Here is a 53,298-nt window from a genome sequence, read left to right as displayed (position 1 = left end):
CACCCTCCGCGCGAACATCGACTACGGCTTCTACGAGGCCAAGACCACCTTCGGCCGCATCGGCGTGAAGGTCTGGATCTACAAGGGTGATCTCACCAACAAGGAGCTCGCACGCGAGCAGGCCAACGCGCCCAAGTCCCGCGGTCGCGACGACCGTGGCGACCGCGGCGACCGTCGCCCGCCGCGCGGCCCCCGTAACGAGGCCCCCGTGGCAGAAGGAGCGTCGGCGTAATGCTCATCCCCCGCAAGGTCAAGTACCGCAAGCAGCACCACCCGGGTCGCTCCGGGCAGGCCACCGGCGGCACGAAGGTCTCCTTCGGCGAGTTCGGCATCCAGGCCCTGACGCCCGCGTACGTGACGAACCGTCAGATCGAGTCCGCTCGTATCGCGATGACCCGTCACATCAAGCGTGGCGGCAAGGTGTGGATCAACATCTACCCCGACCGACCGCTCACCAAGAAGCCGGCCGAAACCCGCATGGGTTCCGGTAAGGGTTCGCCCGAGTGGTGGGTCGCCAATGTCAAGCCGGGCCGCGTCCTGTTCGAGGTCGCGGGCGTCAGCGAGGAACTCGCTCGTGAGGCGCTGACCCGTGCCATCCACAAGCTGCCCCTGAAGGCACGCATCATCAAGCGCGAGGAGGGCGACGCGTAATGGCGATCGGCACCAAGACGCTCGCACCCAGCGAGCTCGACACGTTCGAAGACTCCCGCCTGGTCGAGGAGCTCCGCAAGGCCAAGGAAGAGCTGTTCAACCTGCGCTTCCAGTCGGCCACCGGCCAGCTCGAGAGCCACGGCCGCATCCGCGCCGTCAAGCGCGACATCGCGCGCCTGTACACCGTGATCCGCGAGCGCGAGCTCGGGATCAGGGCCACGCCGGCGCCGGTCGAGGCCGCCCCCAAGGCGAAGAAGTCCACGAAGGCCAAGAAGGCGGCCCCCGCCGACGAGGCCGTGAAGGAAGAGGCTGAGTGATGGCCACCACCAAGAAGACCGCCGAGGTCGCCGACCAGGCCACCGGGCACGAGAGCGCCGCGCACGATGTGCGCGACGTCGACGCCCGCGGATACCGCAAGGCGCGCCGCGGCTACGTCGTGAGCGACAAGATGGACAAGACGATCGTCGTCGAGGTCGAGGACCGCGTGAAGCACCCTCTCTACGGCAAGGTCATCCGTCGCACCTCCAAGGTGAAGGCGCACGACGAGGCGAACGCGGCCGGCATCGGCGACCTCGTCCTCATCAACGAGACCCGTCCGCTCAGCGCCACCAAGCGCTGGCGCCTGGTCGAGATTCTCGAAAAGGCCAAGTGATCGCATGATTCAGAACGAATCCCGACTGAAGGTCGCCGACAACACCGGCGCGAAGGAGCTGCTCACCATCCGTGTGCTCGGCGGCTCCAACCGCCGTTACGCGGGCCTGGGCGACGTCATCGTCGCGACAGTCAAGGACGCCATCCCCGGCGGAAACGTCAAGAAGGGCGACGTCGTGAAAGCGGTCGTCGTGCGCGTCGTCAAGCAGACCCGTCGTCCCGACGGTTCCTACATCAAGTTCGACGAGAACGCCGCCGTGATCCTGAAGAGCGACGGGGAGCCCCGCGGCACCCGCATCTTCGGTCCCGTCGGTCGTGAGCTTCGCGACAAGAAGTTCATGAAGATCGTCTCGCTCGCCCCGGAGGTCATTTGATCATGGCGAAGATCAAGAAGGGCGACCTGGTTCAGGTCATCTCGGGCGCCAAGCCCGAGCGCGGCGGAGATCGCGGTAAGCAGGGCAAGGTCCTCGAGGTCCTCGTCGAGCAGAACCGCGTGATCGTCGAAGGCGTGAACTACGTCACCAAGCACAACCGCGTGGGCCAGTCCCAGCGCGGCACCAAGACGGGCGGCATCGAGACCTTCGAAGCCCCCATCCACATCTCCAACGTCGCCCTCGTCGACCCCGAGACCAAGAAGCCGACCCGTGTCGGCCACCGGGTCGAGGAGCAGGTCAAGGATGGCGTCAAGCGCACGGTCCGCGTGCGCTACGCGAAGAAGTCAGGCAAGGACCTCTGAATATGAGCACCGCGACTGCCGCGGCGGCTGGCAAGATCCAGCCCCGCCTGAAGCAGAAGTACCGGAACGAGATCCAGCAGAAGCTGCAGGAGGAGTTCGGGTACACCAACGTCATGCAGATCCCCGGCCTGGTCAAGGTCGTGGTGAACACCGGCGTCGGCGAGGCCGCTCGTGACAGCAAGGTGATCGACGGCGCGATCGACGATCTCGTCAAGATCACCGGCCAGAAGCCGATCGTGACGAAGGCCCGCAAGTCCATCGCGCAGTTCAAGCTGCGCGAGGGTCAGGCCATCGGCGCGCACGTCACCCTCCGGGGCGACCGTGCGTGGGAGTTCATCGACCGCCTGGTGAACCTGGCGCTGCCGCGCATCCGCGACTTCCGCGGCCTGTCCGGCGACCAGTTCGACGGCAACGGCAACTACACGTTCGGTCTCCAGGAGCAGGCAGTGTTCCACGAGATCGACCAGGACCGCATCGACCGGGTCCGTGGTTTCGACATCACGATCGTCACGACCGCCAAGACCGATGAGGAAGGCCGTTCGCTGCTGCGTCAGCTGGGCTTCCCCTTCCGTTCCGAAGACGCGCAGGCGTAATACCCCACCCATTCATAGAAGGTCGTCTGTCGTGTAACGGCAGCCGAAACCTCATGATCGAAAGAAGCATCACATGACGATGACAGACCCGGTCGCAGATATGCTGACCCGTCTGCGCAACGCGAACTCGGCGCACCACGACACCGTGTCGCTGCCGAGCTCGAAGCTCAAGACCCACATCGCCGAGATCCTCCAGCAGGAGGGGTACATCGCGGGCTGGTCCGTCGAGGACGCCCGCGTCGGCCAGACCCTGACGCTCCAGCTGAAGTACGGCCCGAACCGCGAGCGGTCGATCGCCGGCATCAAGCGCGTCTCCAAGCCCGGCCTGCGCGTGTACGCACGCTCCACCGAGATCCCCACGGTTCTCGGCGGCCTGGGCGTGGCCATCCTTTCCACCTCCTCCGGTCTGCTCACAGACCGTCAGGCCGAGCAGAAGGGCGTGGGCGGGGAAGTCCTCGCCTACGTGTGGTGATCTGACATGTCGCGAATCGGACGTCTTCCCATCGACATCCCCGCCGGTGTCACCGTCACGGTGACCGGTTCGGATGTCGCCGTCAAGGGCCCCAAGGGCGAGCTGTCGCTCACCGTGGCGCGCCCCATCGAGGTCAAGGTCGAGGAGAACCAGGTTCTCGTCACCCGCCCCGACGACGAGCGCGAGTCGCGGTCGCTCCACGGCCTGACCCGCACGCTCATCGCCAACAACATCATCGGAGTCACCCAGGGCTACACCAAGGGCCTCGAAGTGGTCGGCACGGGTTACCGTGTCGCCCAGCGAGGCAGCTCGGTGGAGTTCGCCCTCGGGTTCTCCCACCCCGTGCTCGTCGACCCGCCCGCCGGGATCACCTTCACGGTCGAGGGCAACAACCGCCTCACCGTGAGCGGCATCGACAAGCAGGCCGTCGGTGAGGCGGCCGCCAACATCCGCAAGATCCGCAAGCCCGAGCCCTACAAGGGCAAGGGTGTGCGTTACGCGGGCGAGGTCGTCCGCCGCAAGGCCGGAAAGGCTGGTAAGTAAGCATGGCTGTGCAGTCGAAGTCCGTCGCACGTGCGCGACGCCACGCACGCCTTCGCAAGAAGGTCGTCGGCACCGAGGTCCGTCCTCGTCTTGTCGTGACCCGCTCGGCGCGCCACGTGTTCGTCCAGCTCGTAGACGACAGCAAGGGTCACACCGTGGCCTCCGCATCCACCCTCGAAACGGACCTGCGTGCGTTCGACGGTGACAAGACCGCCAAGGCGCGCAAGGTCGGCGAACTCGTCGCCGAGCGTGCGAAGGCCGCCGGCGTCACCGACGTCGTGTTCGATCGCGGTGGCAACCGGTACGCCGGTCGCGTCGCCGCCATCGCCGAGGGCGCCCGCGAAGGAGGGCTGAACCTGTGAGTGACAACAAGGAGACCGAAGTGACCGACGCGTCCCAGGCCGCACCGGCCACGGCCGAGACGGCCGCGGCCGGCACCGCCGACGCCAACCGCGAGCCTCGTGAGGCTCGCCGCGGCGGCCGCGAGCGCAACCCCAACCGTGGTGACCGCGGATCGCGCGACCGCAACGAGAGCCAGTTCCTCGAGCGCGTCGTGACGATCAACCGCGTGTCCAAGGTCGTCAAGGGCGGTCGCCGGTTCAGCTTCACGGCCCTCGTGGTCGTGGGCGACGGAAATGGCGTCGTCGGTGTCGGATACGGCAAGGCCCGCGAGGTGCCCCTGGCGATCTCGAAGGGCGTCGAAGAGGCGAAGCGCAACTTCTTCCGTGTTCCCCGCGTCGGCAACACCATCCCGCACCCCGTGCAGGGTGAGGCGGCCGCCGGCGTCGTGCTGCTGCGTCCCGCAGCCGCCGGTACCGGTGTCATCGCCGGTGGTCCGGTGCGTGCGGTGCTCGAGTGCGCCGGCATCCACGACATCCTGTCGAAGTCGCTCGGCTCGTCGAACACGATCAACATCGTGCACGCGACCGTCGCGGCGCTCAAGCAGCTCGAAGAGCCCCGTGCCGTGGCCGCGCGCCGTGGCCTGGAGTACGACGCTGTCGTCCCCGGCATCATCATCCGCAACGAGGCCAAGGCCGCCGCTGCGCAGAAGGCAGGTGTCTGATGGCGAGCCGACTGAAGGTGACCCAGATCAAGTCCAAGGTGAGCGAGAAGCAGAACCAGCGTGACACGCTGCGCAGCCTCGGTCTCAAGCGGATCGGCGACGCTGTCGTCCGTCCCGACGACGCGCAGACGCGCGGCTACGTCAAGACCGTCGCTCACCTCGTGAAGGTTGAGGAGATCGACTGATGGCTGACAACGACAACGTCGAGGCCGACAAGCCCGCGAAGAAGGCGCCCGCGCGCAAGCCCGCGGCAGCCAAGGCGAGCAAGCCCGCCGCCGCCAAGAACGCCGCTCCCGCGACGCGTCCCGGCGTGCTCAAGGTGCACCACCTGCGTCCGGTCCCCGGCGCGCACACCGCCAAGACCCGCGTGGGTCGTGGTGAGGGCTCGAAGGGTAAGACCTCCGGCCGTGGCACCAAGGGCACGAAGGCCCGCTACTCGGTGAAGGTCGGCTTCGAGGGTGGGCAGATGCCGCTGCACATGCGCACCCCGAAGCTGCGCGGGTTCAAGAACCCGTTCCGCGTGGAGTACCAGGTCGTGAACCTGGACAAGCTGGCCGAGCTGTACCCGGCCGGCGGCGACGTCACCGTGGGTGACCTCGTCGCCAAGGGTGCCGTGCGCAAGAACGAGAAGGTCAAGGTGCTCGGCACCGGCGACATCTCGGTGAAGCTGAACGTGACGGTCGACAAGGTCTCGGGTTCGGCCGAGCAGAAGATCGTCGCGGCGGGCGGCTCGGTCAACTGACCACGCCCCAACCGCAGAAGGGCCGGGAGGCGTAAGCCCCCGGCCCTTCTGGGTTACGCTGGTCGTCTGTGCGCCTCGGCGCGCCGGAACCGTTCTGGAGGAATCCACTTGTTCAGCGCCATTGCGCGGGTCTTCCGCACGCCTGATCTGCGACGCAAGATCGGCTTCACCCTGGGTGTGATCGCCATCTATCGGTTCGGTGCGCACATTCCGACGCCTTTCGTCGATTTCCCCAACGTCCAGTCCTGTCTCGCGCAGTCCGGCGGCACCGAGGGTCTGCTCTCGCTGGTGAACCTCTTCTCCGGCGGCGCCCTGCTGCAGCTGTCGATCTTCGCGCTGGGCGTGATGCCCTACATCACCGCGACGATCATCGTGCAGCTGCTGCGCGTCGTCATCCCGCACTTCGAGACCCTCTACAAGGAGGGCCAGTCCGGCCAGGCCCGCCTCACGCAGTACACCCGCTACCTCACGATCGCCCTCGCGCTGCTGCAGTCCACGACGCTCGTCACCGTCGCCCGCAGCGGCCAGCTGTTCGGCGTCACCGGCATCCCCGAGTGCGAGAACGTCCTCACCAACGACGTGTGGTGGGCGCAGCTGCTCATGATCATCACCATGACCGCCGGCACCGGCCTCATCATGTGGATGGCCGAGCTCGTCACCGAGCGCGGCGTCGGCAACGGCATGTCGATCCTCATCTTCACCTCCATCGCCGCGACCTTCCCCGCCGCGATGTGGGCGATCGCGCAGGCCCGCGGCTTCGAGGTGTTCCTCCTCGTGCTCGCCGTCGGCATCCTCGTGGTCGCGCTCGTGGTGTTCGTCGAACAGTCCCAGCGACGCATCCCGGTGCAGTACGCCAAGCGGATGGTGGGGCGGCGCACGTACGGCGGTACCAACACCTACATCCCCATCAAGGTCAACATGGCCGGTGTCGTGCCGGTCATCTTCGCCTCGTCGCTGCTGTACATCCCCGCCCTCATCGCCCAGTTCAACCAGCCGCAGGCCGGCGAGGAAGTGCCCGGCTGGGTCGCCTGGATCTCGCAGTACTTCACCACGGGCGATTCGCCGCTGTACATGCTGGTGTACTTCCTGCTGATCATCGGCTTCACGTACTTCTACGTCGCGATCACCTTCAACCCGGTGGATGTCGCCGACAACATGAAGCGCTACGGCGGGTTCATCCCCGGCATCCGCGCCGGCCGTCCCACCGCCGAATACCTCGACTACGTCCTCACCCGAATCACGCTGCCCGGCTCGATCTACCTGGGCCTCATCGCCCTCCTGCCGCTCATCGCCCTCGCGACGGTCGGTGCCAACCAGAACTTCCCGTTCGGTGGCGCCTCGATCCTCATCATCGTCGGCGTGGGCCTGGAGACGGTGAAGCAGATCGACGCCCAGCTGCAGCAGCGTCACTACGAAGGGCTCCTCCGCTGATGGCTCGTCCCCTCCGCCTCCTCATCGTCGGCCCGCAGGGTTCGGGCAAGGGCACCCAGGGTGCCCGCATCGCCGAGGCCTTCGGCATCCCCGTCGTCTCCACCGGCGACGTCTTCCGCGCCAACGTGGCCGGTGGCACCGAGCTGGGCCTGCAGGTCCAGGAGATCATCGACGCCGGCCGCCTGGTGCCCGACGAGCTCACCGGCGCCGTCGTGCGCGACCGGCTGTCGAAGGAGGATGCCGCCGACGGGTTCCTCCTCGACGGGTACCCGCGGAACATCAGCCAGGTGCGCAACCTCGACGAGTTCCTCGAGGGACGCAACGAGAGCCTCGACGCCGTGCTGGCACTGGTCGTGCCGCGCGACGAGTCGATGCAGCGCCTCCGCAAGCGCGCGCAGGAGCAAGGCCGCGCGGATGACACCGAAGAGGCCATCGCGCAGCGCCTGGCGATCTACGAATCCGAGACCGCGCCGATCCTCGGCATCTACGGAACGCGCGGCATCGTCGACGAGATCGACGGCGTCGGTTCGCTGGACGACGTGACCGAGCGCATCTTCGCCGCGCTCGAGGTGCGCGGCTTCGCGCGCTCCGCCGCGGTCTGACGTGGCCTTCCGCTCCTCCGCCTACAAGTCCGCCGCGCAGCTGCGGTCGATGATCGAGCCCGGGCTCATCACCGCCGCCGCGCTGGATGCCGTGCGCGCGATGATCGCGCCGGGCGTCACGACGCTCGACCTCGACGCCGAAGCATCCCGCGTCATCCGCTCCCGCGGCGCGCGCTCGAACTTCCAGCTCGTGCGCGGCTACCGCCACACCATTTGCGCCTCGGTCAACGAGCAGGTCGTGCACGGGATCCCCTCCGACCGTGCACTGCAGCCCGGCGACCTCGTGTCGATCGATGCCGGCGCCGAGCTGCGCGGCTGGAACGGCGACTCCGCGATCAGCGTCGTCGTGCCCGGCGACGCGCCGGCCGAGCTCGTCGCCGCCCGCCGGCGGCTGTCGGACGTCACCGAAGGCTCGCTGTGGGCCGGCATCGCGCGGCTCGCGACGGCGTCGCACCTGGGCGAGGTGGGCGCCGCGATCCAGGAGTACATCGAGGCGAACAGCCCGGCGACGGGAACGTACGGCATCCTGCGCGACTACGTCGGGCACGGCATCGGCCGCAAGATGCACGAGTCCCCGAGCGTGTTCAACTACCGCACGGCCGATCCGGGTGCCCCCGTGCGTCCGGGCCTCGCCGTCGCGATCGAGCCGATGGTCGTCGCGGGCGACCAGGAGACCTTCGTCGAGGACGACGGCTGGACGGTCTCCACCATCGACCGTTCAGACGGCTCACACTGGGAACATAGCGTCGCGGTGCACGATGGAGGCATCTGGGTACTCACGGCCCCCGACGGAGGCGCGGACAAGCTCGCGCCCTTCGGTGTGGTCCCGACGGAGATCGGATAGATCGTGGCGCAGCGCAAGGTCAACTGGTTCGCAATCGGCATCAGCATCGCCGTGGTGGTGGTGCTCATCGGCATCGGTGTCGCGGTGTGGTGGGGCAACGCCCTGGCCAACTCCGCCGGTGAGGCACCGGACAGCCCGGCGGTGGATGCATCCACCGGCGCCATCGCAGTGGGCGACGGTCCCGACACCGTCGACACGTACGTCGACTTCATGTGCCCCGCGTGCGCGTCGTTCGAGCAGGCGTACGGTCCTGCCCTCGCCGATCTCGCCGCCGACGGCACGATCACCCTCAACATCCACCCCGTCTCGATCCTCGACCGCGCCTCCGGCGGCACCGAGTACTCCACGCGGGCGGCGAACGCGGCCTACTGCGTCGCGGAGGACGACGCCGACAACGTGCTCCCCTTCGTGCAGGCGATGTACGCCAACCAGCCCAGCGAAGGCGGGACCGGCCTGACCGATGACGAGATCGTCGCGATCGCGCAGGGGGTCGGAGCATCCGACGACGTCGCCGAGTGCGTCAGCGACGGCACCTACAAGCGCTTCGTCGCCGCGATGACCCGCGAGACGCCGCTGCAGGAGGGCGCCTCCGGCGTCGCCACCCCGACGATCGTGGTCAACGGCGAGGTGCTCGCCAACCAGACCGACCTGACCGGCGACCCTCAGCGCGACATCGTCTCCCGCTTCAACTGATCGCCGAGACACCACTTTCCGGCTGAAGCACCAGGCGTCGCCTGGCGTCTCAGCCGGGAAGGGGTGTTTCAGCGCGAGCGGGGGTGGTGGCGCAGGGTCGCCAGCAGCGCGTGCTGCGGCGGGCGGACCGCCGGCACCCCAGCGATCCGCAGCTTGGCGTCCAACGGGGCCGCCTGCATGGCGTCGGCGTACTCCCACCGGGCGAAGCCCCCTTCGTGTCGCCGGAGCCGGTCCTCCCGGGCCTTCTCCTTGCGCAGGACGCGGGGATCCGCCGCATCCGGCCCCGACAGGTACTTCCCGAACCCGTCGGATTCGCCGATGACCCGCTGGTCGGGGAAGTAGAAGTCGCTGCGGTCCTCCACCCCTTCGTAGTGGTAGGTCTGCTGCAGGATCGGCTCCGGGAAGCCGCACCATTCGATGACGGCGCGGCTCACCGATTCGCCCACCGATTCCGCCCGGTCGTCGATCCGCGCGAAGGTCCACTCCAGCTGCGCACGACCGCGGCGGTTCGACTGCACCTCGGCGACCAGCCGCAGGTCGTCGGCGGTGCAGGGGTCGGCCGGATGGCGCGCGGCGGCATCGCCGACGGCGAGGGCGAACGCCGGCGGCAGGACCCGCAACAGATCCACAGCGGTGTCGGCGACCGATGTGACGATGAGGTCGCCCACCGTCATTGCGCGGCCATCGTCGCTCGCATGGATGCACACGTCGCCGTGCCGACGACCGCGGGCGCGGCCGATGTCGAAGACGTGGATGTCGCGGGGCTCGCCGAACACGGGCAGCCCGAGCAGCGCCGCGGCGGACTCGAGGCAGAAGACGGCGTCGGGATGGATGAGGCCGTAGGCGTGCACGCGGGCGAGATAGCGGTCCCACGGCGGCAGGGCGCTCCACTCGTCGGCACGCGCGTAGACGCCGGGCCGCACCCGCACGTGCGCGTTCGAGGCCCGCAGGCGGGTGCCCGTGAGGGACTCGTCGCGGACAGCGGAGAGGACGACCGGCGAGGGCCGCAGGACGCGGAGGGCGTGCGGATCGAGGAGCGACATGGCGCCATCCTCGTCCGCGGTGGACGAGCGGCCGGCCGCACGCACGATCTGTGGATCGATCGTCGGGTCCGCGGGCGGGGGAGGAGCGGCGCATCCGCTCGAAACACCACACTTCGGCTGAGACACCCGGCGACGCCGCGTGTTTCGGACGAGAAGTGGTGTCTCGGCGAAAAGCGGGCGGCGAGGGGAGCGGCGTGGGAGGGGCGGGGGCGGCGGTTTGCCGGGGGGCGCAATACCACGTATGATTGATCTTTGGTGCGTTGCGCCTTCATTGGCGTGTCACAGTACCGAATCCCCATCCACCGCAGACCGACCGGTCTGCAATGAGCGATAGCGAGTATATGGCGAAGAAAGACGGTGTCATCGAGATCGAAGGTGTCATCTCCGAGGCGCTGCCCAACGCGATGTTCCGCGTCGAGCTCAGCAACGGACACAAGGTGCTCGCCACGATCTCCGGCAAGATGCGGCAGAACTACATCCGCATCATCCCCGAGGACCGTGTCGTCGTGGAGCTCAGCCCCTACGACCTCACGCGGGGCCGGATCGTCTACCGCTACCGCTAGACCGGTCGAGAAGTAACGGCCGCGCTTCGACGAAAGCGGAGCGCGGTACGAAGACAGCGAACAGGAACATCATGAAGGTCAACCCCTCCGTCAAGCCCATCTGCGATCACTGCAAGGTCATCCGCCGTCACGGCCGGGTGATGGTGATCTGCAAGAGCAACCCGCGCCACAAGCAGCGCCAGGGCTGACACCCACCGACTCACAACTCAATACACACAACGGCAGGATCAGAACCCGCAAGGGGGACACCTCGGGGCGGAGGCCCGGGCACCGATCCTGCTCCACACCTCCACAACACTCCTAGGAGAGTCGCATGGCACGTCTCGCCGGCGTCGACATCCCGCGCGATAAGCGCGTGGTCATCGCCCTGACCTACATCTACGGCGTTGGCCGTACCCGCTCGACCGAGATCCTCGCAGCCACCGGCATCAGCCCGGATGTGCGCGTCAAGGACCTGTCCGACGACCAGCTGGTCGCTCTGCGCGACCACATCGAAGGCACCTACAAGGTGGAGGGTGACCTTCGCCGCGAGGTGGCCGCCGACATCCGCCGCAAGGTCGAGATCGGTTCCTACGAGGGAATCCGCCACCGCCGCGGCCTTCCCGTGCGCGGACAGCGCACCAAGACCAACGCGCGTACCCGCAAGGGCCCCAAGCGCACGGTCGCCGGCAAGAAGAAGGCGCGCTAGGCCTCCGCCGGCGCCCCAGGATTTAGGGAGAACGCACACCATGGCACAGGCCAAGAGCGCCGCGCGCAAGCCGCGTCGCAAGGAGAAGAAGAACATCGCGCTGGGTCACGCCCACATCAAGTCGACGTTCAACAACACCATCGTCTCGATCACCGACCCCTCCGGCGCGGTCATCAGCTGGGCATCGTCGGGCGGCGTGGGCTTCAAGGGCTCGCGCAAGTCGACCCCGTACGCCGCCGGCATGGCGGCCGAGTCCGCCGCCCGTCAGGCGCAGGAGCACGGCGTCAAGAAGGTCGACGTCTTCGTCAAGGGCCCGGGTTCGGGCCGCGAGACCGCGATCCGCTCGCTGACGGCCGCCGGCCTCGAGGTCGGCTCGATCCAGGACGTCACCCCCCAGGCGCACAACGGCTGCCGTCCCCCCAAGCGCCGCCGCGTCTGACCCCTCGTCGCATGGATGCTGCGGCCCCGCTGAACGCGGCGGCCGCAGCATCCCTGAGTACAACTCAACACCTCACCCACCGCACGTGTCATATAGCGGGCACGTGATCGAAAGGAACCCATAGTGCTCATCGCACAGCGTCCCACTCTGACCGAGGAGAAGATCGGGGAGTTCCGCAGCCGCTTCGTCATCGAGCCGCTCGAGCCCGGCTTCGGTTACACGATCGGCAACGCGCTGCGTCGCAGCCTCCTGTCGTCGATCCCCGGCGCCGCCGTCACCAGCATCCGCATCGACGGCGTGCTGCACGAGTTCAGCACCATCCCGGGCGTGAAGGAGGATGTCACCGAGATCATCCTCAACATCAAGCAGCTCGTCGTCTCCAGCGAGCGCGACGAGCCCATCACCGCGTACCTGCGCAAGACCGGCGCCGGTGAGGTCACCGCCGCCGACATCTCCGCGCCGGCCGGTGTCGAGGTGCACAACCCCGAGCTGGTCATCGCGACCCTCAACGACACCGCCAAGTTCGAGCTCGAGCTGACGATCGAGCGTGGCCGCGGCTACGTCTCGGCGACGCAGAACCGCAACGAGTACGCCGAGGCGGGCCAGATCCCGATCGACTCGATCTACTCGCCCGTGCTGAAGGTCAGCTACCGCGTGGACGCCACGCGTGCCGGTGAGCGCACCGACTTCGACAAGCTCGTGCTGGACGTCGAGAGCAAGCCCTCGATGGCCCCGCGTGACGCCGTCGCGTCGGCCGGTCGCACCCTGACCGAGCTGTTCGGTCTGGCGCGCGAGCTCAACGTCGAGGCCGAGGGCATCGAGATCGGCCCGCCGCCGGTCGAGACGGTCCTCTCCAACGAGCTCGCGATGCCGATCGAGGACCTCGATCTGTCCGTCCGCTCGTACAACTGCCTCAAGCGCGAGGGCATCAACACCGTGTCGGAGCTCGTCGCCCTGTCGGAGACGCAGCTGATGAACATCCGCAACTTCGGTCAGAAGTCCGTCGACGAGGTGCGTGACAAGCTCACCTCGCTCGGTCTGTCGCTGAAGGACTCGGTGCCCGGATTCGACGGCGCCCAGTTCTACGGCGGCTACGACGACGAGACCGTCTGACCTGCGGCCCCCCGACACGAGACCTTCCAGGAGTAACTGAGACATGCCCAAGCCCACGAAGGGTCCCCGCCTCGGCGGCGGCCCCGCCCACGAGCGTCTGCTGCTTGCCAACCTCGCCGCGGCACTGTTCACCCACCGCTCGATCAAGACGACCGAGACCAAGGCCAAGCGCCTGCGTCCCCTCGCCGAGCGCCTCATCACCTTCGCCAAGCGCGGCGACCTGCACGCGCGCCGCCGGGTCCTGAGCGTCATCGGCGACAAGGAGGTCGTGCACGTCCTCTTCACCGAGATCGCGCCGCTGGTCGCCGACCGCCCGGGTGGCTACACCCGCATCACCAAGGTGGGCAACCGCAAGGGTGACAACGCTCCGATGGCCGTCATCGAGCTCGTCCTCGAGCCGGTGACCCCCAAGGTGAAGTCGACCAAGACGTCGTCCGCGCCCGCCGCTGCCGCTCCGGCCGCCGCCGCTGAGCCGGCCGCCGAGGAGCCCACCGCGGAGGAGCCGGCCGCCGACGAGGCAGCCGCCGACGCGGGAGCCGAGTCGCCCGCTGAGGGCGAGGCTGCTGAGGCCGCCGCCGAGGATGCCGCGAAGTAACCGCTCGTCTGCACTCGATCGAGACCCCCGTCCCTGTGGACGGGGGTCTCGTCGTAGGGTGGGTCGGTGATCGATACACCCCTGTCCGCGCGCGTGCCCGCGCCCGCGCAGCTCGCCGCCCCGCAGCATCCGCAGGTGCCGGCGTGGCGCGGGGCGACCTCTGACGACATCGACGCGGTGCACGCCCTCTTCGCCGCCGCGGGCCGCGTGGATCACCCCACCTACACGGTGCCGCGCGAGGAGATCGCCGACCACTTCGCACTCCCGCACATCGATCCCGCCCGCGACACCATCCTGGGCTTCGGTGGTGACGGTGAGCTGCTGGCGGCCTCCAGCGCGATCCTGCATCCCTCCCGCGACACCGCCGCCAAGGTGATCCTGGAGGGGGCGGTGCATCCGGCGCACCGCCGCCGCGGCATCGGCACGGCGGCCCTCGCGTGGACGTACGACCGCGCGCTGCAGCACCTCGCCTCCATCGACGTGCCCATCCCCGGGGAGGTGGCGATGTACGCCGAGGAGCGCACGACGGATGCGGCGGCCATCGCCGAGCGGATCGGCCTGTCCACGGAGCGGTGGTTCACAACGATGGTCCGCGACCTGGCCGAGCCCGTCCTCGAGCGCGCGGCGCCGGAGGGGACGCGCCTGGTCCCCTACGCGCCGGAGCGGGCGATGGACGTGCTCGCCGCCCGCAACGACGCCTTCCGCGACCACTGGGGGAGCCTGCCCTCGGTGGAGGCGCCGTGGCGCGCGTTCGTGGACGGCCCGTATCTGCGCCCCGACCTGTCGACGCTGCTCCTGGAGGGCGACCGCGTCGTCGCGCTGTGCCTCGCGTCGGTCAACGAGGAGGATTGGGAGGCCCTGGGGGCGCCGAACACGTACATCGACCTCATCGGCGTGGTCCGGGACCGCCGCGCCCGCGGGTACGCCCCGACCGTGATCTCCCGCACCCTCGCCGCCGCGCGCGATGCGGGGCTGCGCAAGGCCGTGCTGGATGTCGACACCGCGAGCCCCACCGGCGCGCACGGCCTGTACGAGCGGCTGGGCTTCGCCGCCACCGACCGCTCACGCGTGCTGACGCGTCACTTCTGAGCAGAGGCGGCGCGGCGCGCCTCGGCCGCATCCACCGCCCCCGCGACCGTCTCGGCGAACACCCGCCCGCCGGCATCGCCGGGGTGGATGCCGTCGCCGGCGAGCAGGTCGGGATGCGGCGCGACGGCGCCCGACCAGTCGGCCAGCCCGACGCCGGTGACCCGGGCGAACGTCGTGAGCTCCTCGTTGACGCCGGGCACCCAGTCGCGCGGAGCGTGTGCGGTCACGAGGATGAGGATCCGCTCGGGCCCCAGGATCTCGCGCAGGCGGTGGAGCGTGGATCGCTCGATCGGCCCGTTCGTCCCCAGCGCGACGACGACGTAGCGGCGCAGCTGGCCGGTGGACTCCAGCTGCTCGAGGATCCCCGGCGCGGCGTACATCGACCGCGACACCGACGCGTCCACGTGGATGCCCGGGAACCGCTCCATGAGGGCGGGAGCCGAGGCGAGCATCACGGAGTCGCCGACCGCCGTGATCTCCGCGCCCTGCACGGGCGTGGGGGAAGGGGCCGGTGCCGGGGGCTGCTCCGGCTCGGGTGTCGCGGCAGGCGCGGCCTCCTGGGCGCGGAGCGCGTCGATGCCGGCCTGCACGGCGCTCTGCGCGGTCGTGGCGGCCGGCGCACCGGCGATCGCGGCGGTGGTCCCGCCCAGCACGAGCACCGCGCACGTCACGGCGGCCAGGGCGCCCAGGCGCCGCACCGGCCCGCCGGTGAGGGATGTCCCGAGCCGGCGCACCGCGCCGCGGAACCCGAGCCGGCGCACGGGCGTCTCCACGAGGCGGTACGACGCCTCGGAGAGAGCAGCGGTGAGGATCAGCGCCGCGAAGCCCGCCTCCACCGGCACGCCCGCCCCCGGCGCGGCCCCGGAGGCGAGGAGGACCACGAGGGGCCAGTGCCACAGGTACAGCCCGTAGGAGCGGTCGCCGATCCAGCGAAGGGGCGCCGCGTCGATGCCGCGTCCGAACTTCGAGCCCGGCCACACCCCGGCGGCGATCGCGACGGCGGTCAGCACGGATGCTGCTCCCAGCGCGCCGGGGAAGGTGGCCGCCGAGTCGGTGGCCGGCACAGTGGCCACCCATACGATGCCCGCGAGGGCGCCGCTGCCGGCCGCGGCGGCTCCGACCCGCCACGGCTGCCGCTGCATCCACGCGGGTGGATCGTGCAGGACGCGCTGCATCGCGAAGGCGAGGGCGACGCCGATGAGGATCCCGAACGCGTGCGAGTCGGTGCCGAAGTAGGCTCGCGTGACGGCGCCGTCCACGGTGACGAGGTGCGCCATCCACCACGCGGACGCGGCGGCGGCCACCAGCGCGAGCCCCACCCTGGCCGAGCGCCACGGCAGCAGCAGCACGAGCGGCAGCAGCAGCGGCCACACGACGTAGAACTGCTCCTCCACCGCGAGCGACCACAGGTTGCGCAGCAGCTCGGGAGCGGAGGACGCGAAGTAGCTCGAGCCCTCGGCGAGGGAGATCCAGTTGTAGCCGAAAGTCGCCGCCCCCAGCACCTGCGCGCCGACGCGGGCGAGCACGTCGCCCCCGACCAGCCACGCGGCGCTCGCGCACACCGTCACGACCAGCGCCAGCGCCGGCAGGAGCCTGCGGGCGCGCCGCGTCCAGAACGCGCCCAGGGCGATCCGCCCCGTGCGCTCCCGCTCGCCCAGCAGCAGCGTCGTGATGAGGAAGCCACTGATCACGAAGAACACGTCGACGCCCACGAAACCACCCGCGAAGACCCATCCGGGGAACAGGTGGTAGACGATCACGAGGGCGACCGCGACGGCGCGGAGCCCGTCGAGCCCGGCGAAACGCGCGGGGCGGGGCGGAGCAGGAGGGGTCATAGAGGCGTGCGGGTCACAGTCGCGGCCGGGGGACATGCCAGTCTAGACGAGGCGCCCGAGGCGTCCGATTAGGCTGAACGGGTGCGCATCCGTCTCGACATCGCCTATGACGGCATGCACTTCCGGGGCTGGGCGGCCCAGCCGGGGCTGCGCACCGTGCAGGGCACACTCGAAGACGCGCTGGCCCGCATCCTCGGCACCGCGCCCCGCCTCGTGGTCGCCGGTCGCACGGATGCCGGAGTGCACGCGACGGGACAGGTGGCCCACATCGATCTCGACGAGCAGCAGCGCCTGCGCCTGCCGCGCGGGCGGCGGGACGGCGATCCGGTGGCCGCGCTGGCCGGTCGCCTCCGCGGCGTCCTGGGCGCATATCCCGATGTCACGGTGCGCCGCTCGACGCCTGCCCCCGAGGGGTTCGACGCGCGCTTCTCGGCGGTGTGGCGGCGGTACCGCTACCGCCTGGCCGACGGCGCGAGCGACTACGACCCGCTCGAACGTCACCGCACGACCACGGTGCGCAGCGTCCTGGACGAGGCGGCGATGGATGCTGCGGCCCGCTCGCTCATCGGCCTGCACGACTTCGCCGCCTACTGCAAGCCGCGCGAAAAGGCGACGACGATCCGCACGCTGCTGGATTTCCGGTGGGAGCGCGATGCCGCGGGCGTGCTCGTGGCGGAGGTGAAGGCCGACGCGTTCTGCCACAGCATGGTGCGCGCCCTCGTGGGCGCGTGCGCCGCCGTGGGCGAGGGGCGCCTCGCCGTGGGCGAGGTGGCCGCCATCCGGGATGCGGGGGAGCGCACGGCGCAGACGAAGGTCCTGGCCGCCCGCGGGCTCACCCTCGTCGAGGTGGGGTACCCCGCCGCCGAGCTGCTGGCCGCGCGGGCGGAGCAGACCCGCAACCGCCGCGACGCGGAGTGAGCGTCCTCCGGGAACGCTGAAGGATCGGTGTCAACCGCACCCGGGACGGCGCCGCGTATGCGAGGGTGGAGTCGTCATGAGGGTCATCTCGTACAACCTGCGCAAACACCGAGCCGCCGGAGAACTGGTCGATCTGGTCGAGGGGCACAGTGCCGACGTCCTGTGCCTGCAGGAATGCGACACCACCGACATGCCCGAGGAGATCGGCGGGCTGCGCCTGGCGGATTCGACGCAGCGCAACCGTCTGGGACTCGCCGTCTACTACCGGGCCAACACCTTCCGCCCCGTGGAGGTGCGCGCCCTGGCGCTGAAGAAGTCGCTGCACGACTACGTGCTCAAGCCCGCAGAGGAGCGCCTCCTCGGCGTGCGCCTGCACGACATCGACCACGGCCGTGACATCGTCGTCGCCTCCTTCCACGCGGCCCCGCTGACGGCGCTGAATTCGCTTCGCCGCCACCAGATCCGCACCGCCCTGGCCGAGCTGGAGAACCTCGGGGAGGGCCTTCCCGCCCTCATGGTCGGGGACTACAACTACCCCGTCTTCAAGGAGTACCTGGGGCAGAAGGTGCGTGCCCAGGGGTACGAGCTGACCCTGAGCGATGCCCGCACCTACACGCGCTACCGCTTCTTCCGAGGGCACTACGACTTCGCCACGTCGTACCTGTTCGACATCGAGCACATCCGTACGCTGCCGCAGGGTTCCAGCGACCACCTGCCGATCCTCGTGACGGCGGAAGTGTCGGCCGGCCGGGCGGCTGCTGTCGCCTGACCGCCGGCGCGGGCGCGTGGATTACGCCGCGTCGCGGCGGCGCCGCACGACGGCGGTGGCCACGGCCACGGCTCCGCCGGCCAGCGCCAGCGCCCCGCCGCCGATCCAGATGCCCAGGTACGGGCCGAAGTCCGCGCCGGTGGCGGAGAGGCCGTTGACGGTCACCGTGACGGTGTCACCCGGTGAGGAGGCCGTGAAGACGGCGATCGTGTAGGCGCCGCGCGCGTCGGCGGGGAAGGTGATCCGCACCGGATCCAGGCCGCCCTGCGCGTTGGTGACGGCATCCCGGTACGTCGCGGTCGACACCGCGGCGCGGACCATTCCGAACGTCGCTCCGGCGCCGTTCTCGCCCGTCACCGTGATGGTGGCCGGCTCGTTCGCCGCGAAGGTCCCGTCGGCCACCGAGAGCGTCGCGCTGCCACCGGGTTCCACCACGGCGCTGGAGACGCTCGCGGCGTCCTCGGCCGGGTAGGCCAGCGCGGCGGCGGGGACGGCGAACACGGCGCCGGCTGCCAGAGCCGCGACGGCGACGAGACGGGGGAAGAACTTCTTCATCGGGCCGCTTCCGGGGGAGGGGGTGGTGCCGCGAGTGCGTGCCTCATTGTCCCGTAGGCGTGCACCCCGGAGCAAGTTCGGCGGATTCCACGTCGCGCATGGTGGGCGTCACGACGGCTTCGAGCACCGGCGTGGCGGGCGTCCGCACGCGCAGGGTGACCGTCGCCTCCTCGCCCGGCAGCAGATTCGTCGCCCACGTGAGCACCCGCCGGCCCTCGTGCATCCCGCCGCCGAACCCGGTGGAAGGCTGCGACGCGGTGCCCCCCGGCTGGGCGGCGACGATCTCGGCCCCCTCCGGCAGGTAGAGGTAGGCGACGGTCTCGGTCGTGCCGGCGGGCGTGCCGAGGGCGCCGCCGCCGGTGATGTACTCGGGCAGGGTGGCCGCGTCGGCGGGGGCGTCGCTGCGCAGCCGCACCGACAGCAGGGCGTCGGGGGAGCCTTCCGTGTCGGTGCACCAGCCGACGGATGCGGCGACGTTCATGTAGTAGTCCATCTTCGAGCCGGTGCCGTCGTTGAGGTACACGCCGAATCGCGTGGCCTCCGCATCCGTCTCGGGCAGCCGGCCCTGCAGGCTCGTGCCGTCGAGGATCGCCTGGTCGGCCTCGTCGGCGTTCCACAGGTAGAGGCGCTGCTCGCTGCCGGCGCGCGCGAGGGCGTCGACGAGCTTGACCGGATCGGCCGTGCCGGAGGTGAGCGTGCCGAAGACCGCGGCCGTGGCGGCGGCGAAGAACGCGTCCTGGTCGGCGGGCACCTCGTAGCGCTGGTAGACCTCGTTCAGCAGCAGTGGCACGGCGCTCTCAGCCGAAAGCACGTCGCCGGTGGGGAGGGTCACCGGTCCGGTGGCCTCCAGCAGGTACGACAGCGTCACCGGATCGACCGCGACGACGCCGCTGAGCAGGCCGCCGAACTCGCGCTGCCACATCTCGCGGGCGAGAGGGGCGCCGACGGTGAAGTCGGGGATCTGCGTGACGTTCTGCACGTACTGCGCGGGGCGCAGGGCGTAGATCTCCTCGAGCTCGGGAGACAGGGGCAGCACAGGCTCGGCGTACCGCCGGAAGTCGCGCGTGGACCCCTGTGCGCTGAGCGAGATGCGGCCGTCCTCGGTGCGGACGACGGCCATCGCCCCGGCGATGCCGCCGAGCGAGCGCCACTCGGCGTTGTTCTGGAAGAGCACGAGGTAATCGCGGGGGCCCTCCGCGCCCAGCATGGCCGGCATGAGCGCGGTCGCGCGCCCCAGCGCGTCGGCACCGGTCGCGACGTCGGCGAAGAGGGTCTGCACCTCGGCGACCGGTTCCCGCAGCGGCGCGAGCAGGTTCTCGGGCTGGATCCGCGCGACCTCCTCGGATGCGGCCGCCAGGCGTTCGGCGCTCGCGACGGCCGGCTCGTGCAGGTCGGCGAGGGCGGCGATGTCGAAGCGGCCCTCCTGCGGGCGCAGCGAGTCGACGGAGAAGGACGTGGCGACCTCGGCCAGCGGCGCGATGGCGGTGGTGGCGACCTCGTCGGCGGTGCGGGTGAGGGTGGCGACGGCATCCAGCTGCGGCCCGATCCAGGGGAGCCCCGCCGCGAGCGCCCACACGGGGTCGCCCGTGAGCGCCCTGGCCGCGGAGGTGTGCTCGGAGATCCGGTCGATGACCTCCGCCGCCTGCGCCGGATCGGACAGCGCCTGCTGGGCATCGGCGGCCGCCGCGCGCGCGTCGGCGACGTGGCCGTAGGCCATCGCGCCGCGCACGCCGATCCACAGACCGCCGAGGAGGAGGACGGCGACGAAGGCGGCCAGAAGCCCCGCGACGACGCGACCCGCGACCCGGCGTGAGGTGCTCACGGGGTATTCGGTCACTCGATCACCCTAGGCGAGCCGCCGCGCGCTGGTCGACGCGCGCAGGAGGGCGCGGCGGCTCCCCCTAGACTGACGGCGTACGACGAAGGGTGCCCCATGGTCCGATCAACCCGTCGCCGCGCAGCGGTGGGCGCCGCGTTCGTTCTCACCGGCGTTCTGTCGCTGACGGCATGCGGCCCGGCCCCGTGGGCGGGCGGGGCGGGCGGAACCTCCGCGCCGCCGAGCCCGACGCGCACGGCCGCGGTCGGACCGCAGCCCGTGCCGAACGACCTCTCCAGCGGATCGACGGAGCGCGCGCTGCAGGCCGGCGCCGTCGCGGCGGCCGTGAACTACTGGTCCACGCTGTCGATGGACCAGTGGACCCCGACCGCGCTGAAACCCGTCAGCCTGTCGCTCACGACGACGGTCACCCCCGACGACGGCCAGCAGGTGGGCCTGCAGCGCGTGTCGATGATCGCGGTGCCGGCGAACCCGACCGAGACCTTCGCGCCGCTGGAGGCGCAGCTGGACCAGTCGAACCAGACGGCGGGGTACCCCGTGCTCGCGCCGTACAGCTACTCGCAGACGTTCAACATCGGCGAGGTGCCCGCCGCCGCCACCCACGTGACGCTGCAGTTCACGTACGAGTTCCTCGTGCAGACCACGCCCACCTCGGCCGAGTACGCCAAGCAGACCACGACCGACGCGGTGCGCGTGGCCATCGCCGGCGGAGGGGTCGCACCGGCCTCGGAGGACTGAGGCTACGCGCCCACGCGCTGCCAGCGGTCGCCGCCGCCCTCGGATGCCTCCTCCGAGGCCTGCTGGGCATGGACGAGCAGCGTCTGGAAGTCGTATCCCACGACGTCCGCCGACGCCCACCCCACGCTCGCCGACAGCTGCACCGCCATCGGCTGCGCAGCATCCAGCTCGGTGATCGCCCGCAGCATCCGGCTCACGTGATCGCGCAGGACCGGCCCGGGGCGCGACACCAGCACCGCGACGCGTTCGCGTCCCTCCCGGCCCATGTCCGCCTCCGCCGGGAACGACGCACGAACGGTGTGCTCGAACCGCTCGATGATCTGCCCGAACAGGGCTTCTCCCGCGGCGGCGCGGATGTCGTCGGGATCGTCCAGTCGCACGACGAGCATGGCCCACGACGTCTCGCCGGCCTCGCGGGCGCGCGCCAGACGGTCGGCCGCGGTGACGGTGAACTGGGGCCAGGAGGCGGCGGTCTGCACGCCCACCGGTGACACGGTGGTGAAGAACAGCAGCGTGACCGTCGCGCACACGAGGTAGATCAGCATCCCGAGGGTGTTGAGCAGGCGCACGAAGGAGAGGTCGTCGACCGAGCCCGTCGGGTGGAACAGGCCGGCGATGAGGATGAAGAAGGCCAGCAGGACGAAGCTCCCGGACACGAGCACGAGGGGGACCACCAGCCGCTCGTGCCGATCGGGAGAGCGGCGGATCTCCAGCAGCGTCAGGCCGGCGAAGATCGACGCGAGGAAGAAGTCCACGCGGAAGATGAGGTTGTAGAACTCGGTGTGCGAGCCCAGCCACAGGCCGAGGGCCGACAGCACCGAGATGGCCGCCGCGATCCAAGGGAGGGCGGGAACGCGGCGGCGGGCCCGGAAGCCCGACCAGATCAGGGCGGGTGCACCCAGCAGCACGCCCAGGCCGATGCGCCGTACCGGTTCGTTTCCGAGCGCCTCGCCGGCCAGGCTCACCCACGTGCTGACCATGGCGAGGACGAAGGCGAGCGACCACAGCAGCGACGCGCGCGAAGGCCGCTGGAGGAAGCCCAGGCCGATGATCATCACCGTGCCCAGGGTGGCGACGGTGGCTTGCGCGATCCCGAGGTTGGCGGTGGCGATCGAATTCAGATCGCCGGTCATTCGCCGCGCCCCGCCGGCAGCGTGATGGTCACGGTCGTGCCGGTGCCCTGTTCGCTCTCCAGGTGCAGCGTGCCGCGGTGCTCCTCGATGATGGTGCGGAGGATCCCCATGCCCAGCCCCGTGCCGGGTGTCGAACTCTCCCGTGCGGTGCGCGCACGGAAGTAGGGATCGAAGATGCGGGGGAGCTCGTCGGCGGCGATGCCGATGCCGGTGTCGGTGACCACGACCACGACGTGACCGACCTCAGCCCGCGCGGAGATGCGCACCGATCCGCCCCCCGGCGTGTACTTGATGGCGTTGCTGAGCACGTTGTCGACGGCCTGACGCAGACGGAACGCGTCTCCGCGCACCTCCAGCGACGGCGGTGCGTCGACGCTCACGCGCACGCGGCGGCCATCGGCGGCGGGGCGGAACGATTCGACCGAGGCATCCAGGATGCGGCGGATGTCGATGGAGGAGGCGTCCGTGTGATCACGCGCCTCCGCGCGGGACCCGGCGAGGATCTCGGAGATGAGGGTCTGCATGCGCTCGGCGGCGCTGTCGATGACCTCCAGCTGCTCGCGCGTCTTGGCCGGCAACTGGTCCGACTCCAGTGCGAGCTCGGCGTGTCCCATGATCGCGGTGAGGGGGTTGCGCAGTTCGTGGGAGACCACCGCGGCGAGGCGTTCGCGGGCGCGCTCGGCCTCGATGAGGGCCGTGACGTCGTGGACGATGAGGAGCGTGCTCTCGGGCTCGTCGCCCGCCGGCGTCAGACGGCGCGTCGAGACCGACAGGGCATGCCATTCGCCGTCCGTGTCGAACAGCCACACCCGCTCGTCCTCGAACAGCTCGCCGCGAGCCGCGCGGGCGAAGGGGCGATCGAGTTCGGGCAGGGGATCGCCGCGCAGCGCGGAGTACTCCACGGAGCGGCCGGGTCGCTTGGGGTCGTCCCGGTCGATCGCGTACAGCGACACGTACGTGTCGTTGAGGGCCAGCACCTCGCCGGCGCGGGAGAGCCGCGCGATGCCGGTGTCCAGGCCGTTGAGCATCTGCGACACGCGCCGCTCCTGCCCGCTCACGCGGGCGAGCGTGCCCTGGAGGCGGCCGGCCTGCCTCCGCAGGAGCTGGCGGAACGCGCGGCTCTGCCGCGCGGCGAGATACGTGGTCAAGCCGATGAAGGTCAGGGCGAGGAGCACCACCATGAGGCGCACGACGTCGTGGGTGCCGGGTCCGGTGAGGGTGCCGTCGAGGATGATGACGCCGGCGACCATCGCGAGGGCGCCCAAGAGGGCGGGCAGGGCGAAGTACGTCGCGATCCACGTGATGGGGAAGACCCAGAAGAAGCCGAACTGCAGGTCGCTCTGCAGGACGAGGAAGCTCACGCCGATGAGGTCGCCGAAGGGCACGAGTGCGATGTACTCCCGCGGCACGCGGCGCCACGGGACGGCCAGGCAGGCGGCGGTGAGGGCGATGATGATCGCCACACCCGTGGAGAAGGTCCACACCCCGAACAGCGCCGGTTCCAGCGCCTGCACGACCAGCACGGTGACCACGACGCTCGCGGCGAGCACGAGCTGGAGCAGCCAGATCGACCGTGTGCGGTTGTCGGCGAGGCCGCCGCCGTCGGGGCCGTCCGGTGCGGTGTCGGCAGGCGACGTGGCCGGGAGGCTGTTCACGGCTGCCATAGCTCTGAGTCTAGTGACCGCGGGTCCAGGGGCCGTGGTGTATTCTCCTAGGCGCCATCCTGTCTCTGCTCCGCCGGCCGCCCGTTTCGGGTCCGCCGACCGGCAGATTCCCCCTGAGGCCTGCACTGCGCAGCGCGGTGGTCACCCGCCCGTACCCGCTGTCGCGCGGTCCGTCCTCAGGAGCATGCAGTGAACACTCGACCGATCCGTCCCTCTCTCCGTGCTGCCGCGATCGCAGTCACTCTCGTCCTGGCCGGGGCAGCGCTCACCGGTTGCACGCAGGTGGTCGACGCCTTCAACACGCTCTCCGGAAACCCGGCGCCCCGGGTCGTCGCGCCGACGACGGTTCCGTCGCCGGAACCCACCTCGTCGGCGATCGCCTTCGACTCGATGTTCACCTACAACGGCTCCGTGTCGTTGACCAGCGAGATCGCCGACGAGCTCGAACTCGTCCTGGACGTGTGGGCGGTGGACTCCCGCCGCACCCAGGAGTGGACGCCTGAGGCGCCCAAGACGTTCGGTTTCGCCGTGAACGTCGTCGACCACCGCGTCGACGAGAAGGCCGTGCTGGCCGAGAAGCGCCGCGTCTACATCTCCAGCATCTCCATCTCCTCCAGCACCGCGCAGACCTCCGGCCAGGTGCAGTCGCCGTTCCGCTTCAGCGCGGACCCGCGCACGCTCGTCCCGCAGGACACCATCCGCTCCGACCGCGGGCTGCTGCTGAACACGTTCCAGGGCGGGCTGCACGTGCCGGAGACGACGATCCACCAGCTGCCCCAGGACACCTACGGCATCACGCTGGAGTTCGCGATGAACGTGTGGGTGGAAGGCGCCGCCGACACCGACACGTCCTTCGCGCAGCAGTCGGTCTACCAGTACCTGCCGATCGCCATCCACCCCGGCGGAGCCGCGGGCTGAGCCTGCTCGGTCGGAATCCAGGCGGTCTTGAGGGAATCTTGCGGTTGCCCTGTCGCCGCGTGCGGGGTACCTCGCGGCACGTGCGCCAATCTGGGGACCGTGAACGCACCGCGTACGAACCTCGCACCCGTCGCATACGCCCCGTCGTATGCGGCCGAGCCGGTGCGTCCCGGCACGGAGATGGACCTCGCCGACGACTTCTCCTCTGTCCTGGAGAACAGCACCGGTCACCGTTCGACCATCGGATGCATCATCCCCGCGTACAACGAGGAGGACTCGATCGCCGCGGTGATCGAGGGTCTGCTGAGCCAGACGCGCGTGCCCGACGTGATCCACGTCGTGGTCAACAACACCTCGGACAACACCGTCAAGATCGCCTCCGAGTACAGCGGCCCCCACGAGATCGTCACCGACCTGGGCGAGCAGTTCACCGAGGTCTTCGTGCACGACATCGGAAAGAACCCCGACAAGAAGGTCGGCGCGCTCAACTACGGCTACTCGCTCGTGGAGGGCTACGACTACCTCCTGGGCGTGGACGGCGACACCATCGCCGACACCAAGGCCGTCGAGTACCTGGAGACCGAAGCGGTCTCCGACTCCCGCATCGGCGGCATCTCCGCCATCTACTCCATCGATGACCGGCCCATGAAGGGCCTCATCGCGAAGTTCCTCACCGCCGGTCAGCGCACGCAGTTCGCCGCCTTCAATCTGCAGAACCTCCTGCGCGGGCGCAACATGGCCGTGCTCGGAGGGCAGTTCTCCATCTTCGCCACCAACGCCCTGCGCGACGCGATGAAGCAGAACCACCAGAGCACGCCGTGGGTGCGCGACTCCGAGGTGGAGGACTCCCTGCTGTCGCTGCAGATCAAGAGCGCCGGCTACCTCACCAAGATCAGCCCCTACGCCCGCGCGGACGTGGGCGGGATGACGACCCTGTCGGCGTACGACGCACAGCAGGTGAAGTGGACCTACGGCGCCATCGAGCTCATGTGGCCGGGCCAGCGCGGCGACACGAAGGGCCAGCCGTTCCACCCCAACCTGCGGCTGCGCTGGTTCGAGAACTTCGGCATGCTGACGAACCTCTTCGTGCGCGTGGCGTTCTTCACGCTGCTGGCCGGCTCGCTCTCGATCGACGCGTTCATCTTCTCCCCGTTGTGGCTCGTGCCCCCCGTGATCGCCATCCTCCTGAACGTGCGCATCGCCCGCACGATGCAGAACTGCAACGGCCGCGACCTCCTGTTCGCCGCGACGTTCATCCCGGCGGAGATCTTCATGTGGATCCGCATCAGCCACTTCGTCCGCTCGTGGACCCGCTTCCTCTCCCGCAAGCAGGTCGACAACTGGGCGATGCAGGCCAAGGCCGAGAAGGGTGGCGGGCTCGGGCACTGGGCGCCCTTTCTCGTGCTGCTGGCCGTCGCCGTCGCGATGGCCGTCATCTGGAACCTCGTGGGCCCGGTCACGCAGTCCTCGATCCTGTGGATCGGGTGGCCCATCGTCGGTGTCGTCACCGTCCTGCAGACCCTGCTCATGTTCGGAAAGCTCATCCGTCGCCACCACGGATACAAGGTCTGACGCGCCCGAACGCGTCGGAAAGACGGATGCTCCGGTCCTGGGGAGGGCCGGAGCATCCGTGCATCGCGCCGTGGCGCGGTGCAGCTACGGGGCGACGAGCTCCGACGTGAGCCGGTAGCCCACGCCGCGCACGGTCTCGATGTACCGCGGGGTCGTCGGGTTGTCGCCGAGCTTGCGCCGCAGGTTCGTCATATGCGCTTCGATCGCGCGCTTGTCGGCCTCGCCGACGAAGTAGCTCGTGACGTAGGACTCCCCGCGCAGCACGAGGGTCAGATCCGCCTTGCTGCGCACGCGTCGCTTGGACTCGAGGAGGGTGGCGAGCAGGTCGAACTCCGTGCGGGTGAGCTCGAGTTCGCGTCCGCCCAGCAGCACGATCCGGCTGTCGGGGTCGAGCTGCAGGTCGCGGTGCACGAGCCAGTTCGCCGGCGCGGGGGCCACCTCGCCGACCGCGCGCGGCGCGAGGTCGGTGCCGGGGGCGGCCTGCGGCTCCGGACCCTGCGTCGCGGGGACGATGACCGGCGCCTCCTGCGTCGCCGCTGCGGCGGGAGCGTACTCCTCCGGCCGCACGACGGGGACGCTCTGCGTGGCCGGGCGCGCTCCCGGGAACGAGGGCCCGACGGGGCCTTGGCGCGGCGCGCTGACCGCTCCGCTGCGCGGTCGGCGCAGCAGCGCTTCGATGCGGGCGCGGAGCTCGCGAGGACGGAACGGCTTCACGACGTACTCGTCGGCGCCGGCGCCCAGACCCAGCACGACGTCGGCCTCGTCCTCGAGCCCGGTGAGCATGATGATGTAGGTGTCGGACTGGGCGCGGATGCGGCGGGCCGCTTCGAACCCGTCGATGCCCGGCATGTTGACATCCAGCGTCGTGATGAGCGGCTGGTAGGCGATGACGGCCCGCACTCCATCGATGCCGTTTCCCACCGAGACGGTGGAGAAGCCGGCCGACTCGAGCACCTCGACCAGGAGGTGCCGGATGTCGGGATCGTCCTCGACGATCACGGCGGTCTTGTGCGCGTCCGCGGAGTCGCTCATCCTTGTTTTCGCCTCACTCGATCCACCGCTGGGTCGTGCGCCATCCTCGCACACTTCGAACGATGCGTTGTGCGCGGCGACCTCATCGCACCTCGCGGGTGAGCTCGACCGCCGCGCGCGGCCACCACGCCCCCGCGGCCGGTCCGCCGTTGCACTCGCCGTCACTTTCACCCGGCGGTTTGATCCACAGATTCGTGTCCACGACGCCGTCGCCGTAGGTGCCGCCGGGCTCGCCGACGAGCCGCCCGGGAGGGTTGCACCACTCCGCTCCGCCGGGTCCGTCGCCGTTGCGGGACGTGTCGATGATCGCGTGAGCGCCTCCCAGCAGCCCCGACAGTTCGTGGGCGTAGGTGAATTCCGCCGAGGTCGTCTGGTAGTTGGACACGTTGGTCGCAAAGCCCCGTACGCGGTCGAGGACGCCCACGCCGCGGATGAGGTCGGCCATCTGCTCGGCGGGAAGCCAGCTGGAGTGGCCTCCGTCGAGGTAGATCCACGTGTCGACGCCGGTCATCGCGTCCACGGCGCCGGCCAGCTGTCGTCCGCGGTCGGCGACGTTGCCGCACTCGGGGGCGAGCGCGAGGCTGTCCGGCTCCAGGACCACGATCTTCTGCACGTCGCGCGCATTGCGCAGTGCCTCGCCGATCCGCTGCGTCCACGCGGCGTAGGCCTGTTCATCCAGCCCGCCGGCGGAGTGGTTGCCGCAGTCGCGACCGGGCAGCCCGTAGACGACCACGGCGAGAGCAGCGTCCTGCTCGCGCGCCTCTGCGGCCAGGTGCGCGATGCGGTCCCACACCTCGTCGGCGGGCTCGAGCTCGGGGGTGAGCCAGTACGCGGTGGGCTGGGCGGCGAGATACTCCGTCGCGGCGATCTCCGCCGCGGTGGTCGGCTCACCCTCGGCGATCGCGTGGGCGGCTTTGGACTCGTCCGGCACCACGATGACCGTGTCGACGGCAGGTGGACGGGCGGAGAGCATCTGGAAGAAGGCCTGCGTGTGAGTGGCGACGAGGACGATGGCGGCGATGAGACCCGCGACGGCGAGGGAGGACCCGCCCACGAGGAGGATCCGCCGGAGACGCCGACGGTTCGCCGGTGGCGAGGTCGGTCTCATCATCACTTGGACTCTAGCCGAGTGGCCGGCCGCGCGCCCGACAGGAAAAGCCCCCGACGGCGGATGAAAGATCCACGCCGGCAGGGGCTTCGCGACCGGTGCCGGGTCGCTTCCACGAGTATACAGAGCGTGTCCCCCGTTCGGGGGACAGGGTCCCCCCTCTGTGGATAAGCCCGCGGGAATGGTTAGGCGCCGCCGTTGGGTACGCTCGGAACGTGGGAAAACTGATTTACACCGGGCTCGGATACTCGTTCGATATCGAGGATCGTGCGCTCGCCCACCTCCGGGTGATCTTCATGAACAAGCTCCGCCGGGGTGAGCCCTTCATGTTCCACCACACCGCCGGCGACGGCAGCGGCACCCGCAGCTCGTGGATCCATCCCTCGATCCCGGTGGTCTTCCACTTCTACGGCAGTCGCGCGCCCGTGCTGAACCGCCGCTGGGTCGACGACCTCATGCGCGAGGCGAACGGTCCGAACGGACTGACGATCATCCCCGAGCCGGACCCCGATTCGCCGGTGATGCCCGAGCGCGCCTAAGCGCACTCCTGGTCGACGGCCTCCCGCACGCGGTCGAGGAACTGCGCGACGTGCTCGGCTTCGGCGGGGGACAATTCGCCGGCGAACTCCCGGATGCGGGCGCTGAGCGGATCGACGTCGGTGAGGTCGATGTCGCGGTCGAAGGGGACGACGTACTTGCTGCGCCGATCCGTCGGGTTCGACGTGAAGGCGACGAGACCGCCGGCGTGAAGGCGGTCGAGCATCCCCGTGACGGATGCGGTGGAGACGCCGAGGTGCTGCGCGATCCCCGTGGGGGTGACCGATTCGCCCTCGTCGGTGCATTCGAGGATGTAGCGCATGGCGGCTCGCGCGTTCTCGCTGGGGCCGCACGCATTCTGGCGGCGGCGGGCCAGTCGCGACTCCGATTGCCGGAGTCGTTCGACGGCCCGTACGGCCTCGGCGATCGCGTCGCCGGTGTCCGTGGTGGTCACCTGCATCCTTCCGTCGGGCGGAGCTGGGAACGGTGAAGCTCCCATTGTAGTTAGGGAGGGTGATTACTCACCAGGTGAGCTTTCTCAACGCCGATAAACATGAGACGTTCCTCATCCAGTTGCCTGATTGCTAGTTTGCCTAGTAACGTGCTGAGTAATAAATCAATCGTCTGACATTGAATCGTCTGACCGGCAGAGGGGACCGCACCGCATCATGGGACAACTGTTCTACGGCAACGCAACCCAGCCCATCGAGATGCCAGACCGGCTGCTCGCCCACGTCAAGGTCGTCACCGCGACCAAGCTCCGCCGCGGCGAGAGCTTCACGCTCTCCTGGCGGCACCCCGAGGACATCCCCGGTGGGCGCTCGACCATCTGGCTGCACCCGTCGATCCCCCTGCGATTCGTCTTCTCCAGCGCCGAGCCCGAGATGCTCAACCCTGCTTTCCTGAAAGACCTGGCCAACGCCGCCAACTCCTCCGGCGGCCTCTCCGTCGACCTCAACATGCCGGTGCCGGTGAACGACGAGGTTTCGACGCCGCCGGCCCGCGTCCCCGTCGGGGCGCGGGCCGCCTGACGCGGCCCCGGTGGGGACGGGACGGGCTTCTTGGGGGAGCCCGAGACGTCGCTGTCAAGCCCATCGATCGGGGGCGATGGTCGAGGGATGGTGGGGTACGCGAAGAAGCAGAAATACGGAGCATCCCATGTACTCCTCGCAAGAGCCGTGGCGGCGGCCCGTGGAGATTCCGCACCGCCCCCCACTGCAGTACAGCACCGCACGCCAGCGGGAGTGGGTCACCGCGACCGACGACGACGAGCCGCCGCCCGCGAATCCCGGGCATTCCCGTGTGATGTGAGCGGTGCGGTGGACGTCGGCCGGTCGGGGCAGTCGGCCGACGGCCACGCATCGCGCCCGTCGCTGCGAAGCGACTCGGCGATCATCCTGCCCCGCCGCCCGCGCAGCCGCGAGAGGCCGCGGGTGAGGATCCTCTCATCTGCGCTGGGCATAGCGGTGGCTCTGGCCCTCCTCGCGCTCGCCCCGGCGTGCGCTCCTGCGGCGGGGACCTCCGCGCCTCCGTCCCCCCGCGCCGCCGCACCGCCGCCCGCCGCGGAAGGCGCCGTGCGCATGGCCGTGGTGGGGGACTCGATCAGCGAGGGCGACAGTGCGGACTTCTCCGGCGGCGACTTCGGCGAGCTGTCGTGGCTGCCGTGGGCGCTGGATGACCGGGTGGTCTTCGCCGGTGGGTGGGCGGTCTCGGGCGCCCTCACCGAGGCGATGGCGGAGAACGTGCGCCCCTACGACGCCGACGTGCTCGTCATCCTCGGCGGGACGAACGACGTGGCCCTGGGCGTCGACCTGCGTGACACCGAGCGTCACCTCGTCCGGATCGCCGAGACCGCCGGCGTGGATCGGGTCGTGCTCGTCGGTGTGCCGCCCATCGACTTCGCCGCCGACGCGGTCGACTCCTACAACGAGGACCTGCGGCAACTCGCCGCCGAGCGCGGGTGGGAGTTCGCCGACGCCGCCGCGGCGCTGCGTACTTCCGACGACACGTATCGCGAAGGCCTGACATGGGATGGCGTCCATCCCACCGTCGACGGCGCACGACTGCTGGGCGAGGCCATCCGGGCCCACGTCCTGGAATGAACCACGGAGGAGACCGCATGCGCGCATTCGCCCGCTGGATGCTGGGGGGCGCGATGCTGTTCGCGGGCCTGAGCCATCTGTTCTGGGCCCGGCGCGACTTCCAGGCACAGGTGCCCGACTGGGCCGCGGAGGTCGTGCCGCTGGACAAGGACGACGTCGTGCTGGCCTCGGGGGTCGTCGAGATGGCATTCGGGGCGGCCCTGATCGCCCTGCCGCGCGAGCGCCGCACGATCGGCGCCGCCCTCGCCGCCTTCTTCCTCGCCGTCTTCCCCGGCAACATCGAGCAGTGGCGCAAGCGCCGGTCGGCGTTCGGGCTCGACACCGACCGGAAGCGCTTCATCCGCCTGTTCTTCCAGCCCGCGCTCGTCGCGTGGGCATGGTGGTCGACGCGCTAGCAGCTTTCGAAGAAGTAGCCCGGGTCGGAGGGAGACACCAGCCCCCGATCGCGCAGCACGACCGACTGGGGCACCGCGGGGTCGGCGCATACCTCATCGAAGCGACGGGGAAGCGCATCGGTGTACTCGATGTCGAGCACGTGCGGCCCGTAGACGGCTTCGTACGCGTCGCACTCCTGGAAGGCCGCGCACTCCTCCGTGATGGCGAAATCGAAGCCGGCATCGTGGGAGAACCGTTCGGCGTGTTCGGCGGCGTTCTTCTGCGCCGCCGCCAGCCCCGCCCGGTGGGCGGCGGCGACCAGCTCAGCGGCCAGTGCGACGTTGTCGTCGACGGTGAGGGCGCCGCCGGAGCGGGCGAACGTGTCGAGATTGTCGAACTCGACCGCGTCGAACCCGGCGTCGGCGCACTCCTGGATCCACGGTGTCACGACGGCCGCGATCTCCGCTCTGCGTTCCGGCGTCGAGACATCCAGCAGGATCTCATCCGGCCACTGCGGGTCGACGACGGGTGCGTCCTCGCGCCGGAGCAGCGCGTCGACCGGCCACTCGTCCGCCTCTCCCGGTTGCGTCTGGAAGCCGTTGACGTAGCAGATCGAGTATCCGCCCTCCAGCGGGGCCGCCGACCGGTCGCGCACGACTACCTCCACGCCGCCGGGCGGCGGGTACGCCCCGCCGAGCTGGTAGTCGAACGCGGCGCCCGCGGGGGGAGGAGCCGGCGCGGGGGAGCCGGGCGCGCTGCATCCGGCGACGAGCAGGGCGACGGCCGGCACGGCCGCCGCCCGCCAGAACGACGCTCTCATCGACCCATCATGGCTGGGCGTCCTCGCGGCGGAGGGTGCGCGTGCGCAGGAGGCTCGCGACCGTCGCCACCAGGATCGTCGCGCCGATGAACAGCAGCGAGAACCAGATGGGGATCTCCGGCGCCCACTCCACGCCCCGGCCGCCGTTGATGAAGGGCAGCTCGTTGACGTGCAGGGCGTGGAGCACGAGCTTGACGCCGATGAAGCCCAGGATGACCGCGAGCCCCTGGGAGAGGTAGATGAGGCGCTCCAGCAGGCCGCCGATGAGGAAGTACAGCTGGCGCAGCCCCATGAGCGCGAACGCGTTGGCGGTGAAGACGATGTAGGCCTGCTCGGTGAGGCCGTAGATGGCGGGGATGGAGTCGACGGCGAAGATGAGGTCGACGAACCCGATCGTGATGATGGTCAGCAGCATCGGGGTGACGAAGCGCCGTCCGTCTCTGACGACCGTCAGCCGGTCGTGGTCGTACTCGTCGGTGACGGGGAGGTGGCGCCGGACGAAGCGCATGATCCGCCCGTCGGCCGGGTTCCCGTCGCCGTGCGCGAACGCCTGCCGGTAGGCCAGGAACAGCAGCAGTGCGCCGAAGACGTAGAAGATCCACGACAGGTTCTCGATGAGCGCCGCGCCGATGGCGATGAAGCCACCGCGGAGGATGAGGGCGATGACGATGCCGATCATCAGCACCTTCTGCTGGTAGATCCGCGGTACCGCGAAGCCGGTCATGACGATGAGGAACACGAAGAGGTTGTCGATCGACAGCGCCTTCTCGGTGAGGTAGCCGGCGTAGTACTCGCCGCCGAAGTCCCACCCCCACACCAGGCCGATGACGAGGCCGAAGAGGAGGGCGAGGCCGATGTAGAACGCCGACCAGCGCGCCGATTCCCCGATGCTCGGCTCATGCGCCTTGCGGACGTGCGCGAAGAACTCGTAGACGAAGAACGCGACCGTGACGGCCAGGGTGATGCCCCAGACCAGGGGGGTGACATGCATGGGGTCTCCAGAGAGGTAGGCGTTGCCGAACGCCAAGGTCTCCTCCATCCCGGTGGAACCGGGCCGGCGGGCCGGGACGCTGCCTCGAGTCCGTATTGACGGGTCCGCCGCTGGTGGGAGTACTCCCCTTGCTGTCCGTAGAGAGTACCTGACGTCTAGCATGGCGCCTATGTCGGATACCCGGGTCGTCGTGATCGGCGGCGGCAACGCCGGACTCTCGGTGGCGGGGCGGCTGAAGCGCTCCGGCATCCGTGAGGTCGTGGTCATCGAACCGCGGGAGATGCACGTGTTCGCGCCGCTGCAGTCGCACATCGCCGGCGGTGCCGCGCTCGCCGAGGACGCGGTGCGGCCGCAAGGGCAGGTGACACCGCGCGGCGTGCAGTGGATCCGGGATGCCGCGGTGGACATCCGGCCCGAGGCGCGCGAGGTCGTCCTGGCCTCAGGGGCGACAGTCGCCTACGACCAGCTCGTGGTGTGCCCCGGCATCCAGATGAACTGGACCGCCGTGCCGGGCCTGGCCGAGGCCATGCGGACGCCGGCCGGCGTGTCGAACTACGACCTCGCGCTCGCCGCGAAGGCCTCGCCGCTGCTGCGGGATCTGCGTGGGGGCACCGTCGTGTTCGTGCAGGCCGCGGACACCACCACGTGCCCCGGCGCCGCGCAGAAGCCGATGTACCTGGCGTGCGCGTGGTGGCGCGCGGTCGGCGTGCTCGACCGCATCCGCGTCGTCCTCGTCACGCCCGAGGCGACCCCGCACGGGATCCCCGCCATCGACGCCGAGCTGCAACGCAAGATCGATGAGTACGGCATCGAGGTGCACTACGGCATGCACCTGCTGTCGGTGAACCCGTCGGCGCGCATGGTCACGATCGGCCGGGGCGATGTCACCGAGACCCTCTCCTACGACGTCCTGCACGCCGCCCCGCCGCAGAGCGCCCCCGACTGGCTCGCCGCCACCGGGCTGGCCGCCCCGGCGTCGGAGGGCGGTTGGCTGCGCGTTCATCCCGAGACGCTGCAGCACCGGGACCACCCCGACGTGTGGGGCCTGGGCGATGCCGCCGACACCGCCTCCTACCGCTCCGGCGGCGCGCTGCGGCGCCAGGCCACCGTGCTCGTGCGCAATCTTCTCGCCGTCTCGCGCGGACAGGAGCCGCGGGCGCGCTTCGACGGCTACTCGGTGTGCCCCTACACGGTCAGCCGGCGCACGGTCGTGTTCGCGGAGTTCGACCGCACCGGACGGCTCGCCCCCAGCGTCCCGTTCTGGCGGACCCTGTTCCGCGAGCGGCGGCTGTCGTGGATCGCGGACCGTCGCGTGCTCCCGTGGGTGTACTGGCACATGATCCTCAAAGGGCGCGCCTGATCTAGTACCTTCTGAGCTATGCCAAGCCGCAGGGGAAAATCTCGCTCCCGGGTTCCCGTCCGTTCGCCGTACCGTCAGCCGGTGTGGCTCATCGTCGGGGTCTCGATCATCGCGCTCGGCACGATCGTGCTCGTGATCGCCGCCTTCCTCACCTTCGGGCGCTGACGGTCAGAGCGCATTGATCACAACGCGCGCAGCTTCTCCAGGAGCGGCTCGGCGACCTCGCTGACGAAGCGGTCCTGCTGCTCGTCGCCGACCTGCACGATCGCGATGTCGGTGAAGCCGGCGTCCACGTACGGTCGCACGCTCTCGGCGAGCTCGTCGAGGTCGGGACCGCTCGCGATCGACTCGGCGACGTCTTCGGGACGCACGAACTGGGATGCGGCGGAGAAGCCCGCCGGCGTCGGCAGATCGGCGTTGACGGCCCAGCCGCCCCCGAACCAGCGGAACTGGTCGTGTGCGCGGGCGATCGCGGTGTCGCGGTCGGGGTCCCAGCTGATCGGGATCTGGCCGATCTTGCGCGACTCACCCGACTCCGACCCGCCCAGCGGCGACACCGAGTTCCACTTCTCGACCAGTTCGGCGTCGGGCTCGACGGCGATCATGTGCTCGGCGAGGTCGGTGAAGCTGTCGATGGACTTGTCGCCGGAGACGGCCACGCCGATGGGCACACCGCCCTCGGGGCAGTCCCAGATGCGCGCGGAGTCGACGCGGAAGTAGTCGCCCTCGTAGGTGATGAGGTCGCCGCTGTGCAGCTCGCGGATGATCTCGAGGGCTTCGACGAGCATGTCCTGGCGCACCGACACGGCGGGCCATCCCTCGCCCACGACGTGCTCGTTGAGGTTCTCGCCCGAGCCCACGCCGAGGATGAAGCGGCCTTCGGACAGCAGCTGCAGCGTCGCCGCCTTCTGCGCGACGACGGCGGGGTGGTACCGCATCGTGGGGCACGTCACGTAGGTCATCAGCCCGACGTCGGTGGTCGCGTAGGCGACGGCGCCCAGGACGCTCCACGCGTAGGGCGCGTGACCCTGCGACATCAGCCACGGTGAGTAGTGGTCGCTGGAGACGAGGAAGTCGAATCCGGCCGCCTCGGCCTTGACGGCGTAGTCGACCAGCTCCCGCGGTCCGCTCTGCTCGGTCATAAGCGTGTATCCGAAACGTGTCATGGCTGCACGATACGGATCCGCCGTCGGCAGCAATGGGGGCTTGACGGGCGGCCGTGGTCCAGACTGATCGGATGCCTCTCATCGACAACGGCGTGTACGTCGCCGGCCGCCGCATCCAGAATCCGGCGAGCCTGGAGCAGACCTTCGAGTACATGCGCGAGAACCACGGCATGGCCTGGATCGGGCTCGCGCGGCCCAGCCGTGAGGAGCTCGAGCAGGTCGCGGCGGAGTTCTCGCTGCATCCCCTCGCCGTCGAAGACGCCCTGTCGGGGCATCAGCGCGCGAAGCTGGAGCGCTACGGCGACATCCTCTTCGCCGTGCTCCGCCCCGCCCACTACGACGATGCGACCGAGTCGGTGCAGTTCGGCGAGCTGCACGTCTTCGTGGGCCCGGATTTCGTCGTGACGGTGCGCCATGCCGACGTGCCCGACCTCGCGCGCGTGCGCAAGCGCATGGAGGCCCAGCCCGATCTGCTCGCCACCGGCCCGGAGGCCGTGCTGTACGCGATCATGGACGAGGTCGTCGACGAGTACGCGCCCGTCACCGCGGGGCTCCAGAACGATGTCGACGAGATCGAGGACCAGCTGTTCTCCGAGAGCGGTGCGGGGCTGTCACGCCGCATCTACGACCTCTCACGCGAGGTCATCCTCTTCCAGCGCGCCACCGAGCCGCTGCGCGGGATGCTGGATTCCCTCCTGCGCGGAGCGGACAAGTACGGCGTCGACATCGAACTGCAGCGGTCGCTGCGCGACGTGCTGGATCACGCCCTCCGCATCACCGACAAGCTCGCCTCCCTCCGCGCGATCCTGGAGAACGCCCTGACGGTCAACGCGACGCTGGAGACGCAGCGGCAGACCGAGACCGCGCTCGCCCAGAACGAGCAGGTCAAGCGCATCTCGGCGTGGGCGGCGATCCTGTTCGGCCCGACGCTGGTGGGCACGATCTACGGCATGAACTTCACCTACATGCCCGAACTCGACTGGGTGTGGGGCTACCCCGCCGCCCTCGCGCTGATGGCGGGGACGTCGGTCGCGCTGTGGGCGGTCTTCCGCCGCAAGCAGTGGCTCTGACCTGACCCTACCCACCCTGGATCCGCCATGACCGAGCCCATCAACGCCGCCGACGCCCCCGCCGTGCCCGAACGGTGGAAATCCAACGTGACGCTCTTCCTCACGGGCCAGACGCTGTCGCTGTTCGGGTCCATGATCGTCCAGTACGCGGTCATGTGGTACGTGACGCTGGAGACCGGTTCGGGCTTCGCGCTCGCGCTGTACGCGCTCGCCGCGTTCGGTCCGCAGGGCATCGTGTCGATCTTCGGCGGCACCCTCGCCGACCGCATGAACCGCCGCGTGCTGGTGATGACCGCCGACGCCGTCATCGCCGCCACCACGCTGACGCTCGCGATCATCATGCTGCTCGGGATGACCGACCTGTGGATCCTCCTGCTCGCCGTCGGCATCCGTTCGGTGGGCGCCGGGTTCCAGACCCCCGCCGTGCAGGCGATGATCCCGCAGATCACGCCGCCGGATCAGCTCATGCGCATCAACGGCATGTTCGGCACCATCCAGTCGGCGATGGCGCTGCTGGCCCCCGCCGTCGCGGCGGGCGTGTTCGCCGTGTGGGGCATCGTGCCGACGTTCTTCCTGGACGTCGTGACCGCCGTCATCGGCATCGGCTTCCTCGCCCTCGTGCGGGTTCCCTCGCTCGAGCGGATGGAGGGGGGTGCGACGAGCTATCGCGCCGACCTGGTGGACGGGATCCGCTACATCTGGGGCCACGGCGTCGTGCGGTGGCTGCTGCTGGTGTTCGCGATCATCTCGCTCCTCACCGTCGCCCCCAGTTTCCTCACGCCTCTGCTCATCGTCCGCTCGTTCGGCGACGAACCGTGGATGCTCGCGGCCCTGGAGATCGCGTTCGGTGTCGGGATGCTCCTGGGCGGCGCGCTCGTGGCCAGCGTGCTCGCCAAGCGCAGTCGTCTCGGGCTCATCCTCGTGTCGACGTTCGGGTTCGCGGTCTTCACGGTCGGCCTCGGGCTCTCGCCGAACCTGTGGGTCTTCTACGCCTTCATGTTCCTGTTCGGCCTGGTCGTCCCGTGGTTCTCGGCGCCGTTCATGACGCTCATCCAGGAGGTCGTCACCCCCGACACGCACGGGCGCGTGTTCAGCTACATCGGCATCGTCATGGCGCTGGTGACACCGCTCGGCACCGTCGTGTTCGGTCCGTTCGCCGACGTCATCAGCATCCAGGCGGTGCTCGTGATCGCTGGTGCGCTTACCGTCGTCGTCATGATCGTCGCGATGGCGCTGCCCTCGGGGCGGGCCGCGATGCGTGCGGCTCGTGGCCCGGCGCCCGAGCACGTGCCGGCCGACGCGGCCTGACCGCTACGGGATGCGGTGCCCCGCGGCGCGTGTGAGGGCGTACCACTCGGGGCGGGTGAGCCGGATGTCCGACCCCAGGGCGGCACCGGTCACCCGCTCGGGCGTGGTCGTGCCGAGGACGACCTGCATGCCGGCGGGGTGGCGGGTGATCCACGCGGTCGCGATGGCGATCGGCGGCACGTCGTATTTCGCGGCGAGCTCGTCGATGACCGCGTTCAGCTCGGCGTACTCGGGCGCGCCGAGGAACACCCCGGTGAAGAACCCCGCCTGGAAGGGCGACCACGCCTGCACGGTGATGCTGTGCACGCGGCAGTAGTCCAGGATGCCGCCGGCGTCGCGCGTGACGGACTGGTCGATGTCCATGTTGGCCGCCAGGCCCTGGGCGACGATCGGGGAGTGCGGGATCGACAGCTGCAGCTGGTTGGCCACGAGCGGCTGGCGGACCGCGGTGCGCAGCAGGTCGATCTGCCGCGGCGTGTGGTTGGAGACCCCGAAGTTGCGCACCTTCCCGGCCACCTCGAGGTCGTCGAACGCGCGGGCCACTTCCTCGGGCTCCACCAGCGCATCGGGGCGGTGCAGCAGCAGGATGTCGATGTAGTCGGTGCGCAGCGCCCTCAGTGAACCTTCGACCGCGCGCACGAGGTGCTCGTAGGAGAAGTCGAAGTACGGACCGTCCTTGACGATGCCCGCCTTGGTCTGGATCGTGATCTCGGCCCGCTCGGCGGGGGAGAGACGGAGTGCCTCGGCGAACCGCCGCTCGCACTGGTGCGGCTCGTCGCCGTAGATGTCGGCGTGGTCGAAGAAGTCGATGCCCGCCTCCCGCGCCGCCGACACGAGGGCGCGGATCTCGTCGTCGGTCTTGTCGGTGATGCGCATCATCCCGGCCACGACGTTGGGCACGAGGGTATCGGTGGGTCCGAGGAGCACGGTTCTCATGGCTTCACGGTAGCCGCGCAACCCCGCCGCCGCCCAGCGTCCCTCTCGATAGGTTCGGGGTATGACCGACCTCACGCGCCCCCAGGCCCCCGATCCGTATCCGCTGCTCCCGGCGGTGGCGGCCTTCTCCCTCGAGAGCGACGACGTCATAGACGGCCGGCCCCTGGACCCCGCGCAGGTCGCCGACTCCGGCAACACGTCGCCCCATCTGCGCTGGTCGGGTGCGCCCGAGGGCACCAAGTCGTTCGTCGTGACGTGCTTCGACCCGGATGCTCCGACCCCGAGCGGCTACTGGCACTGGGCCCTGGTCGACCTCCCCGCCTCCGTCACCGAGCTGCCGGCGGGGGCGGCGGATGCTCCGCTTCCCGGCGGTGCCTTCCACGTGCGCAACGACGGCGGGAAGGCCGGCTACTCCGGCGCGGCGCCGCCGGAGGGCGACCAGGTGCACCGCTACTTCTTCGTCGTGCACGCCGTGGGGGAGGAATCCCTGGGCGTGACTCCCGACGCGACGCCCGCGGTGGTGTCGTTCCGCCTGGCGTTCGCGACCCTCGGCCGGGCCATCCTGCACGGGACGTACCAGCGATGAGCGCGGCATCCGCGTGGACCGCGCGCCTCGGGCAGCTGGGTGTGTGGGCGCGTGTGAGCGACGTCGACGTGCCCTTCGCCCGTGAGGCCGAGCGCCTCGGCTACGGCACGGTGTGGCTGGGCGGTTCCCCCGCCGCCGACCTCACGGGCGCCGAAGAGGTGCTGGACGGCACCGAGTCGGTGGTCGTGGCCACCGGGATCGTGAACATCTGGCGCGACGAGGCCGCCGAGCTCGCCGACGCGTACCACCGCATCGTCGCGCGGCACCCGGGCCGGCTGGTGCTGGGCATCGGCTCGGGCCACCGCGAGGCGACACCGCACCGTACCAAGCCGCTGCAGGCGATGGCCGACTACCTCGACGTGCTGGATGAACGAGGCGTACCGCTGGAGGACCGCGTGCTGTCGGCGCTGGGCCCTCGGATGCTGGCGCTCGCCGCCGAGCGCAGCGGTGGCACGCATCCGTACCTCACGGTGCCGAGCCAGACGGCAGAGGCCCGGGAAGCGCTCGGGCCGGGCAAGCTCGTCGCGCCTGAGCAGACCGTCGTCCTCGACGCGGACGTCGACGCGGCCCGCCGGGCGGCGCGCGCGTTCCTGCGGCGGTACCTGCAGCTGAGCAACTACAGCGGCAACATGCTGCGAGCCGGCTTCAGCGAGGCGGATGTCGCGGGCGAGGGCAGCGACGAGCTGATCGACCGCATCGTGGTGCACGGCGAGGCGACCGACCTGGTGCGGGCGGTGCGCGCGCACCTCGACGCGGGGGCCGACCACGTGTGCGTGCAGGTGCAGCCCGGCGAGGACGCTCCCCGCGCGCTGGCGGAGATCGCGGCCGCCTTCGCGGCGTAGTCCGGGGCTCGCTTCACACGGCACGCAAGAGCGCCCGCCTCCCCACAGGACGGCGGGCGCTCCGGCCACGGAAAACGTGACCGTACGACGGGAACCCCCCGGTGTCCCGTCGACGTGGCTGCGCCGCGGTCGAGAGTGACGCGCGGTGCTGATGCCGATTCCATTGAACCCGGCCCAGGAAGCACCGGGGGCGCGGATGAGCCCGATCCGGACGCATCCGGAAATCCCGAACACACCGGAACCCGCCCCGATCTCCGATGCGTGCGCATGGACTTGCCCATGCCCCGGGTGGTATACATCAAAGACGCAACTGCGAACCTCGGGGGAGGGTCATGTCAGATGCCGAGGTGACGGGCGACGCCGATTCAGTCGCCCAGTTCGTGGCCGACCTGCGCAAACTGCGGCTGGCCGCGGGAAGTCCGACGCTCGCACGGCTGCAGCATGAGACGGGCATATCGCGCACCGTCCTGTCGGAGGCCTTCTCCGGTCGTCAACTGCCGTCCACCCGCACGGTCGACGGCATCGCACGGGCGTGCGGGGGCGACCCCGCCGCATGGATCGACCGGCGCGACGCGCTCGCGCAGGCTCGCCGCGCCGCCGCCCCGGCCGATAGCCCCTCAGTCGAGGTCGCGGGGGAGGAGCTCGCGGCTGCCGGCCCGGAGCGGGCGCCGTCCATCCCGCGCCGTACCGCCGGCTGGCTCATGGCTGCGGCCTTTCTCATCGGGGCGGCCGTGAGCGGCGCGACGGCCGCCGTCGTGGCGACGCAGATCCTGTCGGCGCAGGCCGCGGACGCGGCCAACGGCGCTCCGCAGATCGAGGTGGTCTCCGGTGAGGATCCGGCCCTCACGGAGTGCCTCCATGACGCGCGGGTGGTCTCGGGCGCCACACGTGCCGACAGCTCGCTGCTCGAGGTCGTCTGGTCGGACAAGTGCCAGGCCGGATGGGGCCGCATCACCCGCTACGACGGCCTTGCGATGGGCAACACCGTCACGATCGCGATCTATCCGGAGACCGCCCCGCGCGGCCCCGAGCGTCAGGAAGCGACCGAGCACGACGTGCAGCGCGCCTATACGGCGCTCGTCGTGCGCCCGAGCCCCGACACGCTGCTGTGCGCCGAGGGAAGCCTCACCATCGACGGCACGCGTATCCATCTGGGCGACCCGCTGTGCGTGTGAGGGCAGAAGGAAGTGGCGGGGCCCGAACGCTCCTCCGGAAGAGGGCTCGGGCCCCGCGTCGACGCCCCGCCACCGAAGCAGCCCCCAAGTAAGGCGTCGCAGACCCTAGCCCCCACCCCCAGGCAGGGGCGCTGTGTCCTTCACTGATGAGACGCAGGAAGGCACGTTCTATTACGCGGTTCTGCGAAATTCTTCCGTCGCCGCTTCGCGAGGCGTAATGTTGCCCCGCGAGCAGGCGCCGTTGGGGAATGACGGCTGCTGTGCTCGTGGCGCGAAATCTCGCATGTTCAGGGGGAACATGCGTTGGGGGGAGAGATGGCGCAGAACAGTGCTGCCGTGGAAAAGGACGGCCCGGAGCCGTCGGACGCCGAACTGCTCGACCGATCGCGGGCGGACGATCCGGAGGCCTTCGCCGAACTCTGGCGACGACACCATCGGTCCGGGATCACCGTCGCACGCTCGGTCACTCAGCGTTTCGAGGCCGACGACCTCGTTCAGGAGGCCTTCTCGCGCATCTACCACTCGGTGCGCCGCGGAGGCGGCCCGACCGGGTCGTTCCGTGCGTACCTGTTCACCAGCATCCGCAACACGGCCGCAGATTGGGGCCGCGCACCGCGGGTGGATGCCTCCACCGACGAGGTCGCCGAGGTCGCAGACCCGGATGCCGAGGCGCACGCCTCCGACGCCACCCTCGACCGCTCGCTGACCAGCGACGCCTTCCAGGCTCTGCCGTCGCGGTGGCAGGAGGTGCTCTGGTACACCGAGGTCGAGCGGCTCAAGCCCGCCGATGTCGCGCCGCTGCTGGGCATCAAGCCGGTCGCCGTGGCGCAACTGGCGTTCCGGGCCCGCGAGGGGCTGCGGGAGGCGTGGATTCAGGCGCACCTGCGGGCCATCGACGACAACGACGAGTGTCACTGGGTCGTCGACCACCTGGGTGCCTACTCCCGGGGGAACCTCTCCAGTCGCGATCTCCGTCGTGTGCGGAACCACCTGCCCGGCTGCACGCGATGCTCCGCCGTGGCCTCGGAGGCGCGGCAGGTGTCGGGGCGGCTCGCGATGGTCCTGCTGCCGGTCATCGTGGGATCCGGGGCGGCATTGGCCACGCTCACGGCGCTGCGCGAAGGCGCCGGCGCGGCGGTGGCCGTCGCGGCGATGCCGTCGGCGGTGATCAGCGGCTCCGCCGCATCCGGTGCCGGCGGCACAGCCGGTGCGGTGGGCGCCGCGCACGCGATGACGGTGGCCGGTGCCTCGGTCGCCGGCGGTGCGGTCGCCGGCGGTGCGGCAGCCGGCACGGCCGCGGCCGGGGGCGTCGGCGCCACCGTCGCCCTGCTCGCCGCGGGTGCGGCTGTGGTGGCGGCAGTGTCGTTCACGGCGGCGCAGGGCACGGAGCGCGTACCGGGCGATCCCGTCGTCGCGGTGACCGAGATGCCGACCGCGCCGCCACCCACGCCAGTCGGCTCCCCGCCCCCGTCGCCGTCCCCGTCGGCGGTCACCCCGACGGCGACGGTGTCGCTCCCGGCGTTCCCCACCCCGGCTGCCTCGAGCACCCCGCGCGCCAGCGATCCGGCGCAGTTGACGGTGACGACGCCTCCCGCTCCGGCGTCGCCCGACCCCGTCCGCAGCGGAACCCCGGCGCCGTCGGCGACCCCGCGTCCTACGCCGAGCGCGGAGCCCACGCCCACGCCGAGCGCGGAGCCCACGCCCACGCCGACCCCGACGCCCACTCCAGAGTCGACGCCCACACCTAACCCGACCCCTACCCCGACGCCGACGCCGACGCCGACGCCGACCCCGACCCCGACACCGACACCCGACCCGGGTCCCGTGCTGCCGGAGGGTACGCCCGCGGTCGTGGACGCGCACACGGTGCTGGTGCGCACCGTCACGGAGGTGCGCATCCAGCTCAGCGGGGCCCCCGGCGCGACCGTGCAGGCGTTGACGAACGGCGACGTCCGGGCGACGGCGACGCTGGATGCGGCGGGATCGGGTTCGCTCGTGGTGCGCCCGACGTTGCTGCAGCTGCTCCTGGATGTGCACGTCGACCTGCGGTATGTCGCGGGCGAGGCCACCGGCGGGTTCCTCAGTCTGCGGCTCAGCGACCTCCGCTGAGGGGTCGGCCGAACTCCGCACATTTCGGTCATTGACGCTGGACTAGACCTGTCGTACGCTCAGGGCGAGCTGGACTAGACCTGTAACGCTCATGGGCGAGTAGTGAGGAACGCAATGAAGAAAGTTCTGGGAATCGTGGCCGTGGCTGCGATGGCGGGCGCGCTCGCCGGGTGTGCAGGCGGCGCCGAGTCCGACGAAGAGGTCTTGACGGTCTGGGGATGGCGTAACGAGGCCCCATGGGTCGAGCTCATCGAAGGGTTCGAGGGGGACGGCTTCACCGTCGAGTACAAGTCCTACAAGCCCGACGAGTACAACCAGATCCTCCAGACCGGTCTGTCCGGCAGCACGGGGCCCGACATCGTCATGCTCCGCTCGTACGGCGGCTTGGACACGCTCGTGGCCGGCGGCGGCGTGGCAGCACTCGAGGAGGACTTCGAGGGCCTGGCCAACATCCCGGAGAACCTGGTGGATGGCCTCCGCAGCCAGAGCGACGGCAAGGTGTACGGCGTCCCCTTCCAGTCGGTCACGGCCAACGTCCTGTACAACAAGACGCTGCTCGATTCCCTCGGACTGTCCGAGCCCACGACCTGGGACGAGTTCATCGCTCTCAACGAGGCGTTGCTCGCGGAAGACGTCACGCCGATGGCGGCCGGCGCCCTGGAGTCGTGGATCCTGCCCATCTACCGTGACCTGTTCGGGGCCGCTGCCTACGACGGGCCCGCGTTCGCCGAAGAGCTGCGAGCAGGGAGCACGACGTTCGAGGACGAGCGGTACGCCGCTGCCAACGAGACGCTCGTCGACATGACGAAGTACTTCCCGCGCGGCTTCGAGGGCATCAACTACGCGGACGCCAATGCGCTCTTCATCGCCGGCGAGGCGGCCCTGTACCCGGGCGGAATCTGGGAGCTCGCAGTCTTCAAGGACGCCATGCCGGATGTGGAGCTCGGCATCTTCAACGCACCGCCCGTTACCGGCGATGAGCCCTATGCGATGGGCTACCTCGACGGCGGAATCGGGATGGCTGCGAATCTGGAGGGCGAGAAGCGCGATAACGCTCTCGAGTTCCTGGAGTGGGTGGGATCGGAGGACTTCGGTCAGTTGATCGCCGACGACCTTCTCGCCATCCCCGCCGTCAACGGAGTCACGCCCGCCGACCCGCTCCTGGCAGAGGCGGCGACCGCATTCGAGGAGCACCCGACGCCGTACCTCACGTATGTCAACTTCGACTTCGGCACTCCCTCGGGCACGTCGCTCGAGTACGCCGGTCTCCAGAAGATGGTCATCGGAGAGTCCGAGCCGTCCCAGGTGGGTGCAGAGGTCCAGGCGGGGATCCAGCAGTGGTTCAAGGCAGATAAGTGACGATCGCTCGTCTGAACAGGGGAGGGCGCCGCACTTCGCGGCGCTCTCCCTCGTTCCCCGTCCTCCTCGCCTTCCTTGGGCCCGCGCTCGTCCTGTACGCGGTCATCTTCCTGTTCCCGGTCGGCGCGGCGATGACGAACGGCTTCTTCACCTGGACGGGCACGGCGCGTCAGGAATTCGCCGGCTTCGGTAACTTCCTCACGCTCATGGGGCTGGAGCCATACGCCTCGCAGTTCTTCCGAGCAGTCGGCAACAACGCGGTGTTCTTCGTCGGCACGATGATCGTCCAGAACGGCGTCGGGCTAGTCTTGGCGTTCCTTCTCAATGGCCGTCTGCGCGGGAAGCACTTCTTCCAGACGATCATCTCCGTGCCGTACCTGATGAGTGCCCTGGTGATCGGGTACGCCTGGTCGATGCTCCTGTCGCCGCGCTTCGGCGCCGTGAACTCGCTGCTCGGCGTCTTCGGTATCGAGCCGGTCACGTGGCTCGGCACCCCCGCTCTGGTCATGCCCGTGCTGATCCTCATCAACGCCTGGCAGTGGATCGGCGTCACGATGCTGATCTTCGGTGCGGGGTTGGCGGCCATTCCCTCGGAACAGATCGAGGCGGCGCGCGTGGACGGAGCCTCGTCGCTCCGGATCGCCTGGTCGGTGCAGCTGCCCCAACTGATTCCGTCGGTGTCGATCGTCACCATCCTCACGCTCATCGGCTGCTTCAACCTCTTCGACCTGGTCTTCGCGATCGGGGGAAGCACGGGCGGGGTCGGCGGCGCTGCTGACGTCATGGGCACGCTCTTCTACCGCCTGTCGTTCAGCAACTCCCCGAACGCCTTCGGACTGTCCGGCGCGTTCTCGCTCATTCAGCTGCTGCTCATCCTGGTGGTCACCATCGGCGCGCAACGGATGTTCCGTCGACTGGAACGGAGATTCTTGTGAAGACCCGCAGCCGGGTAGGCGTCTACATCGTGCTCACCGTGGCGGCGGCGATCTCCGCCCTGCCGAACGTGCTGGTGCTGGTGGGCTCGCTGCGTCCCAATTCCGAGATCGTCGCGAACCCGACCGGGCTGCCGACGTCGCTGTATCTCGGGAACTACGCGCGGGCGTGGGAGCAGGGCGCGATCGGCACGTACTTCCTCAACTCCGTCGTCGTGACGGCGGTGTCGCTCGCGCTTGCTCTCGTGCTCTTCCTCCCGGCCGCGTACGCGCTGGGACGGTGGCGCTTCCGATTCGCGGGAGCCATCCAAGCGCTTTTCCTGCTGGGCCTGATGGTTCCGCTCAAGATCGGGATTCTCCCGCTCGCCCAGATGTACGATCAATGGCGCCTGGTGGACAACCTGGCCGGTCTCGTGCTGGTCTACACGGCCCAGGCCGCTCCGCTCATGGTCCTGATCTTGTCCACGTTCTACCGACAGCTGCCGGAGTCGCTCGACGACGCGGCCCGCATCGACGGCGCCTCGCACTTCCGGACCTTCTTCAGCGTCATGACTCCTCTCATGAAGCCGGCGATCGCCGTCTCCGTCGTCCTGAGTATCGGTCCCATCTGGAACGACTTCTTCATGCCGCTGGTGCTGATCCGCAGTGAGGAGAACTTCACCATCCCCGTGGGGGTCAGCTCGTTCTTCGGCGAGTACACCGCCGACCGCGGCATGCTCTACGCCGCCATCGTGATCGCGGTCGCCCCCGTCGTGATCTTCTTCGCTCTGGCGATGCGACAGATCGTCAGCGGACTCACCGCGGGGATAGAGAAGTGACTTCCGTCGGTGCTTTCGTGGACATCGGCAAGTCGCAGACGCGACTCCACGCCCTCGGCAGCGGGCAGATCCGCACACACAGTGCAGAGGGGATATCGCCGTCCGAGAAAGGCGATCACGGCAGAATCATCGCCGAGACGATCGGGAGGCTCCTCGCGGAAGCGGGGGCGGAGTCGGCCACGCACCTTCTCATCGGCTCCACCAGCGAGTTGTCCGCGCCGGAGGTGGAGTCGCTGTTCCACGAACTGCGCGTCAGGATCCCCGAGGCTGTGATCGGGCTCACCGACGACGGAACCCTCAGCCACGCGCGCGCCCTCAACGCGCCCGGCGTCGTGCTCGCGGTCGGCACCGGAGTGATAGCCGTCGCGCGGACGGCCGATGGTGGCGTGAGCCGTTTCGACGGCTGGGGTCCGCTCGCCGGCGACCGCGGCTCGGCGGTCCAGGTCGGGCGGTGGGCTCTGCGCGCGGCGTACCGCGCGGTCGACGAAGCACGGCACTCGCCCCTGCGCCGCGCTGTGGAACAAATGCTGGGGGAGCTCACCCCTTACGTCGCCCGCGCCGTCGTGGCCGACGAACGTTGGCCCGCCACGCTGGCCGGTTTCGCCGTGCAGGTCTGCGACGCGGCCGACCACGGCGACGCGGAGGCCGGTGCGATCCTCGACGACGCAGTGGACGAGTTGATACGCACCGCGCGGATGTCGGTGACCGCGGCCGGCGCAGGCGACGTCGTAGTGACCGGGCGCTTCGGGGAGGCCCCTGCACTGCGCACGCGGCTTGCGCTTCGCTTCGCCGACGAGGACATGCGACTGTCCGCTCCGCTCCCCCCGGATGCCGTGGGCATCGAGGAGATCCTCTCGGGTCCTTATGCCTCGAGTATCACCTTCGCGTGGGACGATCGGCGCACCGCGTCCAGGGGAGGGTACTGATGGGACGTCACCGCAGTGTGGACATCTCGGAGCTGGATCTGCCGGCGGCGCTCGCGCCCGACCGGCCCCGCGGCGATCAGATCAGGGAGCGCCTGGAGGCGCTCGCCGTCCGGCTGGGCCCCGGTGCGACGCTGCCGTCGGATCGGCAGCTTGCGGATCACTTCGGAGTCGCGCGCATGACGGTGCGCACGGAGATCAAACGTCTGGCGATCGATGGCGTGCTGGAGGTCGAGCATGGGCGGGGCACCTTCGTCGCTCGGGCACCCCGCCTCGCGCCGGAGTGGGGCACGTCTTATACGGTCGCGGCACGCGCGGCGAACGGTAACCCGAGTTCGACGCTCCTGGAGAGCGCGGCCGACGGCGCAGATCCGTCGACGGCCAGGCTCCTGGGGATCGCAGAGGGCGCTCCCGTCCTGACCGTCACCCGCCTTCGCGCCCTCGATGGGCGACCCGTCGGCGTCGAGCGGGTCAGCATCCCGCTGGACCAGTTCCCGGGGCTGGACGAAGTGGATCTGGAGAACGTGTCGCTGTACGAGGTGCTGGCCGAGCGCTGGGGCCTTGTCAGGGCATCGTCCACCGGCCGTGCGGCGGCCACGCTGCCGGGCGAAGCGGATGCGGCGGTGCTCGGGGTGACCGTGCGGGACCCGTGTCTGGTCGTGCAGATGACCAGTACGGACGTCGACGGTCGGGTGTTCGAGGTCGGCCGCTCGGTCTATCGCGCCGACCGCTATGAGATCGGGATCGATCTCATGCATCAACCGAACCGTGCGTGAGTCGTTCGGCCGGGTGCGCACTTCGCGCCCGGCGTGGGAAGGAACAGAAGTGGTAACTCCTGCTGCCGGGGCAGCGCACTCACGCACGGGGTTTTCTCTGCGCGCCGGCGCGGTCGACGTCACCCCTTCGCGGCCCGGCCCCCTCGCGGGGTATGAGGCCCGCAGAGGGGCGGTCAGCACGGGGACGAACGACCCGCTGCATGCGACGCTCGTGGTGCTCGGCGACGAAGCGGAGCGGATGGCGTGGCTTGCGCTGGATGCCATCGCCGTGCCTGCTGAGCTGGCTCGTCGTCTCCGGGATGCGGTGCGCGAGGGTTTGGCCGACCCCGACGTGTTCGTCGTCGCCGCGGCCTCCCACACCCATTCGGCGCCACGCGGCTGGGTGGGCAGCATCCACCCCGGGCACTCCGGGTCGATCGAGTCGGATGATGTAGACGAACTCATCGGGAAAGTCCGGGCGCTCGCTGCCGATCTGGCGAAGACCGAACCGGAATCGGTGGCGGGCACGTGGGGCTCGGGGAACGCCGTGGGGCTCGGTGCCAACCGGCTCACTCCCGGCGGACCGCACGACGACGGCGTGGGGGTTCTGGCATTGCGGTCGGTAGCCACTGGCGCACTCCGCGCGATCGTCTTCGACGCGGCGGTGCATCCGACGGTCTATGGCGCGGTCAACCTGCGATGGTCGGCCGACTGGCCGGGGGTGGCGCGACGCGTCGTGTCGGCGGCGGCCCGTGCCGTGAACGAGTCGGCCGGTCAGGACGACGGGGCAGCGGTGGTGCTCTTCCTCCAGGGAGCCGCAGGTGACGTGAGCGCCCGTTTCACCCGCCGCGGAGCGGATTCGAGGGAAGTGGCCCGCCTCGGCACGATCGCGGCTGCCGCGGTGATCGAGACGATTGCGCACGACGGGCACGAGTTGAACGGCCCGATGCGGCGCCTGTCCCGCGTCATCGAACTCGCCAGGCGCCCCCTGCCGTCGATCGAGGTCGCCGAGCGCGAACTCGCCCAAGCCGCCGCCGATCATGCGGAGCTGGCCGACATGCCGCCGCTGGATCCCCGTGTCCGCCTCTCTCAGTCGCGAGTAGACGGCGCGCTCGTGCAGAGGGGTCTCGTCGCTGCCGCCCCGGACGACGTGATCCGCTTCCCCATCTCGGTGCTGGCGATCGGCGACGTTGCCTGGGTGCATGTCCCCGTCGAACTCTTCACGAGCATCGGAGGTCGAATCCAGTCGGGCAGTCCATTCCCAGTGACCCGGGTCGTGGGGTACGCCGATGACTATCTCGGCTACATGGTCGACGAGGCGGCTTTCGAAGCGGGCACATACGAGGCCCTGTCCAGCTACTTCCTGCCCGACGCCGCAGACCGCCTCGTCGACGAGGCGCGTCAGATGATGAAAGAGATCCGATGAACTACAGCTACCCCGCCCTCGCCCACAAGGTGATCGACGACATGGCGGACAGGCAAGCATCCGCCATCGATGCGGCTGTCGATTTGATCACGTCTCGGCTCCGCCGTGGTGGAGTGCTGCAGGCGTTCGGCACAGGGCATGCGCGCATCCCCGTGCACGAGATGGCTGGTCGCGCGGGAGGACTGACCTCGGTGAACCTCGTGCGGCTGAGCGATCTGGCGTTCCGTGGTGGCTACGCGCCCGCTGACGTCGCCGATCCGCTGCTGGAACGTGACCCCGAGATCGCGGCACCTCTTTTCGAACTGACAGCACCGGCGCCCGATGACGTGTTCCTCATCGCATCGAACTCCGGGATCAACGGCGCGGTCGTGGAACTCGCGATGCTGGTGCGAGACGCGGGGCTGCCCATCGTGGCGCTGACCTCGGTCGCCCACAGCACTTCCACCCCTTCCCGCCACCCCTCCGGGAAGCGCCTGCTCGATCTGGCCGACGTCGTCATCGACAACGGCGCGCCTCCCGGAGACGCGGCCCTGGACCTTGGCGAAGGTGTCGTCGTGGGTGCGGTGTCGAATCTGGCGGGCGTCGTCGCGGTGCAGCTGCTTACGGAGGGCATCGCTCGAGCGATGCTCGAACAGGGCGAGAAGCCGCCGGTGTACCGCTCGATGAACCTGCCCGACGGGGACGAGCGGAACGCCGCGGCGACGGCTCGGTACCAAGGACGAGTGCATCCGATCGAAGCCTGAGCAGAGCTCACCCCGGCACCGCGTCAGAAGGGTGGCGGATCGCCGTCGGGAACGAAGGTGACGCGCGGGGGAACCCGGTCGGTGTACCCGCGGCCCAGCGGTGACGTCCACTGGATGGATCCGTCGGGGGATTGCGACGCGACCCACTCGGTTTCGGTCTTGAGGGTGTGGTGTCGCTTGCAGAGGCAGGCCAGGTTGCACACGTCGGTCTGTCCGCCGAGGGCCCAATCGAAGTTGTGGTCATGGTCGCACAGGCGTGCAGGCATGCGGCATCCAGGGAACCGGCAGTGCACGTCGCGCGCGGCGAGGAACCGCTCCATCTGGTTGCCGGCCCGGTAGCGGTCGACGGCGAGGACGGTTCCGGTGACGGGGTGGGTCAGGATGCGATCCCACCCCGGTGCCCCGGCCATCAGGCACCGCGCGGTGTCGGCGTCGATGGGGCTCTTGCCGTCGAGAGACGCGCCGCGATCGTCGGCGCCCGCCGCGGTGAGCGCCGGAACCGTGACCTGGATGTGCGCGCGGATCGCGCCCAGCCCGCCGGGTATCACGTCGGTGGTCGGGTCGACCGCCGGCTGACCGGTGAGAAGCATGTCGCAGAGGAGATCCGCGCGCGTCTGGTCCAGCGTGCGCGTGTCGACGACGGTCGGTTCCGCCGATTCGTCGTCTTCTACCTGCTCGCGGATCGCATCGGCCGCGCACTGCCGGATCGCCCGCGCCTGCTGGGTGAGCCGGTCGTGGATGCCATGGCCGAGGGCGGCGGCGACGATGGCTTCGACCTTGACCATCCCGTCGCCCAGCTCGGTGACGCTCACCTTGCGTCCCTTGTCGGCGCGCTCGAACCGCTCGGTGATCGACTCGGGGTTCATCTGCTCCGCGAGACCTTGCGCGTAGTCTCGCGTCCGCGCGACGGTTTCGCACTCGGCCCACTCGAGCACGACGCGCTCGAAGGCGGCGCGCTCCGTGGCGTCGGGAAGCACGCAGCCGGCGTCCTGAATGACCGCGGCGTGACGGGCCGTGATCCGCCCCGCCGCGAGCGCGTCGACGGTCGCGGGGAAGCGTTCGACGAGGTCGAGCGCGTCGGCCATCCGCTGCTGCGCGACCCGATCGCTCCAGCGCACGGCAGCGCCGATCTCCGCGGCGATCGAGCGCAGCTCCATCTCCCGCGCGCGTTGAGTGGGGTGCTTCCCCTCCATTCGCCGCAGTGCGATCCGCATGGCCGTGGCGAGCTGCCCCGTCTTCTGCGCCTCCATCGCCGCGATGCCCTCCTCGCTCTCGCGCAGCGCATCGACGACAGAAGCGAGCTGCGCTTGTTCGTCGGTAGCTACGAAGATAGGCGAGTGGTTCATGAAATAAGCGTCGCACATACCACCGACATTGACCCGGCGGATTTGTCGCCTGTGGAAAGTTCGAACGCTGCGCCCCTTGGGGAGGGGATGGTGAATCCGCCCCGGATCCGCCCTACGGCTTCCGCCACACCGAGACGTGCGACCGGCTGTCCGCCGTGAACGGCGTCCGATCCCAGTCGGCCCACCGCTCCGCCAGCGTCAGCCCGGCGTAGTGCGCCATGAGGTCGAGTTCGCTGGGCCAGACGTAGCGATGCGGGGAGTCGAACCGCGAAGCGCTCCCGTCAGAGAAGCTGTAGTGGTGCGACACCAGGAGCTGGTTCACGGTGTCGAACTCGTCGATGCCGAGGTGATCGTCCGAGATGTGGAACGGCTTGTACGCCTCCCCGGGCAGCACCCCCTGGAGCGGCGGCACGAAGACCTCCATCACGAGCGCCCCACCGGGCTGCAGGTGGCGTGCGGCGTTCTCGACGCACTGCGCCTGCGCGGCCTGCGACAGGAGGCACGTGATGGCGTTGTACACGAGGTACACCAGCGCGAACTCGCCGGGCAGTGTCGCGGAGGCCATGTCCCCGACCACCACGTCCATATTCGCGCCGCCGTCTTTGCGGCGCAGTTCGTCGACCATCGGCTGGGAGAACTCGATCCCGGCGACGTCCAGCCCCTCTGCGGACAGGGGGAGTGCGACTCGGCCGGTACCGATCGCGAATTCCGCGGCGCGGCCGCCGCGCGCCTGATCCGCCAGGAAGCGGACGGTCGGGTCGAGAACCGCGGGGTCGTACATCGCGGCCGAAGACCGGTCGTAGTCTCGTGCGACGGATTCCGTCCACACGTGCGGGTCGAGCTGGTCAGGTGAAAGCGACATGACGGCGCCCTCCGCCTACTGCGTGGCCGGCTCCGCGACGACGAGCGCTCCTTCTCGGCGGTCGGCGAGCATGATGCTCCGACCGAGGAGGAGGCCCACCCCCAGCGACCCGACGATCCAGGCCAAG

64 protein-coding genes (2 of these 64 only partly in view) are annotated in these 53,298 nt (G+C 69.8%); 48 read left to right on the top strand and 16 right to left on the bottom strand.

Translation table 11 applies throughout. The features are described 5' to 3' along the window. The 17 genes from rpsC to E4V99_RS03785 all read left to right on the top strand — a co-directional run. Nucleotides 1–232 carry the end of a 30S ribosomal protein S3 gene (rpsC, locus tag E4V99_RS03865; RefSeq protein ID WP_135063331.1) on the top strand. The gene continues 539 nt to the left of window position 1, outside the view, so 232 of the gene's 771 nt are visible here — the last part of the coding sequence; the start codon falls outside the window, past its left edge; its stop codon occupies nt 230–232. Next, nucleotides 232–651 (top strand): 50S ribosomal protein L16, encoded by a 420-nt coding sequence (gene rplP / locus E4V99_RS03860; protein ID WP_105673694.1) that lies wholly within the window; start codon nt 232–234, stop codon nt 649–651. The genes rpsC and rplP overlap by 1 nt, the downstream gene beginning before the upstream one ends. Beyond that, nucleotides 651–968, top strand: a complete 318-nt coding sequence (rpmC, locus tag E4V99_RS18705) for a 50S ribosomal protein L29 (protein WP_135063333.1) — start codon at nt 651–653, stop codon at nt 966–968. Before rplP ends, rpmC begins: the two co-directional genes overlap by 1 nt. Continuing rightward, entirely contained in the window at nt 968–1,303 is a 336-nt protein-coding gene (rpsQ, locus tag E4V99_RS18700) for a 30S ribosomal protein S17 (protein WP_276321926.1), read from the top strand. The genes rpmC and rpsQ overlap by 1 nt, the downstream gene beginning before the upstream one ends. Before the next feature lie 4 nt (nt 1,304–1,307). Beyond that, entirely contained in the window at nt 1,308–1,676 is a 369-nt protein-coding gene (gene rplN / locus E4V99_RS03845; RefSeq protein WP_055833708.1) for a 50S ribosomal protein L14, read from the top strand. 2 nt (nt 1,677–1,678) lie between these two features. Continuing rightward, nucleotides 1,679–2,038: a 50S ribosomal protein L24 gene (rplX, locus tag E4V99_RS03840; RefSeq protein ID WP_135063335.1), complete on the top strand. Its 360-nt coding sequence runs from the start codon at nt 1,679–1,681 to the stop codon at nt 2,036–2,038. A 2-nt stretch (nt 2,039–2,040) separates the two neighbouring features. Continuing rightward, nucleotides 2,041–2,631: a 50S ribosomal protein L5 gene (gene rplE / locus E4V99_RS03835; protein WP_135063337.1), complete on the top strand. Its 591-nt coding sequence runs from the start codon at nt 2,041–2,043 to the stop codon at nt 2,629–2,631. 73 nt (nt 2,632–2,704) lie between these two features. Further along, nucleotides 2,705–3,103 (top strand): 30S ribosomal protein S8, encoded by a 399-nt coding sequence (gene rpsH, locus E4V99_RS03830; protein WP_135063339.1) that lies wholly within the window; start codon nt 2,705–2,707, stop codon nt 3,101–3,103. A gap of 6 nt (nt 3,104–3,109) precedes the next feature. Then, nucleotides 3,110–3,646, top strand: a complete 537-nt coding sequence (gene rplF / locus E4V99_RS03825) for a 50S ribosomal protein L6 (protein ID WP_135063341.1) — start codon at nt 3,110–3,112, stop codon at nt 3,644–3,646. A gap of 2 nt (nt 3,647–3,648) precedes the next feature. Next, nucleotides 3,649–4,008 (top strand): 50S ribosomal protein L18, encoded by a 360-nt coding sequence (gene rplR, locus E4V99_RS03820; RefSeq protein WP_135063343.1) that lies wholly within the window; start codon nt 3,649–3,651, stop codon nt 4,006–4,008. Further along, nucleotides 4,005–4,709 carry a 30S ribosomal protein S5 gene (gene rpsE / locus E4V99_RS03815; protein WP_135116487.1) on the top strand — a complete coding sequence of 235 codons (705 nt, stop codon included), beginning with the start codon at nt 4,005–4,007 and terminating at the stop codon, nt 4,707–4,709. The genes rplR and rpsE overlap by 4 nt, the downstream gene beginning before the upstream one ends. Next, nucleotides 4,709–4,894, top strand: coding sequence for a 50S ribosomal protein L30 (rpmD, locus tag E4V99_RS03810; RefSeq protein ID WP_135063347.1), 186 nt, complete (start codon nt 4,709–4,711; stop codon nt 4,892–4,894). The genes rpsE and rpmD overlap by 1 nt, the downstream gene beginning before the upstream one ends. Beyond that, entirely contained in the window at nt 4,894–5,451 is a 558-nt protein-coding gene (gene rplO, locus E4V99_RS03805; RefSeq protein ID WP_135063349.1) for a 50S ribosomal protein L15, read from the top strand. Before rpmD ends, rplO begins: the two co-directional genes overlap by 1 nt. Before the next feature lie 108 nt (nt 5,452–5,559). Next, nucleotides 5,560–6,882 (top strand): preprotein translocase subunit SecY, encoded by a 1,323-nt coding sequence (gene secY / locus E4V99_RS03800; RefSeq protein ID WP_135063351.1) that lies wholly within the window; start codon nt 5,560–5,562, stop codon nt 6,880–6,882. Continuing rightward, the gene (locus E4V99_RS03795) at nt 6,882–7,484 is read left to right on the top strand and encodes an adenylate kinase (protein WP_187270412.1); all 603 of its coding nucleotides are present in this window, start codon (nt 6,882–6,884) and stop codon (nt 7,482–7,484) included. The genes secY and E4V99_RS03795 overlap by 1 nt, the downstream gene beginning before the upstream one ends. Before the next feature lies 1 nt (nt 7,485). Then, a complete protein-coding gene (gene map / locus E4V99_RS03790) occupies nt 7,486–8,328 on the top strand; it encodes a type I methionyl aminopeptidase (RefSeq protein ID WP_135063353.1) in 843 nt (280 codons plus the stop codon). Nucleotides 8,329–8,331: 3 nt separating this feature from the next. Next, nucleotides 8,332–9,021, top strand: coding sequence for a thioredoxin domain-containing protein (locus tag E4V99_RS03785; protein ID WP_135063355.1), 690 nt, complete (start codon nt 8,332–8,334; stop codon nt 9,019–9,021). 68 nt (nt 9,022–9,089) lie between these two features. Here E4V99_RS03785 and E4V99_RS03780 read toward each other — a convergent pair whose 3' ends face one another. Then, a complete protein-coding gene (locus E4V99_RS03780; protein ID WP_135116486.1) occupies nt 9,090–10,064 on the bottom strand; it encodes a hypothetical protein in 975 nt (324 codons plus the stop codon). Between the two features lie 341 nt (nt 10,065–10,405). Here E4V99_RS03780 and infA point away from each other — a divergent pair, with 341 nt between their 5' ends. The 7 genes from infA (at nt 10,406) to E4V99_RS03745 (ending at nt 14,551) form a co-directional block, all read left to right on the top strand. After that, the gene (infA, locus tag E4V99_RS03775) at nt 10,406–10,627 is read left to right on the top strand and encodes a translation initiation factor IF-1 (protein ID WP_017201569.1); all 222 of its coding nucleotides are present in this window, start codon (nt 10,406–10,408) and stop codon (nt 10,625–10,627) included. 71 nt (nt 10,628–10,698) lie between these two features. Beyond that, entirely contained in the window at nt 10,699–10,815 is a 117-nt protein-coding gene (gene rpmJ, locus E4V99_RS03770; protein WP_005050492.1) for a 50S ribosomal protein L36, read from the top strand. A 125-nt stretch (nt 10,816–10,940) separates the two neighbouring features. Beyond that, nucleotides 10,941–11,315: a 30S ribosomal protein S13 gene (gene rpsM, locus E4V99_RS03765; RefSeq protein WP_135116485.1), complete on the top strand. Its 375-nt coding sequence runs from the start codon at nt 10,941–10,943 to the stop codon at nt 11,313–11,315. Nucleotides 11,316–11,355: 40 nt separating this feature from the next. Continuing rightward, nucleotides 11,356–11,754 (top strand): 30S ribosomal protein S11, encoded by a 399-nt coding sequence (rpsK, locus tag E4V99_RS03760; RefSeq protein ID WP_023954078.1) that lies wholly within the window; start codon nt 11,356–11,358, stop codon nt 11,752–11,754. Nucleotides 11,755–11,877: 123 nt separating this feature from the next. Further along, nucleotides 11,878–12,867: a DNA-directed RNA polymerase subunit alpha gene (locus E4V99_RS03755; protein WP_135063361.1), complete on the top strand. Its 990-nt coding sequence runs from the start codon at nt 11,878–11,880 to the stop codon at nt 12,865–12,867. A 43-nt stretch (nt 12,868–12,910) separates the two neighbouring features. Then, nucleotides 12,911–13,462, top strand: coding sequence for a 50S ribosomal protein L17 (gene rplQ, locus E4V99_RS03750; RefSeq protein WP_135063363.1), 552 nt, complete (start codon nt 12,911–12,913; stop codon nt 13,460–13,462). Between the two features lie 66 nt (nt 13,463–13,528). After that, complete coding sequence (locus E4V99_RS03745) at nt 13,529–14,551, top strand: GNAT family N-acetyltransferase (RefSeq protein WP_135063365.1); 1,023 nt, start codon at nt 13,529–13,531, stop codon at nt 14,549–14,551. Here E4V99_RS03745 and E4V99_RS03740 read toward each other — a convergent pair. Further along, the gene (locus E4V99_RS03740; RefSeq protein WP_245233113.1) at nt 14,542–16,422 is read right to left on the bottom strand and encodes an acyltransferase family protein; all 1,881 of its coding nucleotides are present in this window, start codon (nt 16,420–16,422) and stop codon (nt 14,542–14,544) included. The genes E4V99_RS03745 and E4V99_RS03740 overlap by 10 nt on opposite strands. 45 nt (nt 16,423–16,467) lie before the next feature. Here E4V99_RS03740 and truA point away from each other — a divergent pair, with 45 nt between their 5' ends. Next, nucleotides 16,468–17,304 (top strand): tRNA pseudouridine(38-40) synthase TruA, encoded by an 837-nt coding sequence (gene truA, locus E4V99_RS03735; RefSeq protein WP_135063369.1) that lies wholly within the window; start codon nt 16,468–16,470, stop codon nt 17,302–17,304. A gap of 76 nt (nt 17,305–17,380) precedes the next feature. Continuing rightward, nucleotides 17,381–18,073, top strand: a complete 693-nt coding sequence (locus E4V99_RS03730) for an endonuclease/exonuclease/phosphatase family protein (protein ID WP_135063371.1) — start codon at nt 17,381–17,383, stop codon at nt 18,071–18,073. Nucleotides 18,074–18,094: 21 nt separating this feature from the next. On the opposite strand, the gene E4V99_RS03725 is transcribed toward E4V99_RS03730, so the two are convergent. Together E4V99_RS03725 and E4V99_RS03720 are read right to left on the bottom strand one after the other, a co-directional pair. Next, on the bottom strand, nt 18,095–18,628 hold the full coding sequence (locus tag E4V99_RS03725) for a cell wall protein (RefSeq protein WP_135063373.1): 534 nt from the start codon (nt 18,626–18,628) through the stop codon (nt 18,095–18,097). Between the two features lie 43 nt (nt 18,629–18,671). Then, a complete protein-coding gene (locus E4V99_RS03720; protein WP_240742794.1) occupies nt 18,672–20,465 on the bottom strand; it encodes a DUF4012 domain-containing protein in 1,794 nt (597 codons plus the stop codon). A 96-nt stretch (nt 20,466–20,561) separates the two neighbouring features. On the opposite strand from E4V99_RS03720, the gene E4V99_RS03715 reads away from it, so the two are divergent. Beyond that, a complete protein-coding gene (locus E4V99_RS03715) occupies nt 20,562–21,203 on the top strand; it encodes a hypothetical protein (protein ID WP_245233112.1) in 642 nt (213 codons plus the stop codon). Nucleotides 21,204–21,205: 2 nt separating this feature from the next. On the opposite strand, the gene E4V99_RS03710 is transcribed toward E4V99_RS03715, so the two are convergent. Together E4V99_RS03710 and E4V99_RS03705 are read right to left on the bottom strand one after the other, a co-directional pair. Further along, the gene (locus tag E4V99_RS03710) at nt 21,206–22,336 is read right to left on the bottom strand and encodes a diguanylate cyclase (RefSeq protein ID WP_135063375.1); all 1,131 of its coding nucleotides are present in this window, start codon (nt 22,334–22,336) and stop codon (nt 21,206–21,208) included. Continuing rightward, nucleotides 22,333–24,000, bottom strand: coding sequence for a PAS domain-containing sensor histidine kinase (locus E4V99_RS03705; RefSeq protein WP_135063377.1), 1,668 nt, complete (start codon nt 23,998–24,000; stop codon nt 22,333–22,335). The genes E4V99_RS03710 and E4V99_RS03705 overlap by 4 nt, the downstream gene beginning before the upstream one ends. 189 nt (nt 24,001–24,189) lie before the next feature. Between E4V99_RS03705 and E4V99_RS03700 the strand changes: the two genes are divergently transcribed. Both E4V99_RS03700 and E4V99_RS03695 read left to right on the top strand, forming a co-directional pair. Further along, the gene (locus E4V99_RS03700) at nt 24,190–24,918 is read left to right on the top strand and encodes a fructose 1,6-bisphosphatase (protein WP_240742796.1); all 729 of its coding nucleotides are present in this window, start codon (nt 24,190–24,192) and stop codon (nt 24,916–24,918) included. 180 nt (nt 24,919–25,098) lie between these two features. Then, nucleotides 25,099–26,490, top strand: coding sequence for a glycosyltransferase family 2 protein (locus E4V99_RS03695; RefSeq protein ID WP_135070768.1), 1,392 nt, complete (start codon nt 25,099–25,101; stop codon nt 26,488–26,490). A gap of 84 nt (nt 26,491–26,574) precedes the next feature. Here the strand turns inward: E4V99_RS03695 and E4V99_RS03690 are convergent, their stop codons facing one another. Further along, the gene (locus E4V99_RS03690; RefSeq protein ID WP_135063379.1) at nt 26,575–27,522 is read right to left on the bottom strand and encodes a response regulator transcription factor; all 948 of its coding nucleotides are present in this window, start codon (nt 27,520–27,522) and stop codon (nt 26,575–26,577) included. Nucleotides 27,523–27,604: 82 nt separating this feature from the next. Then, nucleotides 27,605–28,633 carry a glycoside hydrolase family 6 protein gene (locus E4V99_RS03685; protein WP_240742797.1) on the bottom strand — a complete coding sequence of 343 codons (1,029 nt, stop codon included), beginning with the start codon at nt 28,631–28,633 and terminating at the stop codon, nt 27,605–27,607. A gap of 212 nt (nt 28,634–28,845) precedes the next feature. On the opposite strand from E4V99_RS03685, the gene E4V99_RS03680 reads away from it, so the two are divergent. Then, nucleotides 28,846–29,169 (top strand): ATP-dependent DNA ligase, encoded by a 324-nt coding sequence (locus E4V99_RS03680; RefSeq protein ID WP_135063381.1) that lies wholly within the window; start codon nt 28,846–28,848, stop codon nt 29,167–29,169. Here the strand turns inward: E4V99_RS03680 and E4V99_RS03675 are convergent. Continuing rightward, the gene (locus E4V99_RS03675) at nt 29,166–29,621 is read right to left on the bottom strand and encodes a MarR family transcriptional regulator (protein WP_167747711.1); all 456 of its coding nucleotides are present in this window, start codon (nt 29,619–29,621) and stop codon (nt 29,166–29,168) included. The two genes, E4V99_RS03680 and E4V99_RS03675, sit on opposite strands and share 4 nt — an antisense overlap. A 214-nt stretch (nt 29,622–29,835) precedes the next feature. Here E4V99_RS03675 and E4V99_RS03670 point away from each other — a divergent pair, with 214 nt between their 5' ends. From E4V99_RS03670 to E4V99_RS03660, 3 genes are all read left to right on the top strand, one after another. Further along, entirely contained in the window at nt 29,836–30,198 is a 363-nt protein-coding gene (locus E4V99_RS03670) for a hypothetical protein (protein ID WP_135063385.1), read from the top strand. A 402-nt stretch (nt 30,199–30,600) separates the two neighbouring features. After that, the gene (locus tag E4V99_RS03665) at nt 30,601–31,269 is read left to right on the top strand and encodes an SGNH/GDSL hydrolase family protein (protein WP_167758070.1); all 669 of its coding nucleotides are present in this window, start codon (nt 30,601–30,603) and stop codon (nt 31,267–31,269) included. Between the two features lie 17 nt (nt 31,270–31,286). After that, nucleotides 31,287–31,664 (top strand): hypothetical protein, encoded by a 378-nt coding sequence (locus E4V99_RS03660; protein ID WP_135116483.1) that lies wholly within the window; start codon nt 31,287–31,289, stop codon nt 31,662–31,664. Here the strand turns inward: E4V99_RS03660 and E4V99_RS03655 are convergent. Next, the gene (locus E4V99_RS03655) at nt 31,661–32,464 is read right to left on the bottom strand and encodes an endo alpha-1,4 polygalactosaminidase (RefSeq protein WP_135116482.1); all 804 of its coding nucleotides are present in this window, start codon (nt 32,462–32,464) and stop codon (nt 31,661–31,663) included. The genes E4V99_RS03660 and E4V99_RS03655 overlap by 4 nt on opposite strands. Nucleotides 32,465–32,471: 7 nt before the next feature. After that, nucleotides 32,472–33,455 carry a TerC family protein gene (locus E4V99_RS03650; RefSeq protein ID WP_135116481.1) on the bottom strand — a complete coding sequence of 328 codons (984 nt, stop codon included), beginning with the start codon at nt 33,453–33,455 and terminating at the stop codon, nt 32,472–32,474. Between the two features lie 160 nt (nt 33,456–33,615). On the opposite strand from E4V99_RS03650, the gene E4V99_RS03645 reads away from it, so the two are divergent. After that, on the top strand, nt 33,616–34,815 hold the full coding sequence (locus E4V99_RS03645; RefSeq protein WP_135116480.1) for an FAD-dependent oxidoreductase: 1,200 nt from the start codon (nt 33,616–33,618) through the stop codon (nt 34,813–34,815). 18 nt (nt 34,816–34,833) lie between these two features. Beyond that, on the top strand, nt 34,834–34,980 hold the full coding sequence (locus E4V99_RS18405; RefSeq protein ID WP_167747714.1) for a hypothetical protein: 147 nt from the start codon (nt 34,834–34,836) through the stop codon (nt 34,978–34,980). Between the two features lie 17 nt (nt 34,981–34,997). Here the strand turns inward: E4V99_RS18405 and E4V99_RS03640 are convergent, their stop codons facing one another. After that, entirely contained in the window at nt 34,998–35,981 is a 984-nt protein-coding gene (locus tag E4V99_RS03640; RefSeq protein WP_135116479.1) for an LLM class F420-dependent oxidoreductase, read from the bottom strand. A 71-nt stretch (nt 35,982–36,052) separates the two neighbouring features. Here E4V99_RS03640 and corA point away from each other — a divergent pair, with 71 nt between their 5' ends. Both corA and E4V99_RS03630 read left to right on the top strand, forming a co-directional pair. Further along, nucleotides 36,053–37,051, top strand: a complete 999-nt coding sequence (corA, locus tag E4V99_RS03635) for a magnesium/cobalt transporter CorA (protein WP_135116478.1) — start codon at nt 36,053–36,055, stop codon at nt 37,049–37,051. Nucleotides 37,052–37,078: 27 nt separating this feature from the next. Then, the gene (locus tag E4V99_RS03630) at nt 37,079–38,359 is read left to right on the top strand and encodes an MFS transporter (protein WP_135116477.1); all 1,281 of its coding nucleotides are present in this window, start codon (nt 37,079–37,081) and stop codon (nt 38,357–38,359) included. Between the two features lie 3 nt (nt 38,360–38,362). On the opposite strand, the gene E4V99_RS03625 is transcribed toward E4V99_RS03630, so the two are convergent. After that, entirely contained in the window at nt 38,363–39,295 is a 933-nt protein-coding gene (locus E4V99_RS03625) for an aldo/keto reductase (RefSeq protein ID WP_135116476.1), read from the bottom strand. A gap of 61 nt (nt 39,296–39,356) precedes the next feature. On the opposite strand from E4V99_RS03625, the gene E4V99_RS03620 reads away from it, so the two are divergent. The 11 genes from E4V99_RS03620 to E4V99_RS03570 all read left to right on the top strand — a co-directional run bounded on the left by E4V99_RS03620 (nt 39,357) and on the right by E4V99_RS03570 (nt 50,963). Next, on the top strand, nt 39,357–39,881 hold the full coding sequence (locus E4V99_RS03620) for a YbhB/YbcL family Raf kinase inhibitor-like protein (protein WP_135116475.1): 525 nt from the start codon (nt 39,357–39,359) through the stop codon (nt 39,879–39,881). Then, on the top strand, nt 39,878–40,723 hold the full coding sequence (locus E4V99_RS03615; RefSeq protein ID WP_135116474.1) for a TIGR03620 family F420-dependent LLM class oxidoreductase: 846 nt from the start codon (nt 39,878–39,880) through the stop codon (nt 40,721–40,723). The genes E4V99_RS03620 and E4V99_RS03615 overlap by 4 nt, the downstream gene beginning before the upstream one ends. 332 nt (nt 40,724–41,055) lie before the next feature. Then, complete coding sequence (locus tag E4V99_RS03610; RefSeq protein ID WP_167758069.1) at nt 41,056–41,898, top strand: DUF2690 domain-containing protein; 843 nt, start codon at nt 41,056–41,058, stop codon at nt 41,896–41,898. 336 nt (nt 41,899–42,234) lie between these two features. Further along, entirely contained in the window at nt 42,235–44,007 is a 1,773-nt protein-coding gene (locus tag E4V99_RS18695; RefSeq protein WP_167758068.1) for a sigma-70 family RNA polymerase sigma factor, read from the top strand. 114 nt (nt 44,008–44,121) lie between these two features. Continuing rightward, on the top strand, nt 44,122–45,366 hold the full coding sequence (locus E4V99_RS03600) for an extracellular solute-binding protein (protein ID WP_135063411.1): 1,245 nt from the start codon (nt 44,122–44,124) through the stop codon (nt 45,364–45,366). Continuing rightward, nucleotides 45,363–46,301 carry a sugar ABC transporter permease gene (locus E4V99_RS03595; protein ID WP_135116471.1) on the top strand — a complete coding sequence of 313 codons (939 nt, stop codon included), beginning with the start codon at nt 45,363–45,365 and terminating at the stop codon, nt 46,299–46,301. Before E4V99_RS03600 ends, E4V99_RS03595 begins: the two co-directional genes overlap by 4 nt. Then, nucleotides 46,298–47,116, top strand: coding sequence for a carbohydrate ABC transporter permease (locus tag E4V99_RS03590; RefSeq protein WP_167747715.1), 819 nt, complete (start codon nt 46,298–46,300; stop codon nt 47,114–47,116). The genes E4V99_RS03595 and E4V99_RS03590 overlap by 4 nt, the downstream gene beginning before the upstream one ends. Beyond that, complete coding sequence (locus E4V99_RS03585) at nt 47,113–48,042, top strand: BadF/BadG/BcrA/BcrD ATPase family protein (RefSeq protein ID WP_135116470.1); 930 nt, start codon at nt 47,113–47,115, stop codon at nt 48,040–48,042. The genes E4V99_RS03590 and E4V99_RS03585 overlap by 4 nt, the downstream gene beginning before the upstream one ends. After that, nucleotides 48,042–48,815, top strand: coding sequence for a GntR family transcriptional regulator (locus E4V99_RS03580; RefSeq protein WP_135063419.1), 774 nt, complete (start codon nt 48,042–48,044; stop codon nt 48,813–48,815). Before E4V99_RS03585 ends, E4V99_RS03580 begins: the two co-directional genes overlap by 1 nt. 49 nt (nt 48,816–48,864) lie before the next feature. After that, complete coding sequence (locus tag E4V99_RS03575; protein WP_135116469.1) at nt 48,865–50,220, top strand: hypothetical protein; 1,356 nt, start codon at nt 48,865–48,867, stop codon at nt 50,218–50,220. Beyond that, a complete protein-coding gene (locus E4V99_RS03570; RefSeq protein ID WP_135116468.1) occupies nt 50,217–50,963 on the top strand; it encodes an SIS domain-containing protein in 747 nt (248 codons plus the stop codon). Before E4V99_RS03575 ends, E4V99_RS03570 begins: the two co-directional genes overlap by 4 nt. 23 nt (nt 50,964–50,986) lie before the next feature. Here the strand turns inward: E4V99_RS03570 and E4V99_RS03565 are convergent, their stop codons facing one another. The 3 genes from E4V99_RS03565 to E4V99_RS18690 form a co-directional block, all read right to left on the bottom strand. Continuing rightward, a complete protein-coding gene (locus E4V99_RS03565; RefSeq protein ID WP_167758067.1) occupies nt 50,987–52,309 on the bottom strand; it encodes an HNH endonuclease signature motif containing protein in 1,323 nt (440 codons plus the stop codon). Between the two features lie 112 nt (nt 52,310–52,421). Beyond that, nucleotides 52,422–53,171 (bottom strand): class I SAM-dependent methyltransferase, encoded by a 750-nt coding sequence (locus tag E4V99_RS03560; protein WP_135116466.1) that lies wholly within the window; start codon nt 53,169–53,171, stop codon nt 52,422–52,424. Between the two features lie 15 nt (nt 53,172–53,186). Next, on the bottom strand, nt 53,187–53,298 hold the 3' portion of the coding sequence (locus tag E4V99_RS18690; protein ID WP_280790766.1) for a hypothetical protein. Its footprint extends 20 nt past the window's final position; the window shows 112 of its 132 coding nt (coding positions 21–132); its start codon lies off the right edge, out of view; the stop codon is at nt 53,187–53,189.

It is taken from the genome of Microbacterium sp. dk485 (assembly GCF_004570445.1).
Lineage (GTDB): Bacteria > Actinomycetota > Actinomycetes > Actinomycetales > Microbacteriaceae > Microbacterium > Microbacterium wangchenii.
The sequence above is the reverse complement of the archived record's forward strand: the minus strand, read 5'-3'. Positions and strand labels throughout refer to the sequence as shown.

What these genes read in the sequence shown, in the direction of transcription:
- rplP (WP_105673694.1), top strand. Translation starts at nt 232, where the DNA reads ATGCTCATCCCCCGCAAGGTCAAGTACCGCAAGCAGCACCACCCGGGT.
- rpmC (WP_135063333.1), top strand. Translation starts at nt 651, where the DNA reads ATGGCGATCGGCACCAAGACGCTCGCACCCAGCGAGCTCGACACGTTC.
- rpsQ (WP_276321926.1), top strand. Translation starts at nt 968, where the DNA reads ATGGCCACCACCAAGAAGACCGCCGAGGTCGCCGACCAGGCCACCGGG.
- rplN (WP_055833708.1), top strand. Translation starts at nt 1,308, where the DNA reads ATGATTCAGAACGAATCCCGACTGAAGGTCGCCGACAACACCGGCGCG.
- rplX (WP_135063335.1), top strand. Translation starts at nt 1,679, where the DNA reads ATGGCGAAGATCAAGAAGGGCGACCTGGTTCAGGTCATCTCGGGCGCC.
- rplE (WP_135063337.1), top strand. Translation starts at nt 2,041, where the DNA reads ATGAGCACCGCGACTGCCGCGGCGGCTGGCAAGATCCAGCCCCGCCTG.
- rpsH (WP_135063339.1), top strand. Translation starts at nt 2,705, where the DNA reads ATGACGATGACAGACCCGGTCGCAGATATGCTGACCCGTCTGCGCAAC.
- rplF (WP_135063341.1), top strand. Translation starts at nt 3,110, where the DNA reads ATGTCGCGAATCGGACGTCTTCCCATCGACATCCCCGCCGGTGTCACC.
- rplR (WP_135063343.1), top strand. Translation starts at nt 3,649, where the DNA reads ATGGCTGTGCAGTCGAAGTCCGTCGCACGTGCGCGACGCCACGCACGC.
- rpmD (WP_135063347.1), top strand. Translation starts at nt 4,709, where the DNA reads ATGGCGAGCCGACTGAAGGTGACCCAGATCAAGTCCAAGGTGAGCGAG.
- rplO (WP_135063349.1), top strand. Translation starts at nt 4,894, where the DNA reads ATGGCTGACAACGACAACGTCGAGGCCGACAAGCCCGCGAAGAAGGCG.
- E4V99_RS03795 (WP_187270412.1), top strand. Translation starts at nt 6,882, where the DNA reads ATGGCTCGTCCCCTCCGCCTCCTCATCGTCGGCCCGCAGGGTTCGGGC.
- E4V99_RS03780 (WP_135116486.1), bottom strand. Translation starts at nt 10,064, where the DNA reads ATGTCGCTCCTCGATCCGCACGCCCTCCGCGTCCTGCGGCCCTCGCCG.
- infA (WP_017201569.1), top strand. Translation starts at nt 10,406, where the DNA reads ATGGCGAAGAAAGACGGTGTCATCGAGATCGAAGGTGTCATCTCCGAG.
- rpmJ (WP_005050492.1), top strand. Translation starts at nt 10,699, where the DNA reads ATGAAGGTCAACCCCTCCGTCAAGCCCATCTGCGATCACTGCAAGGTC.
- rpsM (WP_135116485.1), top strand. Translation starts at nt 10,941, where the DNA reads ATGGCACGTCTCGCCGGCGTCGACATCCCGCGCGATAAGCGCGTGGTC.
- rpsK (WP_023954078.1), top strand. Translation starts at nt 11,356, where the DNA reads ATGGCACAGGCCAAGAGCGCCGCGCGCAAGCCGCGTCGCAAGGAGAAG.
- rplQ (WP_135063363.1), top strand. Translation starts at nt 12,911, where the DNA reads ATGCCCAAGCCCACGAAGGGTCCCCGCCTCGGCGGCGGCCCCGCCCAC.
- E4V99_RS03740 (WP_245233113.1), bottom strand. Translation starts at nt 16,422, where the DNA reads ATGTCCCCCGGCCGCGACTGTGACCCGCACGCCTCTATGACCCCTCCT.
- E4V99_RS03730 (WP_135063371.1), top strand. Translation starts at nt 17,381, where the DNA reads ATGAGGGTCATCTCGTACAACCTGCGCAAACACCGAGCCGCCGGAGAA.
- E4V99_RS03725 (WP_135063373.1), bottom strand. Translation starts at nt 18,628, where the DNA reads ATGAAGAAGTTCTTCCCCCGTCTCGTCGCCGTCGCGGCTCTGGCAGCC.
- E4V99_RS03715 (WP_245233112.1), top strand. Translation starts at nt 20,562, where the DNA reads ATGGTCCGATCAACCCGTCGCCGCGCAGCGGTGGGCGCCGCGTTCGTT.
- E4V99_RS03710 (WP_135063375.1), bottom strand. Translation starts at nt 22,336, where the DNA reads ATGACCGGCGATCTGAATTCGATCGCCACCGCCAACCTCGGGATCGCG.
- E4V99_RS03705 (WP_135063377.1), bottom strand. Translation starts at nt 24,000, where the DNA reads ATGGCAGCCGTGAACAGCCTCCCGGCCACGTCGCCTGCCGACACCGCA.
- E4V99_RS03695 (WP_135070768.1), top strand. Translation starts at nt 25,099, where the DNA reads ATGGACCTCGCCGACGACTTCTCCTCTGTCCTGGAGAACAGCACCGGT.
- E4V99_RS03690 (WP_135063379.1), bottom strand. Translation starts at nt 27,522, where the DNA reads ATGAGCGACTCCGCGGACGCGCACAAGACCGCCGTGATCGTCGAGGAC.
- E4V99_RS03685 (WP_240742797.1), bottom strand. Translation starts at nt 28,633, where the DNA reads ATGATGAGACCGACCTCGCCACCGGCGAACCGTCGGCGTCTCCGGCGG.
- E4V99_RS03670 (WP_135063385.1), top strand. Translation starts at nt 29,836, where the DNA reads ATGGGACAACTGTTCTACGGCAACGCAACCCAGCCCATCGAGATGCCA.
- E4V99_RS03660 (WP_135116483.1), top strand. Translation starts at nt 31,287, where the DNA reads ATGCGCGCATTCGCCCGCTGGATGCTGGGGGGCGCGATGCTGTTCGCG.
- E4V99_RS03655 (WP_135116482.1), bottom strand. Translation starts at nt 32,464, where the DNA reads ATGAGAGCGTCGTTCTGGCGGGCGGCGGCCGTGCCGGCCGTCGCCCTG.
- E4V99_RS03650 (WP_135116481.1), bottom strand. Translation starts at nt 33,455, where the DNA reads ATGCATGTCACCCCCCTGGTCTGGGGCATCACCCTGGCCGTCACGGTC.
- E4V99_RS03645 (WP_135116480.1), top strand. Translation starts at nt 33,616, where the DNA reads ATGGCGCCTATGTCGGATACCCGGGTCGTCGTGATCGGCGGCGGCAAC.
- E4V99_RS18405 (WP_167747714.1), top strand. Translation starts at nt 34,834, where the DNA reads ATGCCAAGCCGCAGGGGAAAATCTCGCTCCCGGGTTCCCGTCCGTTCG.
- E4V99_RS03640 (WP_135116479.1), bottom strand. Translation starts at nt 35,981, where the DNA reads ATGACACGTTTCGGATACACGCTTATGACCGAGCAGAGCGGACCGCGG.
- corA (WP_135116478.1), top strand. Translation starts at nt 36,053, where the DNA reads ATGCCTCTCATCGACAACGGCGTGTACGTCGCCGGCCGCCGCATCCAG.
- E4V99_RS03630 (WP_135116477.1), top strand. Translation starts at nt 37,079, where the DNA reads ATGACCGAGCCCATCAACGCCGCCGACGCCCCCGCCGTGCCCGAACGG.
- E4V99_RS03625 (WP_135116476.1), bottom strand. Translation starts at nt 39,295, where the DNA reads ATGAGAACCGTGCTCCTCGGACCCACCGATACCCTCGTGCCCAACGTC.
- E4V99_RS03620 (WP_135116475.1), top strand. Translation starts at nt 39,357, where the DNA reads ATGACCGACCTCACGCGCCCCCAGGCCCCCGATCCGTATCCGCTGCTC.
- E4V99_RS03615 (WP_135116474.1), top strand. Translation starts at nt 39,878, where the DNA reads ATGAGCGCGGCATCCGCGTGGACCGCGCGCCTCGGGCAGCTGGGTGTG.
- E4V99_RS03610 (WP_167758069.1), top strand. Translation starts at nt 41,056, where the DNA reads ATGTCAGATGCCGAGGTGACGGGCGACGCCGATTCAGTCGCCCAGTTC.
- E4V99_RS03600 (WP_135063411.1), top strand. Translation starts at nt 44,122, where the DNA reads ATGAAGAAAGTTCTGGGAATCGTGGCCGTGGCTGCGATGGCGGGCGCG.
- E4V99_RS03580 (WP_135063419.1), top strand. Translation starts at nt 48,042, where the DNA reads ATGGGACGTCACCGCAGTGTGGACATCTCGGAGCTGGATCTGCCGGCG.
- E4V99_RS03570 (WP_135116468.1), top strand. Translation starts at nt 50,217, where the DNA reads ATGAACTACAGCTACCCCGCCCTCGCCCACAAGGTGATCGACGACATG.
- E4V99_RS03565 (WP_167758067.1), bottom strand. Translation starts at nt 52,309, where the DNA reads ATGAACCACTCGCCTATCTTCGTAGCTACCGACGAACAAGCGCAGCTC.
- E4V99_RS03560 (WP_135116466.1), bottom strand. Translation starts at nt 53,171, where the DNA reads ATGTCGCTTTCACCTGACCAGCTCGACCCGCACGTGTGGACGGAATCC.